Here is a 57,130-nt window from a genome sequence, read left to right as displayed (position 1 = left end):
GCGGGGATCTCCGCACGCGCGGCGAATTCGACGAGGTTCGCCGACCACGGCGCGCCGCCGACCCGGCGCCGCATCTGCAGGTACTCGATCGGGTTGGCGATCCGGCCCCGGCTGATGTTGTCGAGTTCCCACATCGACTCGACCATCAGATTGTGCGTGCTGGTGATGAAGCGCCGCCGCCAGTCCAGGGACATCGCCGGAACCGTGCGTTCCCACAGATTCCGCAACCCCGCTTCGGCTGGATTCGCCGGTTCCGGCGGGGTCTCGCCGTCCATGGTCATGAACAGCTCGAGATGGTCGAGATACGCCTTCGCCCCGCCGCGATCACGTGAGTGCTTGTAGTGCTCCAGAAAATGATCGTCGAAGAAAAACACCCAGACGTACCAGTCGGTGATCAAATCCAGCATGCGGCCGTCGCATTCCGGATGGGTGTACCCGCACATCAGCGCGTAATCCATCCTGGCCAGCGCCGCTTCGTCCCACACCACGCCGCCATCGGGTTTCGGCGAATCGAGCATGCCCATTTCCCCGGCCCACGCCATGCTGTGTTCGCGGGACCGGGTCACGTGCGGATTGAGCCGGGCCGGATGCGGCAGGTAGAAATCGGGCAACGTGAAGGGCTGCATGAATGCGCCTACCCCCTGCTGAGTCGGCTCGCTCGGGCCTTTCGACGTTGGCATTCGGCGGCGCGCCGCTACAACCTCCAGCCGAATGAACTCACCCACGATCGGATGAAGCCGCACGTGCACACATAGTGCTTTTCAGGGACCCGAATCGCGATTTACGCGCCGGTCACTCGGCGGGCCAGCCCGAAACGCGCGGCACCCAGCGGGGCACGTGCCGGCGGTACTCGACGTAGTCGTCCCCGAATCGCCGCACCAGACCCGGTTCCTCCAGCAGCGGGATGTAGGTGAAGTTCAGGGCGCAGAACGCCGCGAACCAGATCAGCAGCGGAACCGAGAGCAGTCCGGCCGCCTCCCCCAGCAGCACGAAGAGCACGCCGCTGATCATCGGGTTCCGGACGTGCCGGTACGGCCCGCGCACCACCAGGTGGCGCGGCGGATCGAAGGGCGCGAGCGTGCCCTCGCCGACCCGGACGAACAGGCCGATCGTCCACACGATCAGCCACAGCCCGAGCCCGGCCGAGGCCAGCCCGGCGAGCACCGCGACGGCCCGCCAACCGGCCGGAACACCGTCCGGCAGCGCCGGGCCGAACACCAGGATCAGCGTGGGAACGATCAGGGTCACTGTGAAGGGGGCGATCAGGATCGCCCGCAACTGTCGCCAGAGCATAAATTCATTGTATGTAGAATTAATCGCCGGGCAAGGTCTCCCCGTAACCTGCCGAACGTGACTACTCCCGAAAACGAGACCGAGTACCGGCAGTACCGCTTCCAGCCGCCCCCCGGAGCCACCGAGATCTTCCTGGTCCGGCACGGCGAATCGGCACCGGCGCGAGTGAGCGCACCGTTCCCGCTGGTCGAGGGGCAGGCCGATCCCGAACTGGCCCCGGAGGGCCGGGAACACGCCGACCGGGTGGGCAAGCGGCTCGCCGGCGAGCGCATCGACGCCCTGTACGTCACCACCCTGCGGCGGACCGTCCAGACCGCGGCGCCCCTGGCCGAGGCGCTCGGGCTCACCCCGCACGTCGAACCGGGCCTCCGCGAGGTCCACCTCGGCGATTGGGAAGGAGGCGGGCTGTTCCGCAAGAACGTCGCCGAGAACCATCCGATCGCCCAGCGGATGTGGCGCGAACAACGCTGGGACGCCATCCCCGGCGCCGAATCCGCGGAATCCTTCGCGACCCGGCTCCGCGAGGCCATCGGCCGCATCGCCGCCGCGCATCCCGATCAGCGCGTCGCGGTGTTCACCCACGGCGGCGTGATCGGCGAACTCCTCGCGCAGGCGAGCGGATCCCGGCCGTTCGCCTTCCTCGGCGCGGACAACGGGTCGATCTCGCATCTCGTGGTGACCGGCGACGAATGGCTGATCCGCCGGTTCAACGACACCGCCCACCTGGAGCCGCCGCTCGGCTGATCCGGCCCGCGGCGACCAGCTGGACCACCACCAGCACCGCGATCGCCTCCGCCGCGAGCAAACCGATCAGCACCAGCACCTGGGTGACGCCGGCCTGAACCGGGCCGGCGCCACCCAGCAGCACCCCTACATAAGCGCCGGGCAGGGTGACCAGCCCGACGGTCCGGGTCTGGTCCAGCGGCGGGATCAGCGCCTGGCCCGCCGAAGGGCGGCAGATCTCCAACGCGGCCAAGCGCTGGCCGAAACCCAGCGCGAGCGCGGCCTCGAACTCGCCGTGCCGGGTCGCCAGTTCGTCCAGCGCCCGGCGCGCGGCCTGCGAAGTCGCCGACATCGCGCCGCCGATCACGATCCCGGCGATCGGCACCACCGCGACCGGCCGCCACGGCACCACCCCGGACGCCAGCACCAGGGCAAGTACCGGCGCGACCCCGGCCCCGATCGCCAGCGCGACCCAGCCGATCCGGCGCGGCACGCCGATGCGCCGGGCCGAGGTGACCGCGGCGACGGTGCCCATCAACGCCACGAACGCCCCGGTCCACCAGCCCGACCGCAGGATCGCGACGATCACCAGCGAGACGGCCGCCAGCTGCGCGGCCGCGCGCACGGCGGCGAACAGCACCGCCCGGCCGGAACCCAGTTCGCCCAGCCACACCACCGCGGCCGCGAGGAGGGTGAGCGCGGCCAGCACCACCACGAGCGTCGGGCCGACCGCGATCGACGTACCGGTCACCCCCGAATCCTGCCGCAAGGACCTCGCACTACCGCGGCGCGGCGGGCCCGCTCAGCTCCTCGGCCCACCGCTCCGCCCAGCCGTACAGCGGCCACAACGCCTCGACCAGCCGGGCGCCGAGCGGGGTGAGCCGGTACACCCCGGCGGTGTCGGCGGCCGCGATCCCGGCCTCGCGCAGGCCCTTCAGCCGATCGCTGAGCACGCTGGAGGACATGTCGTCACAGCGGCGCTTCAGTTCCCGGAAACCGGCGGGCCGCTGCTGCAGCTCCCAGATGACCCGCAGCATCCAGCGCCGCCCGAGCAGGTCGAGCGCCGCCATCATCGGCCGTCCCGTGGTCGACCCGCGCACCGGAACGCCGGGCCGGGGCACACCGGAATGGGTCACCAGTCACTCCTCAACTTCGACTTTCCGAAGCGTATCGAGGCTAGGTGATCAGCTTGGCGCAGTTCACCACGCCGTTGCGGCCGACCGTGGTCCGCTCGCTGACCACGACCCCGTCCACGATGATCCGGCAGCCGAGCTCGCCGTCCCCGGCGTTCTGCGCCGACACCGTGACGTAGTCGGTGCCGGGCCCGGTGCTCCGCCGGGGAACCAGTTTCGACCACGGCGTAGTCACTTCGCGTAACTGCTCGATCGCCGAACCCTGCACGACGAAGGTGACGTTGAGCGCGGGACCGCGCCCGGTCAGCTCGTAGGTCACCAGTTGCACGACCGCGGGCGCGACGACCTGTTCGGCGGGCATCGCCTGCACGGCCGGCGCGCCGGGCTCGGTCCGCGAACGGGCGGTGGGATCCGCCACGCCGGACTGCCTGACCAGTGCGATCGTGACGATCCCGGCGGCGAGCACCGCCATCGCGCCAACGAACAGGACGCGCGAACGAAGCACGCGCCGTCGCGGACTCCGGCCCCCTCTGGCCGTAGGAGGAACACCCATGGTGAGGTCTTCTCTCGGCTCACCGCGCTTCCATCAAGCGCGTCGACTACTCCTCGCGAACGGAGCAGCCTTCGTTACCCAGGGCTTACAAGGATATGGCATATTCACTCGTTCGGATGTCAGTTTGTCGTACTTCCGCCCCACCTATTCAGTCGATGCGATGGGCCTCGCTGAGCATGCTGAGCACGCGCTTTCCGGCGGGCGGGCAGATCCCGGCATCCGCGGCGGCCAGCCACCGCGCCTCGGCGATCTCCCGCCCCGGCCGCAGTTCACCCCGATGCCGCGCGGTGTAGGCCGTCATGTGCACCCGGCGGCCGTCGGCGTACCCGTCCGCCTGCTCGTGCAGGACGCTGAACAGGCTGAAGCTCATCGGATCCAGTTCCACCCCGAGCTCCTCGCGGACCTCCCGGCACAACGCGGCGACATCGCTCTCCCCCGCCTCCCGCTTCCCGCCGGGCAGGTAGAACTTCCGCTTTCCGGTGGTCCGGACGGACAACAACCTCCGATCCTTGATCAGGATCCAGGCCAGGCTGTCGATGTACGGCTTGCTTTCCACGCCGATCACGCTAACCCGCGCTTTCGCCCGCCCGGCACCGAATTTTCGCCGCCTATTCGCTGGTGTCGTCGATGTCACCGGTGTCCACCGAGAGCACCCCGTGCTGCTCGGACAACGCCGTCAGCAGCTCGTTGGTGGTGCGCGGGCCGAGCAACCGCATCCGCAGGTCGATCACCTGCTCGGTGCGCAGCGAGGTGCGGCCGTACCCCTCGTCCTCCTCGGGCATCCGGCGCTCGGTGCGGACCTGCTCGACGCGGTAGCCGGATCGCGTGGCCAGTTCGAGGATGGCCCGCAGCGCGCCCTGGCCGTCGCGGTAGCTGACGCGGATCACGGTGGTGGCCGGGCGGGACCGGCGGAACAGCCGGATGAGCGGCGGGTAGCCGTACACCACCAGGAAGTGCGCGGCGGTGACGAACGCGGCGAGCAGTGGAAGCCCGGCGGCGCAGGCGCAGCCCACGGCGACGCTCACCCAGACCACGGCGGCGGTGGTGAGCCCGCGGACCACGTCCCGGCGGACGAAGATGAGGCCGCCGCCGATGAACCCGATCCCGGAAACGATCTGCGCGGCGACCCGCGACGGGTCCAGCACGATCCGCCCCTCGGCCAGCACGTCGGTGAAGCCGTACTTGCTGACCAGCAGGAACAGCGCGGCGCCGAGGCCCACCAGGGTGTGCGTGCGCAGCCCGGCGCTCTTCTGCTTGAGCTCGCGCTCCAGCCCGATCAGCGAGCACAGCACCAGGGCGGTGAGCAGCTCGAGGATCTGTGTCCAGCCTTGACCCGACGGCTCGCCGAAGCTCCAGGCCAACGTCTCGCGCATGAACGAACCACCTCTCGTCGCGGTAGGAAACCGTCCCGGACCAGTGATCTTCCTCCTCGCCCCCGGAAATGTCGGACCCACCCGCCATCATGGGGGCGTGTACCGCGAAGCCCCGCCACCCGAGCGCCTGCGCCAGGCCGTGCGCTGCCTGTGGTGGGCCGAGCTGTCCGGGGCCAAGCGGATCGTCCCGGACGGCTGCCTCGACCTGATGGTGGGCGGGGGCCAGGTCTTCGTCGCCGGGCCGGACACCCGCGCCTGGGACACCACGGCGCCGCGCGGCGCGCGCCTGCACGGCATCCGCTTCCGGCCCGGCCACGCCCCGCGCGTGCTCGGCGTCGCCGCCGACGAACTGCGGGACCAGCGGGTCGACCTGGCGGACCTGTGGGGGCGGCCGGGGGCCCGGGCCGCCGAACGGCTGCTCGAGCGCCCGTCGCTGCTCGCGGAGGTGGTCGCGGGCAACCTTCGCGAACCGGACGATCCCGAGGTCGGCGTGCTGCTCGCGCGCCTGGACGCCGGGGCACCCCGGGTGGCCGCGGCGCTGTCCGGGATCGCGGTGAGCGAGCGGCAACTCCGGCGGCGGTTCACCCTCGCGGTCGGCTACGGGCCCGCCACCTACCTGCGGGTCACGCGGCTGCAGCGCGCGCTGGCCGCGGTGCGCCACACCGCCGACCTCGCCGCGCTCGCGGCCGAGAGCGGATACGCCGATCAGGCGCACCTGAGCCGGGACTGCCGCGAGCTGACCGGGCAGACCGCACGAGCGTTCTTCGCCAGGCCATGACCGTTCCGTTCAAGACGAGGCGCCCGGTTCGCTCGTAGGCTGGCCGCTATGTCCACTTCAGACAGTCACATCATCCTGCGGGCACAGGAGTTCCTGCACACCCATGCCCGGCTCCTGGAACGGCGGCTGGCCGGGGCGTGGTTCTCCGGCGACGATCCGGCGGCCGCGGTCGCGGTGCTGGACGCGCTGGCGGCCTACCGCAATGCCGACGGCGGGCTGGGCCACGCCCTGGAACCCGATGTGCGCGCACCGCTCAGCCAGCCGCTGGCGGTCGACTTCGCCCTGGAAACCGTGGAACAGGTGCTCGAATCCCCGGCGGGCGGGCACGCCCGGGTGCGCGATGCGGCCCGGGCGTTCGCGGCGAGCGTCGAGCCGTACCTGGCCGCGGTGGCCGCCCCGACCGGCGGGCTGCCGATCGTGTTCCCGTCGATCGCCCGCTGTCCGCGGGCCGATCACTGGGGCGACGGCCGGTTCCCGCCCGGGATCAACCCCACGGCCGGCATCGTCGCGCGGCTCCGCCTGCTCGAGGTGTCCACGCCCTGGCTCGACGCGGCCGAGGCGTTCTGCCGCAAGGAGATCGACGCGCTGTTCGATCGGGACGAGTTCGACGCGCACGCGGCGCTGAACGTGCTGCGGTTCCTGGAAAGCCTCGGCGAGGATCCGTGGGCCGCCGAGCGGACCGCTCAGCTCGCCGGGCGGATCGGCGAGCTGAGCTTCTTCCACCTCTACCCGGGCGCGGGATACGGCCTCACCCCGCTCGATTTCGCGCCCGAGCCGGAGAATCCGCGACGCGCGCTGTTCCCGGCCGACGCCGTCGAGGCCCACCTCGACGCGCTCGCCGAAGGGCAGGCCGCGGACGGCGGCTGGACGGTGCCGTGGCAACCGCCGGGCCCCGCCGCCGAACTCGAGTGGCGCGGCGTCGTCACCGTGCGCGCCGCCCGGGTCCTGACCGCGAACGGGCGCTGACCAGCTAGTCGGCCGCGCGGACGGGTTCCTCGGCCTGCGCGGGCTGGTTCCGGCGCACGCCGAGGAAGTACCCGAGTGCGATGACCACGCCGACGATCGGCGTCACGTACAGCGCGATTCGGGTGTCCTCGGAAAATCCGAGCAGCACCACGACCAGGAGCAGGAACGCGAGCCCGAAGTACGCGGTCCAGGGCGCGCCCGGCAGCCGGAAAGCCGACGCGGGCAACTCGCCCGCGTTCACCTTGCGCCGGTAGCGCAGCTGGCAGATCAGGATCACGCCCCAGGTCCACAGCACGCCGACGGTGGCCACGCTGGTGATGTAGGAGAACGCCTTCGCCGGAACCACCGCGTTGATCAGGATGCCGAGCGCCATCACCGCGGCCGAGGCGTAAATGCTGTTCGCGGGCACCTTGCGCGAGGAGAGCTTGGTGAACGGCTTCGGCGCGGAGCGCTGGGTCGCGAGGGTGCGCAGCATCCGGCCGGTCGAGTAGATCCCGGAGTTGCAGGACGAGAGCGCGGCGGTGAGCACCACGAAGTTGATGATCCCGGCCGCGGCGGGGATGCCGATGGTCTCGAAGGCCTTCACGAACGGGCTCTTGCCCGCGTGGAACTCGGTCCAGTTGACCAGCGAGAGCAGCACGATCAGCGCGCCGACGTAGAACACCGCGATCCGCACGACCACGTTGTTGATCGCCTTCGGCAGCACCTTTTCCGGGTTCTTCGCCTCCCCCGCGGTCACGCCGATCAGTTCGACGCCGAGGTAAGCGAACATGACGCTCTGCAGGGCGAGCAGCGCCTTGCCCGCGCCGTTCGGGAAGAACCCGCCCAGGTTCCAAATATGCGCGAAGGACGCGGTGTCCCCGGCGGGCCCGAAGCCGAAGATGATCACGGCCAGGCCGAGCAGGATGGCCCCGACGATGGTGACCACCTTGATCATGGAGAACCAGAACTCGAACTCGCCGAAGATCTTCACCGAGATCAGGTTCGCCAGGAACAGCACGCCGAGCACGACGGCGGCGGTCACCCACTGCGGGATCGACTTGAACCAGAACTGCACGTAGATCCCGGCCGCGGTGATCTCGGCCATCGCGGTGACCACCCACATCAGCCAGTACACCCAGCCGGTCGTGAACGCCGCGAACCGGCCGATGAACTCCTCGGCGTAGTCGACGAAGCTCCGGGACACCGGGCGGTAGATGAGCAACTCGCCGAGCGCGCGCATGATGATGAAAATGGCCGCGCCCGCCACGGCGTAGCAGGCGATCAGCGCCGGGCCGGAAGTCTCGATGGCCGCGCCCGCGCCGAGGAACAGGCCGGTGCCGATCGCCCCGCCGATCGCCATCATGCTGATCTGGCGGTTCTTCAGGCCGCGCTGGTAACCCTCGTCGTCCACGCCCGTCGGCTGGCTGGCTGCTGTACTCATCGTCGGCCCTCCACGACCCTGTGGGATCGGCTGTGCGGTTGGTTAGCGGTGGTTCACTCCCGCCAAGATCGCACGATATCCAGCACGCCGTGGTGACGAACACACGGCCCCCGCCTCAGCCGACCGACTCGGCCTCGGGCGACCGGGCGTGGCGCAGCGGTGACAGGGAGATCGCGATCGCCTGGACGATCAGTCCGGTGACGGCGATCCAGAGCGCGGTCCGGTTCCCCAGGCCGTCGGCCAGCGCCCCGCCCAGCGGCGCGCCGAGGACGATCATGCCGCGGTTCAGCGAACGCATCGTCGCGTTCATCCTGCCCTGCAGCCGGTCCGGCGTCACCGACTGCCGGTAGCCCATCTCCGCGGGGCCGTCGAGGCCGATGGAGAACCCGAACAGGAACTGGGCGCCGCACAGCAGGACCAGCCCAGCGGTCCCGGTGGTGGCCAACGGGATCAAGCCGTAGGCCACCGGGGTCACCCAGCGCCCAGCGACGATGGCCCGGCCGGGGCCGAACCGCCGGGTCGCCGGTCCGGACAGCGCGGCGCCGAGCACGCCACCGACCCCGCCCAGCGCGTAGGTCAGGCCGAGTGCGACCGCGTCGAAGCCGAGCTCGCCGAGGACGAAAACCGCCGAGACCGTGCTGACCATCCCGGTACACAGGAACCACGCGTGCGAGGTGACCGCGAGCGGGGCGAGCATCCGGTGCCGGTACACCCAGGACAGACCTTCCCGCAGTTCCCGGCGCAGGTCGCGGGATTCCGCCCGGGGAACCGGTTCCCGCGTGCGCAGGGTGGCGAGCACCAGCCCGGAAGCCAGGTAGGAAGCCGCGTCGACCAGGATCGCGACCGGCGCGCCGATCGCCTTGACCAGCCACCCGGCGAGCATCGGCCCCGCGGTCTGGGCGACCGAGCTGGTCTGTTCCAGCCGCGCGTTGGCCGCGGTGAGCAGCGGGGCCGGCACCAGCCGGGGCAGGTAGGACTGGTGCGCCGCGTCGTAGACCAGCGACAGCGCGCCGAACACCGCCACCAGCGCGCAGAGGACCGGCATGCTCAGCAGTCCGGTGACGGCCAGCAGCGGGATCAGTCCGAGCAGCGCGGCACGGGCGAGATCGGCGCCGATCAGGACCGGGCGGCGGTGCCGGTCGACCAGGACCCCGGCGAGCAATGTCGGCCGCCCAGAACCGGACGAACTCCGGATGGCCGAGCAGCCGCGCCCTGCTCACCCCGCCTGGTCCGCCGCCCGCTGCTGCTCGGCCAGGAAGTGCGCCACGTCCACAGTGGACGGATAGAGTTCCCGGTACCGCGCGTAGAACTCGTCGTACAACGGGGTTCGTTCGGGATCCGGCCGGACCGTCGTGGCGACCGGGTTCCAGGCCGCGACATCGGGTTCCAGCCCGGTCGCCACCCCGGCGAGCAGGGCGTCGCCGAGCGCGGCGCCGATCGTCTCCGCCGGGACCTGCTGCTCGGCCCCGGTCACATCGCTCACGATCTGCGTCCACAGGCCGCCCTGGGTGCCCCCGCCCACCGCGACCAACCGGCGCGCGGCACCACCGGAAGCGCTCATCGCCTCCAGGTTGTGCCGCACCCCGTAGGCGATTCCTTCCAGCGCCGCCCGGTACAGCTCCCCCACCCCGTGGCCCGTGGTGAGCCCGGCGATGACGCCGCGGGCGTCCGGATCGAACAACGGGGTGCGTTCGCCCGCGAAGTACGGCAGCAGCAACAGGCCGCGGCTGCCCGCCGGGGCCTTGGCCGCATCGGCGACCAGTTCGGTGAAGTCCCGGCCGACGAGTTTGCGCAGCCAGTCGGTGATCGCGCCCGAGGTGGCCATCCCGGCGGCGAGCGAGTAGGTGCCGGGGAAAGCGCCGCGGGTGGTCCACAGCCCCGGATGCGGCCGCGGATCGGCGAGCACCTGGATCAGGAACATCGTCGTCCCGTACATCACCATGGTGTCGCCGGGATCGGTGACGCCCACGCTGGCCGCCTCGGCCCACGCGTCGACCGTGCCCGCGGTGACCGGAAGTCCTTGCGGCAGGCCGGTTTCCGCCGCCGCCCGGGCGGTGACCGTGCCGACCACCTCGGTCGGCCAGGCCAGGCGGGGCAGCGCGATCCCCGGGGCGACCAGTTCCGCCCAGTCGGCCGCCCAATCGGCGGCGCGCAGGTCGTACATCGGGTCGCACTGGCTCGCCGAATGGTGGTCCAGCACGTACTCGCCGGTCAGCCGGTGCACCAGGTACGAACTGGCCATCAGGAACAGGCTCGTGCGTTGGTATACCTCGGGTTCGTGGCGGGCCAGCCAGCGCCACTTCGGGCCGACCGCCTGCGAGGACAGCGGCGTGCCCCCGCGCTCCACAATGGACTCCGCGCCCAGTTCCCCGTTCAGCTCGGCGATCTCGCGGGCCGCGCGGGTGTCCACGCCGTAGAGGATCGCGGGGCGCAACGGACGCCCGTCCGCGTCCGCCGGCAGCAGCACCGGACCGATCCCGGACACCGCGAGCCCGGCGATCCGCCGCCCCTCGGCGGCCGGCACCAGTTCCCGGGTGAGCGCCAGGAAGTCCTGCCACCACACGGTTTCCGCGTCGTGCTCCACCCAGCCCGGATGCGGGTACGACGTCTCGTGGGCCCGGCTGGCACGGGCCACGATCGTTCCGTCCGGATCGACCAGGACCCCCTTGGAACTCGAGGTCCCGATGTCGATGCCCAGCAGCAGATCAGCCACGCGACCACTCGTCGAGCCGCACGCCGAGCAAGTCCGCGACCGCGCGCAGCTCCGCGCGCCGGTCACCCGGGATCGCGTGGATGTGGTTCGCGCCGAACTTCGACAGGAACAGCTCGCCGGGCGCGTCGAGGCGGGCGAACGCGTGCGGCCACTCCGGGGTGGACTGCTGGACCAGCTCGTTGTTCGTGGCCTCGTCGTAGCTTTCGAATTCGCCGAGCATCAGCTGCAGCCGGTACTCCCCCGCCTCGCGGGTCAACCGGCCCAGCGTCATCTGCCCCGGCGCGGCGATGTGCTGGACCGAGGCGCCACCGGCGGGGAAGAAGAACACTTCCGGGTAGAAGTTCACCTTCGCCAGGTTCTCCGCCGGGTCGTCGCTGCGGGCCGCGTACCAGGTGGCGTGCTGCCCGGAATTGCACAGGTCCCAGATGTCGCGGCCGGCGTGGTAGTGGCGGACGTCGGCGAAGAGCACCGGATCGCCGGAGATCTTGTGGAACAGCTGCATGGTCAGCGCGCCGTCCATATCCGCCTCGGTGGCGGTGACGTGGACGTCCTTCGGGCCGTTCCAGTCGTAGGGATCGTTCAGGAACGCCTCGGTGACGTCCATGGTCGCGAAGTGCTCGGTCAGCTCGGGCTGCCCCTTGATCCCGGAGAAGTCCAGGTTCCGCTCCGCGATGATGTCCCGGATGGCCAGGTACGACCGGATCTGCCGCTCCAGCAGTTCCGGGGTGAGCTTCTTGCCGTCGTAGTGCACCCCGGCGGCGTGCGACTCGATCCACTCCCGGGCCTTGGCCGCCTCCGTCGCGTCGGCCCGCTCCGCGCGCAGCACGAGTTCGTACTGGTCGATCTCCTCGACGTCGACGCCGAACTGCCGCATCCATTGGTCGGTGTTGGCGACCGCGGTGTTCATCCCCATCGGGCGGCCGCCGAACCGGCCGAACGTCGAACCGCGCAACGAGGCCACCGCCGCCGCGGCCCGCGCGTGCACGCCGACCTTCGCGGCCAGCTCCGCGTCGTCCGGCGCGCCCCAGAGCCGGGTGTGCGTGCGGCCGATCTGGTCCAGCGCGCCGCCCGCGGCGAGCATGCCCACCAGGCCGGGCTCGGTCGGATCCGTGCTGGCCACCAGGATGATCGGGCTACGGGTGGCGTCCGCGGCGAGCATGGTGAAGTGCGGGAAGCTCCAGACCGCGTAGTAGAAGATCGTCACGTCCACGTCGGCCGCCGCCACCTGGCGCGAAACCGACGTGGCCAGGGCGTTGGTCGCCACCGCGTCCGCACCCACGACGACCTCGTGCCCCGCCGACCGCAGGGTGTTCACCAGGCCGTCCTGTTTGGACCGGATGAACTCCGCGTTGCGCGCGTGCACATGGTCGCGGCCATCGGAAATACTGATCACGCCGATGCGGGCCACGGATCCTCCTGGGTCGGGTAATCGTTTACTCAAGACGCTATTCTGCACGGTGGGCACTGTCAATAGGTGCCGGTACTGGCCCGGGAAGAGGGGAGGTCGCGGTGGCGACCATCAGTGACGTGGCGGCACGGGCCGGTGTCTCGACGGCCACCGTGTCGCGAGCGTTGAACGGGAAGTCCACTGTGGACCCCGAACTGGCGGCCCGGGTGCAGCAGGCCGCGACCGAGCTCGGCTACCACCCCAACGGCCTGGCCCGCAGCCTGCGGCGGCAGGAGACCGCGGTGCTGGCGCTCATCATCTCGGACGTGGAGAACCCGTTCTTCACCGCGATCGCCCGCGGGGTCGAGGACGTCGCCCAGACCCGGGGTTACTCGGTGGTGCTGTGCAACTCCGACGAGAACGCCGAGAAGGAAGGCCGCTATCTCGACGTCGCCGTGCAGGAACGGGTGGCGGGGGTGGTGCTCTCGCCCACCGGGGCCGAAACCAAGGTGGAGGTGCTGCGCCAGCGCGGCACCCCGGTGGTCGCGGTCGACCGCCCGCTCGTCGGCGCGGAATCCGATCAGGTGCTGGTGGACACCCGGCTCGCCGCGTACGAGGCCACCGAACACCTGCTCGCCGCCGGCTACCGGCGGATCGGCTGCGTGACCGGTCCGGCCGGGGTCCGCACCGCCGACGACCGGCTCGCCGGGTACCGGGACGCCCTGCACGCGGTCGGCGCGGAACGGGATGCCGAACTCGTCCGCCGCGCCGAATACCGGGCGACCGGCGCGAAACAGGCCGCGCTCGAGCTGCTGGACGAACCGGAACCGCCGGACGCCCTGCTGGTGGCCAACAGCGCGATGGCGATCGGCGTCCTGGAAGCCCTCGGTTCCCGGAACCTCCGGCTGGGCGCCGATGTCGGCGTGGTCGCGTTCGACGACGTGCCGTGGGCGACGCTGATCAACCCGCCGCTGACCGTCGTCGCGCAGCCCGCCTACGAACTCGGCACCGTGGCCGCCCGCCTGCTGCTGGACCGGATCAGCGACAACACCCGCGAGGTCACCACCCGCACCCTCGGCGCCCGCCTCATCGCCCGCGGCAGCACCCAGCGCACCCCCTGACCCCGCTGGCGCGAGTCCCCCCGTTTCGGACGTGCGAGTTCCCCGTTCCGGTCTACCGAGTTCCCCATTTCGGTAGGTGAGTTCCACGCCCGGGAGCGCACGGGAAAGTGCCGCCACTTTCGTGCCCTCGCTGATCGAAAGTGGCAGCACTTTCCGCCAACCGCGAGGCCCTACCCGCGGTTGAGTTCGGCGTAGACCTGGGCCGCGTTCTCCTTGGTGACCAGTTTCGTCGGCAGCGTCTGCTGCTTCGGCACCTGCTGGCAGTCCACGAGGATCTTCTTCGCCGCCTCGATCGCCTCCTTGCCACCGGTCGGGTAGAGCAGCGTCGCCGACAGCCGCCCGGCTTCCACCGCCTTGAGGCCGCCGGATTCGATCGGCAGGCCGTCGATGCCGGTGATCGGCAGGTCGTTCTTGCCCGCGTTCTGCGCCGCGATCCGCGCGCCCTCGCCCATCGGGTCGTTGTGCGAGTAGATGGCCTGGATGTCCGGGTGCGCCTTGAGGATCGCGTCCGCCTGCTGCTGGCCCCGGTCCCGCAGCCAGTCCCCGTCCGCGGTCGCCACGATGTCGATGTTCTTGCCCTTGATCCCGTCCCGGAAGCCGTCGCCGCGCTCCTTCGCCGGTGTCGAACCGGCGAGCCCGCGGATCTCGGCGATCTTGCCGCCGTTCGGGAACAGCTTCTCGGCGAAGTACCGGCCCGCCTGGCGGCCGATGTCGACGTTGTCCGCGCCGATGAACGACGTGTACGCCTCGCCGTCCACCTTGCGGTCGAGCACCAGCACCGGAACGCCCTTCTCGATCGCGCGCTTGACCGGCGCGGTGAGCGGGGTCGCCTCGTTCGGGCTGATGATCAGCAGGTCGATCTGCTGGGTGAGGAAGTTGTCCACCTGCTCGACCTGTTTCGAGTTGTCCTGCGCGGCGTCGGCGAAGTTGACGGTGAACTGCGGCACCGCCGCCGCGGCCTTGCGGATGTCGTCGTCCATCCGCTCGCGGTAGGGCTCGGCCACGTTCGCCTGGCTCATCCCGATCGTGTACTTGCCCCCCGCGCCCTTGCACTCCTTCTGCTGCCCGGCCTGCCCGCCCGGCTGGGAGTTCTCACTGGTCGTGCCGCACGCCGAAACGGCGAGCAGCGCGCAGGCGGCCAGCGCGGTGACCCGGGTACCGCGACGTGACTTCGTTGTCATGGCAATCCTTTCCTTTCACGAACCGGCCGAAGCCGGGCGAAGTCGCTGCAACCCCGCGGCGAGCACGATCACCAAACCGATGATCAGCAGCTGGATGTTCGAGTCGATGTTGTTGAGGGCCAGGATGTTGCGCAGCACGCCGACGAGCAAGGCCCCGGCCACGGTGCCGACCACCGAACCGCGCCCGCCCATCAGGCTGGTGCCACCGATGACGACCGCCGCGATCGCGTCCAGTTCGTACATCGAACCGTCGTTCGGGCCGCCGAAGTTGAGCTGCCCCGCGTGCACGATCCCGGCGAGCGCGGCGAGCAGGCCGCAGATGCCGAACACGATGATCTTCACCCGGGTCACCGGCACCCCGGACAGCCGCGCGGCCTTCTCGTTTCCGCCGATCGCGTAGACGTGCCGGGAGAACGCGCTCATCCGCAGCAACGCGATCGCGAGCGCGGCGACCACGATGAAGATCAGGGCGGGGATCGGCACCAGGCCGTTGAACGTGCGCTCGCCGAGGAGTGAGAACACCACCGGCGCCTGCCCGGGAGCATCCCCGTAGGTGATCGAGATACCCTGCCCGCCGGACCAGATCCGGGCCAGGCCCCGGGCGATCTGCATCCCGGCCAGCGTGACGATGAAGGCCTGGATCCCGAACTTCGCGATCGCCACCCCCTGCAGCAACCCGAAGGCCAGGCCGATGACGAGCACGATCAGCACCGCGGTGAACGCGCTGAAGTCGTTCTCCACCAGCAACATCGCCGCGCCGACGCTGGCCAGCCCGAGCACCGAGCCGACCGAGAGGTCGATGCCGCCGATCAGGATCACCAGCGTCATCCCGACCGCGAGGATGCCGATCTCGGAGATCGACCGCACCACGTTGAACAGGTTCCCCGAGTCGACGAACACCAGTTCGCCGTTCTTGCTCGGCGAGAACACCACCGCGGCGATGAAGACCAGAACGAGCCCGAACAGGCTCTGGAACTTGAACAACGTCTCCACGAAATCCGCGCCGCGGGAACGTTCCAGATTGGGATCCAGCGGCGCGGGTTCGGGCGCGACGCGGGTGTCTTCGGTCATGACGCCTCCCCCACCGCCAGCTCTTCGAGAGCCGCCGCCTCGCCCATCGAGGCCGCGAGCAGGTCCGCCTCGCCGACCTCCCCGGTGCTCAGTTCACGCACGTTCTTCCCATCCCTCAACACGATCACCCGATCGCACACCCCGATCAGCTCGGCCGGTTCCGAGGACGCGAGCAGCACGCCGACCCCGCGCCCCGCGATCTCGCCGAGCAGCCGGTAGATCTCGGCCTTGGCGCCGACGTCCACGCCCCGGGTCGGCTCGTCGAGCAGCAGCAGCGACGGTTCGGTCAGCAGGTTGCGGCCCAGCACGATCTTCTGCTGGTTGCCGCCGGACAGCGAGCCGACCGGACTGGTGATCGACGCGAGCTTCACGCCGAGCCGTTCGGTCGTCTCGCGGGTGGCACGGCGCTCAGCCGCCCGCGACACCGCCCCCAGCCGGGCAATTCTGTCCACAATGGACAAGACGGTGTTGGCCAGCACGGAGTGCTCCAGCGCCAGCCCCGCGATCCGGCGGTCCTCGGGCACGAACGCGATCCCCAGCCGCAACGCGTGCCGGGGGCCACGGGGCCGGATCGGCTTGCCGTTCAACAGGACCCGCCCGCTCCAGGAGCCCTTGGAGCCGACGCCGTACAGGGTTTCCAGCAGTTCGGTCCGCCCGGCGCCGAGCAGACCGGCGAGGCCCACGATCTCGCCCTTGCGCACCCGGAGGCTCAGCCCGGCCGGATCCCGTCGCCCGGGCCGCGGGCGCCGCAGCCGCACCACGAGGTCCTCGACCCGGAGCAGGTCCTCGCCGTCCGGTTCCGCGGTGGTGCCGCTCTCCGCGCGGAACATCAGGTTCAGCGGGCGCCCGACCATGGCCTCGGAAGCCTGCGCGGCGGTCATCGCGCGCGCGTCGAACTCCGCGACCACGGAACCGTTGCGCAGCACCGTGGCACGGTCCGCGACCCGGCCGATCTCCTCCATGCGGTGGGAGATGTAGACGATCCCGGCCCCGGACCGGCGCAACTCGGCGATCACCCCGAACAACTGCTCGACCTCGTGCGAGGACAGCGCGGACGTCGGTTCGTCCATGATCAGGATCCGGGCGTCGAACGAGAGCGCCTTGGCGATGGTCACCAGTTGCTGCTCGCCGGTCCGCAACAGCTCGACCGGTCGCCGCGCGTCCAGCTCGACCCCGGTGCGGGTCAGCAACCGCTGCGTCTCGCGGACCATCCGGCGCCGGTCGACCGTGCCGAGCCTGGTCTTCGGTTCCCGGCCGAGGAACACGTTCTCGGCGATCGACAGCGCCGGAACGAGGTCCAGCTCCTGGTGGATCATCGCGATCCCGGCCCGCTGGGCGTCGGCCGGACTGGTGAAGCGCACCGGCGTCCCCGCGATCCGGATGTCGCCCCGGTAGCCGGAAACCTCGCCGGAGAGCACCTTCATCAGGGTGGACTTCCCGGCGCCGTTCTCGCCGAGCAGTGCGTGCACCTCGCCGGTTCGCACGGTGAAGTCGACGCCTCGCACGGCCTGCACGCCGCCGTAGGACTTGCCGACGCCAACCATGTCGACCAGCGCGCCGTGCTCGTCTTCCATCTGCACCGGTCCCCACTGCGCAGTGCCACCGAGAAATCGATTACCCGACGAAGCTAGATTGACCCGCGAGACGTGTCAAGCGTCACTGCGTAACAGTCCTCTGCCACGTGGGGACAGCCGATACCCGACTTCCAGACTCTCGGTCAGACCGAGTTCCTTCAGCTTGCGCACGTTGACTTTGAACGCCTGGACGGGAAGCTCGAACTCGGCGGCCAGATCGGCCGCGCGCACCCCCGGCCGATCGGCCAGTGCGCGCAGGACCGCCCCGGTCCACGGGCCCCGCCCGCTCGCCCGGTCCAGCCGGGCCAGCGCCGCCCGCAGTTCGGCCAGATCCGCGCCTTCGGCGACCCGCTCGCGCAACGCGATCCGCGGATCCGGGCCCGCGAGCGAAACCTCGATCCGGTAGACCGCACCGGCGTCGCGGCGGGCCAGTTCGCGCCGGAGCGCGTCCGCCGACGCGTGCCCCGCCCGGCGCGCCTCGTCGTCCGAGATCGCGGCCTCGTCCACCCGGTCCACCGCGTCGATGCGTAACGCCCCGATCGCGGTGCGCAAGGTGCCGCCCGCCTTGACCGTCGGGCGCCGCCAGCGGCGGAACAGGTGCGTCACGCGGCCTTCTGCGATATGACCGAGAAGGTCACGATTAATCAGCATTGAAACCACCCAACGGCCTGGACAACGTCCCCCGCAGGGGGCAGACTGACCGGCAGTCGTCTACAGCGAGTGTTTGATTATGTGCGATGCGTGTCGATCTTTGGTGAATTAACCCACAAGTTGAGGATAAGACCGCACGAACCCGCACACACGAGCTACTGTAGGTGCATGTCACCAGCGCTGGAGAACGTACTCGCCAAGGCGGGGCTGAGGGTCGACGCCACGGAATTCCTCACCCTCGTCGAGGACGCGGCCCGGAAACTCTCCCCGCCTAATCCGGATCCTTCGCACTACTTCTCCCCCGACCAGCGCGCCGCACTCGCCGACGTGGGCCTCGACCTCACGCCGCGGGTGGAGAGCGAGCCGGATTCGCGGGCCAGGACGGTCGCCGCGCACGCGGTACTCGCCGATTCCGCGCTCACCGTCGCCGACGCCGCGCGGACGCTCGGCGTGGACCCCAGCCGCATCCGGCACAAGCTGTCCGAATCCCGGCTCACCGGCTGGAAGGACCAGGGCGGCTGGCGGCTGCCGGTCTGGCAGTTCACCGGCTCCGGTGTGCTTCCGGGACTGGAAGTGGTCTTGTCCGCGGTGCCCGCGGACCAGCCCGCGCTGGTGGTCGCGGCCTTCATGAGCACCCCCCAGCCCGACCTGGTCATCAACGGCAAACCGGCCACGCCGCGGCAGTGGCTGCTCGCCGGGGGTGACCCGGAAATCGTCGCGGGGCTGGCGGCTACGTTGGGTACACCGGCATAGTCTGCTCCAGGTAGCACCCAAGATCACGAGAAACAGGTAGACGCGACGAATGGCACGGCTTCCCCTGCCGCCAGCGCGCGCCGTCCTGGTCAACGAGCTGCACCGCACCGAGGACATCGTCGCGGTGCACCCCGCGACCAGGCTGGTGCGGATTTTCACCGCGCACGGCAACCACCCGCAGCAGTGGAATTCGTTCCGCTACAGCGGCCCTCTTCCGCACGGCCGCTTCGACCAGCAGCGCCCGGCACGAGGCGGCAAACCCGTCACCGACCCTACGAACGGCGTTCTTTACTTCGGGCTGTCCGTGCGGACGAGCATCGCCGAGGTGTACCAGACGACGTCGACCGTCGACCGGCGCACGCGCGGCCCCCGGCTGGTCGTGGTCCGGCCGACCCGGACCCTGCGGCTGCTCGACCTGTCCGGGCTGTGGCCGACCCGGGTCGGCGCGTCGCAGGAGATCTCCAGCGGGCCGAAGAAGATCACCCAGGCCTGGGCACGCGCGATCCGGGCGGCGTTCGGGGACCTGGACGGCCTCTGGTACCGCTCGTCGATGGACTCCGGTGACCCCGCGCTGTGCCTGTGGGACCCGCCCGCCGGTTCCGCGCTGCCGGTGGCGCCGGACGTTTTGCTCCCGCTCGACCACCCCGGGCTCGACGTCCCGCTGGGCCGTGTCTGCGAAGAACTGAACTACGTCCTGCTGAACTAGAGGCGGCGGGACCACCAGTCCAGGACGGCTTCGAAGCGCTGGAGCCGGTGCCGGGGTTGGCCGGAGCGGGTCAGCTCGTGCCCTTCGCCGGGGAACACCAGCAGTTCGGCGTCGGTGCCGCCGCGGCGCAGGGCCACGAACATGCGCTGGGCCTGTTCCAGCGGGCACCGCCAGTCCTGCTCCGAATGCACCACGGCGAACGGGATCTCGATCTTCTCCGCGTAGCTCAGCGGGCTGGTCCGGCGCTGGACCTCGGAATCGTCGCCCACGTAGCTGTCGGCGAACATCCAGCCGATGTCCGAACTGCCCGCGAACGAATCCCACGCGTTCACCGCGCGCTCGCTCCACGCGGCCCGGAACCGCTCGCCGTGGTGCGCGGCGAGCCAGCTCGTCATGAACCCGCCGTACGAACCACCCATCACGCCGACCCGGTCGGTGTCGAAGTCCGGGCGGGCCAGGGCGGCATCCAGCAGGGCCAGCACGTCGTCGACGTCCACGGTGCCCAGCGCCTGGACGATCGCGCGGCCGTGGCTCTCGCCATACCCGGCCGAACCCCGCGGATTGCCCAGCACCACCGCGTAACCGGCGGACGCGTACATCTGGGCCTCGTCGAACAGTCCCCAGTCGTAGGCGGCGAACGGCCCGCCGTGCACCAGCAGCAGGACCGGATGCGGCCCGTCGCCCTCGGGCAGCACCACCCACCCGTGCACCGGGTAGCCGTCGGCCGAACTGGTGGTCAGCTCTTCGACCGGGCGGATCCCCTTGGCCCGCAGCGGCGCCGAATAGTCGGTGAGCACCCGCTCCTCGCCGTCCGCGATCAGCACGACCTCGCCCGCGGTCTCCGGGGTGGCGAGCACGGCGACGATCGTCTCGCCATCCGCGGCGAAGGACCGGATCGCACCCCGCCTTCCGGCGACGAGCCGGAGTTCGTCCAGCGTCGCGGTGTCCGCGTTCCGGGGCACCGCCCGCAGTTCGACGGCGCCGCGGTGGCGCACCGCGACGAGCACTTCGCCGCCGAAGGGCACCGGCTTCCCGGCGGCCGGATCGCAGTCCACCGACTCGGCTTCGGTCAGCCGGACCGGCCGGGCCGGGCCACCGTCCCCGGGCAGCACCGCGGACCACAGGCCGGTGTTGCGCGCCTCGATGTGGAACCCGGTGAACTCCGCGCCCAGGTAGTGGAGGACGCCGTCGGCGGTGACGACCGGTTTGGCCGCGTTGCCGTGGGTGCGCACGAGCAGAACGGGCTCGCCACCGGCGGCCGGGATCGCGTACAGGTCGCGGTGCTCGGTCTCCTCCACCCCCCAGTCGCGCGGGGCCACCACGATGATCCGCTCGCCGTCCGGGGTCCACGCCGGATGCTCGACATCGGTCCGGTCGTCGGTCAGCGGGGTGAGTTCCGGCGGTTCGGCCTCCGCCAGCGCAGCCACCGCGTCGAACGCGAACAGGCGCTGCGGGCGGTCGGCCAGGAACCCGAGGTCGTCGACCCGGTAATCGAGCCGGGTGATCCGCCGGGGCGGCTCCTCGTCGGCCCCGACCGTCCGGCCGTCGGCGTCCGGGGTGCCGTACCGGCCGGGTTCGGGCACGCGCGCGGTGAACGCGATCCGCCGGGAATCCGGCGCCCACACCGGCGCGTCCACCCCGAGCGGCAACGCGGTCAGCCGCTTCGCGTCGCCGCCGGTGGCCGGCATGACGTGCAGCTGCGGAGCGGAGTCACCGGTCGCGCGCAGGAAGGCGACCCAGCGGCCGTCCGGCGAGATCGCCGGTGCGCGGTCCCGTTCGCCGTAGGTCCACGGCGCCTCGGCCCCGTCCAGGCCGATCCGGCGAAGCCCGCCGCGATAGGTGTTGCGCACCGGATCCGGCCGGGTCACACCGGCCAGCAGCAGGTCGCCGCGCAGGGCCGGAGGGCCGGGAACCGTCAGGAGTTCGATGTCGGAAGGACGCACGCCCCCGACGGTACCCGATTGTTAGCCTTTCTAAGGACCCGTCAATGGTCCCAAACTTCGGCGGGCTTACCCGTCGCGAAAGGGGCTTCCTCCCCCGCCTTCTTCTCCTCGGGGGCCTCGGGCTTCAGGTCGAGCCCCTTGCCCTCGACGGCTTCGGGATCCCGCTTGGCCTTGAGCAGGCTGGCGATCGTGGTGATCGTCAGGACCAGCACGATGACGCCCAGCGACATCCAGTTGTTGATGTCCAGCCAGTCCGGCGCCACGCCGTACTCGTGCAGCGCGTGCAGGAAGAGCTTGGCGCCGATGAAGCCGAGGATGATCGCCAGCCCGTAGGACAGGTAGACCAGCTTCGTCACCAGCCCGCCGAGCAGGAAGTACAGCTGGCGCAGCCCCATCAGTGCGAAGGCGTTCGCGGTGAACACCAGGAACGCGTCCTGGGTGATGCCGAAGATCGCGGGGATGGAGTCCACCGCGAACAGCAGGTCCGCGCTGCCGATCGCCACGATCACCACGAACATCGGGGTGATGAACCGCTTGCCGTTCCGCTTCACGAACGACTTGTGCCCGTGGTAGTCGTCGGTGACCGGGAAGATCTTGCGCACCCACCGGGTGACCGCGTTCTCGTGGTACTCCTCGTGCTCGTCGTTGCCGCGCAGCATGCTGATGGCGGTCCACACGAGAATGCCGCCGAAGACGAAGAACACCCAGACGAACTGGGAGATGAGGGCCGCGCCGACCGCGATGAACACGCTGCGCATGGCCAGCGCCAGCAGGATCCCGACCAGCAGCACCCGGTGCTGGTGGATCGCCGGCACCTTGAACGACGCCATGATCACCATGAAGATGAACAGGTTGTCGACGCTCAGCGAGTATTCGGTGATGTACCCGGTGAAGAACTCGACTCCCGGGTCGTGCCCGGCGAAGAGCCAGACTCCGGCGCCGAAGAGCACGGCGCAGGAAATGTAGAAGATGACCCACCGCGCGGCTTCGCCGGTGGTCACCTCGTGTGGTTTGCGGTCGACGACCACGAGATCGATCGCGATCAGGGCGAGCAGGCCGCCCACGGTGGCGATCCACAACCACAGTGGAACATTCATGTACGCATACCTCCGGTTAGCGCATAGCAGCTAGCCGGAGGTCTCTTCCGCCGGCGTGAACGCCGACCGACGGTGCCGGGGGACCCGCAGGTCCGCCGTGCTGACGACACCGCCGCGAAGGAATACTCCCCTCCACGTCCTACCTATCTTCGCTGGTCCTGGCCGGGAACGCCAGCCAAGGTCACCCGCGTCACCACAATGCCGGGGTAACCTATGTCACTCCCGCGCAACCGGTCGAGCCGGGGTGCCCGGCGGCATTCGGGTCGCGCGGCCGCCCACAGCACACTCTCAGCTGACTTCACATACCGTTACCGCTGTGTCCCGCATCCCGTTCCCCCGAACCCGCGGCAGCCGGTTCCTCACGCTGATCCTGGTGATCGTCGTGCTGGCCGGCGGCGGTGTCCTGTGGGCCCGCACCGGCGACGAACCGCCGCCCGTGCGCACCAGCGAAGCCACGATCGACGTCCCGGCCGCGCCCGGTTCACCCGATCGCGTTCAGCTGGACGCGACCCTCTACACCCCCGAGCGCACCCCGGCGCCCGCGGTGCTGCTCCCGCACGGATTCGGCGGGGACAAGAACAGCGTGGCCGCCGACGCCCGCGAACTCGCCGGGCGCGGGTTCGTGGTGCTCACCTACTCGGCACGCGGATTCGGCCGCAGCACCGGCAAGATCGCGTTGAACGATCCCGACTACGAGGTCGCCGACGCCCAGCGGCTGATCGACTACCTCGCCGGACGGCCCGAGGTCCGCACCGACGCCTCGGGGGATCCGAAGGTCGGCGTGACCGGAGCCTCCTACGGTGGCGCGCTCGCGCTGATCCTCGCCGGACGGGACAAACGCGTCGACGCGATCGCGCCGATCATCACCTACAACGATCTCGCGCAGGGCCTCATTCCCAACGCGGCCGGGGATCCGGGCGGCACCACCCCGGCGGCGGGCGCGTTCGCCGCCGACGGGGTGTTCAAACGGTCGTGGGCGGGCATTTTCTTCTCCGCGGGCACCGGGCCCACCAGCACCGGCGGCGACCCGGGTGTCGAGGCCCCCGAGCCCGGTCAGGAAACCACCGACAGCGGCCAGAGCGGCGCGCCCGGCCGCGGCGGCGGCGCGGCGCCCGCACCCGCGCAGGGCGACCCCGGCCGTCCGCGACCGAATGCGGCCGATCCCTGCGGGCGCTTCACCGCCGAGGTGTGCCAGGCCTACACCGAATTGGCCACCACCGGCCGGGCGAGCCAGCGGACCTTCGATCTGCTGCGCCGCGTCTCCCCCGCGTCGGTGACCGCGAACATCACCGCGCCGACCCTGCTGGTGCAGGGCGAGAGCGACACGCTGTTCGGCCTCGACCAGTCCGACGCGACCGCACGCCAGATCGGCGCGGCGGGCGGCAAGGTCAAGACGATCTGGTACACCGGCGGGCACGACGGCGGCCGCCCCGGCCCCGCGTTGCGCGGCAAGATCGCCGACTGGCTTTCCTTCCACCTCACCGGCGAGGGCAAGGATCCCGGCACCGCCTTCGCCTACGACGTGCAGGGCTCGTTCCGAGCCTCCGGCACCCCCTCGGTGCGCACCGTCGAGGCGACCGGCTACCCCGGGGTGGCCGACCGCAAGCCGGTGGCGCTGAACGGCCCGGAGCAGACGGTGGTCAACCCGCCCGGCGGCAATCCGGCTTCGGTGAGCGGGATCCCGGGGCTGAACGGGCTGGCGAGCGGTTCGTCGCGGCTCTCCGGGATGTTCAGCATCGATCCGCCGGGGCAGTCGGCGCGTTTCACCTCCGCGCAGCTGGATTCCCAGCTCCTCGTCACCGGTTCGTCGACCGTGCGGCTGCGGATCGCCGCGGCCTCGCCCGGGACGACCGAGGCGGTGTTGTTCGTCAAGCTCTACGACGTCGGCCCGGACGGCTCGCGGACGTTGCCGGCGAACGCGATCGCCCCGATCCGGGTGACCGGGCTGCCCGCGGACGGGACGCCGAAAGAGGTGCCCGTGACGCTGCCGGGCGTGGTCCGGCCGATCGAGTCCGGCCATGCCCTGCAACTGGTGGTCAGCACCACCGACTCGTCCTACGCGACCCCTGCCGCGGCCGCGGTCTACCGGATCTCCCTGGCCGGGACCGGCGGGCTGGCCGCCCCGGTCGTCCCCGGCACCGCGGTGAGCACCGGCTGGCCGGTCGCCCAGGTGCTCGGGGTGCTCGGCGCGCTGGCGGTGGCGGCGCTGGTCGCGGTGTTCGCCGCGCTGCGCCGGCGGCGGTCGCACCAGGTCGACCCGGAACTCGCCGAGGTCCCGCTGGTGATCGAGGACCTGACCAAGGCGTACCCGGGCGGGCTCACCGCGGTGAACCGGCTGTCGTTCCGGGTCGAACCCGGGCAGGTGCTCGGCCTGCTCGGGCCGAACGGGGCCGGGAAGACCACCACCCTGCGCATGCTGATGGGCCTGATCACGCCGACCGCGGGCGATATCCGGGTGTTCGGTCACCGGATCACCCCGGGCGCGCCGGTGCTGTCCCGGATCGGGTCCTTTGTGGAGGGTTCCGGTTTCCTGCCGCACCTGTCCGGTGAGGCGAATCTGCGGCTCTACTGGGACACCACCGGGCGACCGGTGGACAAGGCCCATTTCGCCGAGGCGCTGGAGATCGCCGGGCTCGGCGACGCGGTGCGGCGCAAGGTGCGCACCTACAGCCAGGGCATGCGGCAGCGGCTGGCGATCGCCCAGGCCATGCTCGGCCTGCCGGAGCTGCTCGTGCTCGACGAACCAACCAACGGGCTGGACCCGCCGCAGATCCACCAGATGCGCGAGGTGCTGCAGCGGTACGCCGCGACCGGGCGGACCGTGGTGGTGTCCAGTCACCTGCTGGCCGAGGTCGAGCAGACCTGCACGCACGTCGTGGTCATGCACCGCGGCACGCTGGTGGCCGCGGGCGAGGTGACCGACATCGTGGCGGCCGGGGGCGAGGCCACCTTCCGGGTGGACCAGCCGGAAGCCGCGGCCGAGGCGCTCCGCGCGGTCGGCGGAGTGTCCGATGTGGACGTCGAAGGCAACCTCGTGCACGCCGATCTGGACGGGCTGCCGCGAGCCGAGGCGGTCGCCGCGCTCGTGCGGGCCGGGATCTCGGTGGAACAGGCCGGGCCACGACGCCGGCTGGAGGACGCGTTCCTGCAGCTGGTCGGGGAGGACTCAAGCGCATGAGCGAGCTTGCGAGCGAATCATTCAACACAGCGCTTCTGGCGAATGCCACCCGGAGCGTCAGCGGAGGGCGCGCATGAGCAAAGCGGACCAGCGGGACAACGCCGCGATCGACCACGGTGTGCACACCGATCCGGCGGCACTGGACGAGCTGACCGAGGCGGCCGAGCACGAGACCACCGAGGTCGGCGCGGACGGCGCCGTCGCGGGCTACCGCGCGGGCCGGACGCTGCGCCTGGGCGTGGAGCTGCGGCGGCAACTGCGCCGCCGCCGCACCCAGCTCCTGCTCGGTTTCGTGGCACTGCTGCCGTTCATCCTGGTGGTCGCGTTCGAGATAGGGCAGGCGAGCCCCAACCGCCGGTCCGGCGGATTCGTCGACCTGGCCACCGCGAGCGCGCCGAACTTCGTGATCCTCGCGATGTTCGTGTCCGGCACGTTCCTGCTGCCGATGATCGTCGCCCTGTTCTTCGGCGACACCATCGCCAGCGAATCGTCCTGGTCGAGCCTGAAGTACCTGCTGGCGATCCCGGTGCCCCGGCACCGGGTGCTGCGGCAGAAGGCGATCGTGTCCGGCCTGCTGTCCGCGGCCGCGCTGGTGCTGCTGCCGCTGGTTTCGCTCGTGGCCGGGGTGATCTGGTACGGATCGGGCGACGCGATCAGCCCGACCGGGGACGCGGTGCCGTTCTCGGACAGCCTGGTGGCGATCCTGCTGGCCGTCTGCTACATCGTGGTCCAGCTCGCCTGGGTGGCCGGGCTCGCGCTGCTGCTGAGCGTGTCGACCGATGCCCCGCTCGGCGCGGTCGGCGGGGCGGTGCTGGCCGCGATCCTGTCGCAGATCCTGGACCAGATCACCGCGCTGGAGGGGCTGCGGAACTACCTGCCCACGCATTTCTCGTTCGCGTGGATGGACCTGATCGCGACGGACGTGGACTGGACGAACATGGCCAACGGGGTGCTGTCCGCGGTGCTCTACGGCACCGCGTTCACCCTGCTCGCCGCCCGCCGCTTCGCCCGCAAGGACATCACCAGCTAGAACCGGTCGTTCGCCGATGAGATGTCGCTGAATCCACCATTCAGGTGGTGCCGGGGAGCTACATTGACTGCGTGCGTGTTGTCCTCGCGGAGGGCCTCGCTCCGCTGAGGTCCGCCCTGATCAGGCTGCTGACCGCCTACGGTTTCGAGGTGGTCGCGGCCGTGGGCACCGCGCCGGACCTGCGTGCGGCGCTGGCCGAGCACCAGCCGAGCGTGGCCGTGGTGAACGCGCACCTGCCGCCGAGCGGGGACGACGAGGGGCTGCGGGCCGCGGTGACCGCCCGCCGGGAACTCCCGGGCCTTCCGCTGGTCCTGCTCTCCCAGCATCCCGAACCGCGCTACGCCGGGGAACTGCTGGCCGATGGCGCGGGCGCGATCGGCTGCCTGCTGCGGAGCCGGGTGTTCAACGACGATCAGTTCGTCGAGGCGGTGCGCCGGGTCGCCGCCGGGGGTACCGCGATCGATCCGCAGGTGGTCGTCGGCATGCTCGCCGAGGTCGCCTCGGACGAGCGGCTCCGCTCGCTCACGCGGCGCGAAGGAGAGGTCCTCATGCTGCTGGCCGAGGGCCGGTCGGCCGCCGCGATCGCGCAGCGCCTGTTCCTCTCGGCCAGCGCGGTCACCCAGCAGATCGCGAACATCTTCGCCAAGCTCGGGCTCCCGCCGCTGAACGACGACAACAAGCGCGTGCTCGCGCTGCTGGCCTACCTCGACGGCGGCCGGAACGGCGCCTGACCTGGGCTGGGCAAGCTTTTCGGGCGTAGGCTCGGCAGACACGCCGAGTTCCCCTGTTCCTTGAGGAGGCGATCATGCCTCGACCCATTCACTTCGAGATCCACGCGAGCGACCCGGAACGAGCGGTCACCTTCTATTCCACGGTCTTCGGCTGGTCGTTCGAGCGCTGGGACGCGAACCCGTACTGGTTGATCAGCACCGGCGACGGCCCCGGCATCGACGGCGGCCTGGTGGCCCGGCAGGGGCCCGCCCCGGCGGAGAACACGGCGATCAACGCGTACCAGGCCACCATGGACGTCGCCGATCTCGATCTCGCCACCCACCACGTCGAACAGGCCGGGGGCAAGGTGCTCAAGCCGCGGAACGCGGTGCCCGGTGTCGGCTGGATCGCCTACTGCCAGGACACCGAGGGCAATGTCTTCGGCCTCCTGGAAAACGACGCCAACGCCGACGCCGAATAGCGCTCCGCGCTCACTCCCCCTCCAGCGAAACCAGCTCGAGATCGGTCTGCGCGAAGTCATTGCCGATACACAACAACGGTTCACCCGCCACCCACGCCGTCGCATAGGTGAGGCAGTCGCCGAAGTTCAGCGCCGCCGGGTGCCTCCCTTTACCGTAACGGCGAAACGCATCCTGCGCGGCACGCCAGTGGGCATCGCCAAAGGACAGTATGTCGAACTTTCGGCGTTGCAGGAAAGAGTCGAGCAGCAGCTTTCCCGACGCCCCCTCCTTGTTCACGAGTACCAGCGTGGCCTCTACCAGAGAGGGCGCTCCCACTCGACATGCCGGAGCCGAACCCATTCGCTCACCAATTTTCTTCGCCAACGGCGCGCCCATAATCGACGCCACGATGGCGGAAGTATCAAGAATCATACGCCGTCAGGTCCGTAGCCGAGAATCTCTTCACGCTCCGCTTTGGTAATCGGCTTTCCGCGGTTCTCCGGTGAAATATGCGGCCAGATCTCTTCCTCGAGGAATCGTACGAATTCCTCTCCTCTGCGTTTAGCGTCGCGTTCGGCGACCAGCTGATCGCGCCTTGCGCGTAACGCCTCGCGCACGGCGGCGGTCTTGCTCTCGCCAGTCAACGCGGCGACCTCGGAGGCAAGTCTCTCGGCCTCCGGGTCTTTGATGTTCATCGCCATGGTAGAAGTCTACCGTCAGAGGGTGTAACTATATCGGGTTACTTCACTCCGGCGGCGTCCATGCCGCGCAGCTCCTTCTTCAGGTCGGCGATCTCGTCGCGCAGCCGGGCGGCGAGCTCGAACTGCAGGTCGCGGGCGGCCTGCATCATCTGGTCGGTCATCTGCTGGATGAGGTCGGCCAGCTCGGCACGCGGCATCTTGCTCACGTCCTTGTCCACCAGGACACCCGAGCTGCGGCCACCGCCGCCCTGTTCCGGCTTCTTGCCGCGCGAGGCGTTGCGGCCCGAGCCGCCGACGGCGACCTCGCCGGAGTCCTCGGCCTCGGTGTACACCCGGTCCAGGATGTCGGCGATCTTCTTGCGCAGCGGCTGCGGATCGAGCCCGCGCTCCTCGTTGTAGGCGATCTGCTTGGCGCGGCGGCGATCCGTCTCGTCGATCGCGTGCTGCATCGAATCGGTGATCTTGTCCGCGTACATGTGGACCTCGCCGGACACGTTCCGCGCGGCGCGGCCGATCGTCTGGATCAGCGAGGTGCCGCTGCGCAGGAAGCCCTCCTTGTCCGCGTCCAGGATGGCCACCAGGGACACCTCGGGCAGGTCGAGCCCCTCGCGCAGCAGGTTGATGCCGACCAGCACGTCGAAATCGCCCGCGCGCAGCTGCCGCAGCAGCTCGACCCGGCGCAGGGTGTCCACTTCGGAATGCAGGTAGCGCACCCGGATGCCGAGCTCGAGCAGGTAGTCGGTGAGGTCCTCGGCCATCTTCTTGGTGAGCGTGGTGACCAGCACCCGCTCGTCCTTCTCGGCCCGCTCGCGGATCTCGTGCACCAGGTCGTCGATCTGCCCCTCGGTGGGCTTCACGACCACCTTCGGGTCGACCAGGCCGGTCGGCCGGATGACCTGCTCGACGAACTCGCCACCGGCCTGGCCCATCTCGTACGGCCCCGGGGTCGCCGAGAGGTACACCGTCTGCCCGATCCGATCGGCGAACTCCTCCCAGGTCAGCGGCCGGTTGTCCACCGCGCTCGGCAGCCGGAAGCCGAACTCCACCAGGTTCCGCTTGCGGGACATGTCGCCCTCGTACATGCCGCCGATCTGCGGCACGGTCTGGTGCGACTCATCGATGACCAGCAGGAAGTCGTCCGGGAAGTAGTCGATCAGGGTGGCCGGGGCCGAACCGGCGGGCCGCCCGTCGATGTGCCGCGAGTAGTTCTCGATGCCCGAGCAGAAGCCGACCTGCCGGATCATCTCGATGTCGTAGGCGGTGCGCATCCGCAGCCGCTGCGCCTCCAGCAGCTTGCCCTGCTTCTCCAGGTCCGCGAGCCGCTCCTCCAGTTCGGCCTCGATGCCGCGGATCGCCTTCTCCATCCGCTCCGGCCCCGCCACGTAGTGCGTGGCCGGGAAGATCCGGACCTCGTCGACCTCGCGCACGATGTCGCCGGTGAGCGGGTGCAGGTAGTACAGCTTGTCGACCTCGTCGCCGAAGAACTCGACCCGGATGGCCAGTTCCTCGTACGCCGGGATGATCTCCACGGTGTCGCCGCGGACCCGGAAGGTGCCCCGGGAGAACGCGATGTCGTTGCGCGTGTACTGCACGTCCACCAGCGCGCGCAGCAGGACGTCCCGCTCGACCTCGTCACCGACCTTGAGGTGGGACGAGCGGTCCAGGTACGACTGCGGCGTGCCCAGGCCGTAGATGCAGGACACCGAGGCGACCACGATGACGTCCCGCCGGGAGAGCAGGCTCATCGTGGCGGAGTGGCGCAGCCGCTCGACGTCGTCGTTGATCGACGAGTCCTTCTCGATGTAGGTGTCGGTCTGCGCGATGTACGCCTCGGGCTGGTAGTAGTCGTAGTAGCTGACGAAGTACTCGACCGCGTTGTGCGGGAAGAACTCGCGCAGCTCGTTGGCCAGCTGGGCGGCGAGCGTCTTGTTCGGCGCCATCACCAGCGTCGGCCGCTGGACGCGCTCGATCAGCCAGGCCGTGGTCGCGGACTTGCCGGTACCGGTGGCGCCCAGCAGGACGACGTCCTTCTCCCCCGCCTTGATGCGGCGTTCGAGGTCGTCGATCGCCGCCGGCTGGTCACCGGCGGGCTGGTAGTCGCTGACCACCTTGAACTTGCCGTCCGCCCGAGGCACCTCGGAAACCGGACGGAACTCGGAGTGAGCCAGCACGGGGTGTTCAGTCGCAAAAGCCACGATGCCCAGAGTAGGCGTCCCCACCGACAGTTTCTCTCCGGTGGGGCGGGGCCTCGTCAGGCGCAGCCACAACAGTCGCAGCAGTCACATCCGTCACAGCGGTCGGTCGGCGAGCGGAGGCGGTCGTCGTCGCGATCACGGCAAGATGGGCGGTATGCACGCCCCGAAGATCGAGACCTTCGACCTCGCCGCCCGGATCAACGTCGACCCCAAGGGCATCGCGCGCGAGGTCGAGGAGTACCGCGTGGAGCCGTTCGGCCTCTACCTGGCCCGGCCCGCCCCGGGCCGCGCGCAGTTCCACTACCTCGAATCGTGGCTGCTCCCCGCACTCGGCCTGCGGATCACCGATTTCTGGTTCTCCGCGGGCCACGAGCGGGACCAGGACTTCTACCTCGACGTGGTGGAGATCGAATCGGACGGCCCGGCCTGGCGGGCCACCGACCTCTACCTCGATCTGGTGCTGAAGACCGGCCACCGCCTCGAGGTGCTCGACACCGACGAGCTGCTCGCCGCCGCCGAAGCGGGCCTGCTGTCGGCGAAACGGGCCCAGCACGCCCTGGAAACCGCCTACGCCGCGATCGACGGGCTCGCCGCGCACGGCTACGACCTGGGCCGCTGGCTGTCCACTCTGGACATCGAACTGACCTGGCGCCGCCACTAGCGCATCAACCGATCGGTGGATCCGCGCCACCGGCCGGTTGATCCCGGATCTGGCCGCCGAGACGATCCGCGGCCACCCCCGCACACGAGATTCTCGATCCAGTGGAACACCGATCGAGAAGGGGATCTCGCGATGCCGGTCATCGAGGTCGCACACCTCGCCAAGAGATACGGGGACAAGGTCGCGGTGGACGACGTGTCCTTCACCGTGGAACGCGGGGAGGTCTTCGGGATCCTCGGCCCCAACGGCGCCGGGAAGACCACCACCGTCGAATGCCTGGAAGGGCTGCGCACCCCGGACCAGGGCACGGTTTCGGTGCTCGGCCTCGATCCGCGCCGGGACACCGCCGAACTGCGGCAGCGGCTCGGCGTGCAGCTGCAGGAGAGCGAGCTGCCGGACAAGCTGAAGGTCGCCGAGGCGCTCGACCTCTACGCCTCCTTCTACCGCCGCCCCGCCGATCCGGAGAAGCTGCTCGCCGAACTCGGCCTCACCGAGAAACGCGACACCAAGTTCCGGAAGCTGTCCGGCGGGCAGAAGCAGCGGCTGTCCATCGCGCTCGCCCTGATCGGCAGCCCGGAGATCGCCGTACTCGACGAGCTCACCACCGGCCTCGATCCGCAGGCTCGGCGCGACACCTGGGAACTCATCGAAGGCGTGCGCGATCGCGGGGTGACGATCCTGCTGGTCACTCACTTCATGGAAGAGGCCGAACGGCTCTGCGACCGGATCGCGGTGATCGACGCCGGTCGCGTGGTCGCCATCGACACCCCGTCCGGCCTGGTCGCGCGGGTGAACGACGAGCAGCGGATCCGGTTCCGCCCGTCGGCCCCGGTCCCCGACGAGGTCTTCACCGCCCTGCCCGAGGTCCGCACGGTCGAGCGGCGCGGCGGGCAGGTGCTCGTCACCGGCACCGGGAACGTGCTGCACGCCGTCACCTCGGTGCTCGCCCGCAGGCAGGTCATCGCCGGGGAGCTTCGGGTCGAGCAGGCGAACCTCGACGACGCGTTCGTCGCGCTCACCGGCCGGAAACTCGACTAGAACCAGGAGAAACCCTTGTCAGCCTTCGCCAAGATGACGGCGGTCGAAACCAAGCTGTTCCTGCGCGATCCGGGCGGCCCGATCCTCGTGTTCGGCCTTCCGCTGGGCCTGCTGCTGGTGTTCGGCCTGATGCCCGGGATCCGGGAACCGAGCGCGGAGTTCGGCGGGAAGTCCGCCCTCGACACGTTCATCGCGCCGATGTCGATCACGCTCGTGCTCGCCATGATGGCGCTGACCACGCTGCCGAACACGATCGCCACCTACCGCGAGAAGGGCGTGCTGCGCAGGCTCGCCGCGAGCCCGGTGTCGCCGACCGGAGTGCTCACCGCCCAGCTCGTGGTCAACCTCGTCGCCGCGTTCGCGGTGGTGCTGCTGGTGTTCGGCATCGGCATGCTGGCCCTGGGCATGTCCGGACCGGAGAACCTGCCCGGTTTCCTCCTCTCCCTCGTGCTCGGCACCGCCGCGCTGTTCTCCACCGGACTGGTGGTCGCCGCGCTCGCGTCGACCGGGCGCACCGCCGCGGGCGTCGGCTCGGTGCTGTTCTTCCCGATGCTCGCGCTCGGCGGGGTGTGGGTGCCGAAGGAGAAGCTGCCCGCGTTCCTGCAGGGGGTGGCCGACGTGCTGCCGCTCGGCGCGACGCTGAACTCGCTGCGCGCGGCGTGGGCCGGGAACGATCCGCGGTTGCTGCAGCTGATCGCGCTCGGGGTGTGCCTCGCGGTGTGCGGTTCCCTCGCGGCCCGATTCTTCCGGTGGTCGTGATCATGGCCACGATCAAGATCACCGAGAACCAAACGGCGCGAGCGCACGTCTCAGTTCCGGCTCTCGCTCGCGGCCCCGTTTTCGCGGTGGCCGGGGCGGTCGGGCTGCTGCTGTTCGTCCTCAGTGGCCGGTACGGCTACTTCGGCGACGAACTCTATTTTCTGGCGGCTGGTCGGCATCTTGCTTGGGGGTATGCCGACCAGCCCCCAGTCCTCCCGCTGCTCGCCCGCGCGATGGACACGCTCGCCCCCGGCTCGCTGACCGTGCTGCGGCTGCCCGCGATCCTGGTGACGGTCGCGGGCGTGGTCTTCGCCGCGATGATCGCCCGCGAACTGGGCGGACGCCGCCGGGCGCAACTCCTCACCGCCGGGGCGTACGCGGTGTGCGCCCAGTTCCTCGGCACCGGGCACTACCTCGCGACCTCGACCATCGACCCGTTCCTGTGGACCGTGCTGCTCTGGCTGCTCGCGCGCTGGATCCGGACCCGGTCCGACGGGCTGCTGATCTGGGCCGGGGTGGTCACCGGGGTTGCCCTCAACGTCAAGTTCCTCATCCTGGGTTTCTGGCTGGTCGCCGGGGTCTGCCTGCTGATCTTCGGTCCGCGGGACCTGCTGCGCCGCCCGGCGCTCTGGGCAGGCGCGGCGATCGCCCTGGCCGCGACCGTCCCCACCCTGATCTGGCAGGCGAACCACGGCTGGCCGCAACTGGAGATGGGCGAGGCGATCTCCAGCGAGGAAACCCAGGGCTGGATCGGCAGGCTGACCTTCCTCCCGGGCACGCTCGGGACCGCGGGCATCCTGGCCGGGGCGGTCCTGCTGTGCTACGGCGTGTGGCGGCTGCTCCGCTCGTCCGAGCTGCGGCCGTACCGCTTCCTCGGCTGGACCACGCTCGGCCTGGCCGCCGTGTTCCTCGCGGTCAGCGGCCGCTACTACTACCTGGCCGGGATGTTCGCCTTCTGCTGGGCGGCGGCCGCGGTCGAGATCGAACGCGGAAGCCCGGCGCGCTGGTGGCGCTGGGTGCCGACCTGGCCGGTGTACCTGCTCTCGCTGCTGATGCTGCCGGTGACGCTGCCGCTCTACCCGGCGTCCTGGATCGCGGGCAGACCGGACCTGCCGAGGCCGGTCTACGCCGCCGCCGAAATCGGCTGGCCGGAATCGGTGGATTCGGTGGCGGCCGCCTACCTCCGGCTGCCGGAGGCGCGACGCGCCCGGACCGCGATCATCACCCAGAAGTACTGGCTGGCCTCCGCGATCGACCACTACGGCCCGGCGAAGGGGCTGCCCGAACCGGCCAGCGGCAACCGCGGCTACTTCACCCTCACCCGCCCCCGCGACGACACCGACGCCGTGCTCTTCGTCGGCCGGGATCCGTCCCGGCTGGCCGGGCGCTTCGCGGACCTGCGGCCGGTGGGCACGGTCGACAACGGGCTCGGGGTGGACAACAGCACCCAGGGCACGCCGATCTGGCTGGCCACCGGGCGGCTCGAACCGTGGTCGTCGCTGTGGCCGCGGCTGCGCGATCTCGGGGCATGACCCGGAGATAATGACGCCATGCGCGAGCGGAGGAGGTCGGCCTTCTGGCCGTCGACGGATCCCTCCCCATGGGAACCGTGGGCCCTCCGGTTGGAGATCGCGACGCCGCACCTGCTCCTCGCGGTGTCGACCGCGCTCGTCCTGTTCGAACCGTCGCGCCCCGCCGAGCACCGCGCCGGATCGCTCGTGCTCGCCGGGGTCGCGTTCGCGTGGCTGCTCGCGACCGACACGCTGCCGGGGCCGCGCTGGCTGAACGATGCGCGGGCGCAGGCGTTCTCGTTCGCGGGTCTGCTGGCGATCGCGATCGCGCTCGTCGCCCGGGATCAGCTCTTCGTGGTCTTCCTGGTCGGCGGATTCCTGCACGCCATCCGGCTGAATCCGACGTGGATGATGTGGACCGGCCTGTCCGCGGTGTCGATCGCGCTCAACGTGACCTCGTTCGGCGGCATCCCGGCCGCGTTCACCGATCGGCCGTACCTGATGCTGGTCGTCATCGTGGTGCAGACATTGGCGATCGGGGGCGGTGCGGTGATGGCCGACCAACTCGTCGCGCAGAACGAAGGGCGGCGGCGGGCCAACCGGGAGCTGGAGGAGGCCCTGCGGGAGAACGCGGGCCTGCACCGGCAACTGCTCGCGCAGGCCCGCGAGGCCGGGATCCTCGACGAGCGGCAGCGGCTGAGCCGGGAGATCCACGACACGCTGGCGCAGGGGTTGACCGGGATCGTCACCCAGCTCGCGGCCGCCGAACAGGCCGCGGACGATCCGGCGGAACGGCGGCGGCACCTGGCCACCGCGTCCGCGCTGGCCCGGGAGAACCTGGCCGAGGCGCGGCGCTCGGTGCACGCGCTGCGGCCCGAGGCGCTGGATTCGGCCCGGCTGCCGGACGCCCTGCGCGGGGTGGCGCGGCGCTGGTCCGATCGGTGCGCGGTGCCGGTGGAGTTCGCCGAGACCGGCACCGCGCGGCCGCTGCACCCGGAGATCGAGGCGACCCTGCTGCGCGTCACCCAGGAAGCACTGTCCAATGTGGCCAAACACGCGCACGCGAGCCGCGCCGGGATCACACTGTCCTATATGGAGGATCAGGTGACACTCGACGTCCGCGACGACGGGACCGGTTTCGATCCGAACGCGCGGGCGGGTTCGAACCCGGGCGGCGGGTTCGGCCTGACCGGGATGCGGCACCGGGTGCAACGCCTGGCCGGGACCCTCGACATCGAATCCGAGCCGGGTGGGGGCACCGCCATCTCCGCCAGCGTGCCGGCCGTGGCGGCGGGAGACGAGACACGATGATCACCCTGCTCATCGCCGACGACCACCCGATCGTGCGGGACGGGCTGCGCGGCATCTTCACCGGCGACGCGGGTTTCCAGGTGCTGGGCGAGGCGGCCGACGGCGCCGAGGCGGTGACGCTGGCCGAGCGGCTGCGCCCGGACGTGGTGCTGATGGACCTGCGGATGCCGGGCACCGACGGGGTCACCGCGATCACCGAACTGGCGAAGCTGGGCAATCCGGCGCGCGTCCTGGTGCTGACCACCTACGACACCGATTCGGACGTGCTGCCCGCGATCGAGGCCGGGGCGACCGGGTACCTGCTCAAGGATTCGCCCCGGGAGGACCTGTTCCGCGCGGTCCGCGCCGCCGCGCGCGGTGAGGCGGTGCTCTCCCCCGCGGTGGCCAGCCGGATCATCGGCCAGATGCGCGCCCCGGTGCGGGAACCGTTGAGCCAGCGGGAGATCGAGGTGCTCGGCCTGGTCTCCCGGGGCTGCACCAACAAGGAGGCCGCGGCCCGGCTGTTCATCAGCGAGGCCACGGTGAAAACGCACCTGCTGCACGCCTACGCCAAGCTCGGCGTCAAGGACCGCGCCGCCGCCGTGGCCGTCGCCTTCGAGCGCGGCCTGCTCGGCGGGCGCTGATCAGCTGGGCGACCAGCCGGTCTTGGTGGCCCACTCCTCGGCCTGGTCGAAGATCGCGTTCACCCAGTGCTGCTTCTCGTTCGCGTAGGCGTCCACCGAACCGTCCGCCGCGTGCTCGCGCGCGAGCCGCCATTTGACCTCGGCGTAGGAGTCGCGCGCGGCGGGATGGGCGCGCAGGTACTCCGGGAAGAGCAGGGCCAGCCGCCAGGCCGGGGTCTCGGTGGACCGGACGTGCAGGTTGACCGGCCGTCCGGGGTCGCCGCCGAAGTGGAACCGCTTCGGCCAGACCGGCGCGCCCTCTTCCTGCGGATCGTCCCACCACTCCCCGCTCGCCCGGGGGAACCCGGCATCGGAGACGGCGTCCGCGAGGGCGTCCGCGTCGTCCAGGGTGGCCACGGTGAGCTGGAGGTCGACGATGTCCTTGGCGGGCAGGCCGGGCACCGAGGTCGAGCCGATGTGGTCGATCCGGAGCGCCTTGTCCCCGGCCACGGCCCGCAGGCGGGCGATCGCCCGGGCGGCCTGCGCGGGCCAGGTCTCGTCGTAGGGCGAGATCAGCGCGGATCGCGGGGCCCGCGGGCGGCGCAGCCGGACGTTCGCCTCGAACGGCACCAGCCGGTCGGCCCACAGCGCGTCGACCGCGGACAGCACGACGTCCTCGGGGCCGCCGTTGTCCAGCCACACGTCGGCGGCGGCGCGGCGCTGCTCCTCGGTGGCCTGCGCCGCGACGCGGGCGCGGGCGTCCGCCTCGGCCATCCCGCGGGCCTCGACCAGCCGGGCGACCCGGACGTCCACCGGGGCGTCCACCACGACCACCAGGTGGTAGTGCGGCGCGAGGCCGCCTTCGACCAGCAGGGGGAGGTCGTGCACGACGATCGCGTCCGGCGCGGCCTGCGCCATCAGCTCGGCGGTGCGGGCGCCGACCCGCGGGTGCACGATCGCGTTCAACCGGCGCCGGGACTCCTCGTCGGCGAACGCCCGGGCCGCGAGCGCCGCCCGGTCGAGCGCGCCCTCGGGGGTGAGGACGTCCTCCCCGAAGGCCGCGACCACCTCGGCCAGCCCTTCGGTGCCGGGTTCGACCACTTCACGGGCGATCCGGTCGGCGTCGATCAGCACGGCGCCGTGCTCGGCCAGCCGCGACGCGACCGTCGACTTACCCGCCCCGATGCCTCCGGTCAGCCCCACACGCAGCATGGGTGCATTCAACCAGCCGAAGATCGACCGGGCGCGGGCGGCGGCGCGGGTCATAACTCGTGGCGTTTTGCAAGATCATCGTGACGTGTTACTCAACCTTTATGGGTGACACGCCGGGAGCTTAACTCGACTTAGCGTCCTCATCGCATACCGTGCGCGGCGGGAAGGCGGCCAGACGGAGGAACGATGCCAGCCAGCAAGCACGTCGGGAGGCACCGGCTCGGTACGCCGGGGCTTGTGCACTGTGTCCGGCATCGACCCGTGGCCGTGGCCCTGGAGGAATACCGGCGCAACTGGCTGACCGCGCTGCTCGTGCCCGCCAAGCACAGCCTCGCCGGGCTCCGGCGCAAGGCCCGCGCGGCGGCGGTCGAACACGCCTGGGCCCCGGCCACCTGACCGGGTGACACCGGACGAGCTCCGGGCGGCCTGCCTCGCCCGGCGAGGCGCCCGCGAGGAGTTCCCCTTCCCCCGGTACCCCGAGCGCTCGGTGTTCAAGGTCGCGGGGAAGGTGTTCGCGATCAGTTCGCTCCGGCAGGAGCCGCTGCGGGTGAGCCTCAAATGCGATCCCGAACTCGCGGAGCAGTTGCGCGCCGCCTATCCCGCGATCGAACCGGGCTACCGGTTGAACAAGCGGCACTGGAACACCGTGCTGCTCGACGGTTCGCTCCCGGACGAGCTGGTGCGGGATCTGATCGAGGATTCCTACGATCTCATCGTCGCGGCACTGCCCCGCGCCCAGCGCGCGGCACTGGACTGACGCGGCCTGCCTATTTCCCATCGCCTGGACCCGCGTTGACCCCAGGTCGCCCGCGCGGTTTCATCCGAAGTGCGTTTCCCCGGCCGGGATTCTCCACCCGACAACCACTTTTCCAGTTCAGGGAGACCTCGTGACCACAGTCCAGGAAACCGCGACCACATCGGCGTGGTCCGACAAACCGTTGCCGCACAACGCCGAGCAGTGGATCGAACGGGCCGCCGAAGTGGCCGCGATTCTGCGCCGGGACGCGGTGGAGCGCGACCGCGCGGGCGCCACCCCGCTGGCCGAGGTGCGCCTGCTCAAGGACGCCGGGCTGGTGACCCTGCTCGGGCCGGTCGAGCACGGCGGCGCCGGGCAGCGCTGGGAAACCGCGTACCGGGTCATCCGCGAGGTCGCCGCCGGTGACGGCTCGATCGGCCAACTGCTCGGCTACCACTACCTCTGGGCGTGGGCGGCCCGCCTGGTGGGCACCGAAGCGCAGATCGCCGCGGTCGAGGAGCTGTACACGAAGAACACCTTCTTCTTCGGTGGTGCGGTGAATCCGCGGGACAACGACCTGGTGATCGCCGACGAGGGCGACCAGATTGTCTACAATGGACGGAAGAGCTTCTCCACCGGGTCGAAGGTTTCCGATCTGACCGTGCTGGAAGGTGTGCTCGACGGCACCGGGAAGCACATCTTCGCGATCGTGCCGTCCCAGCAGGAGGGCATCGTCTTCCACGACGACTGGGACAACCTCGGCCAGCGGCTCACCGAATCGGGCAGCGTCAGCGTCAACAACGTCCGGGTCGACTGGTCGGACGCGGCCGGCTACGTGGACAAGGAATTCGTCGAGCGCACCTACTCGACGCTGAACCTGCCGACCATCCAGCTCGTGTTCGCCAACTTCTACCTCGGCATCGCCCGTTCGGCGCTGGAGACGGCGACCGCCTACACCCGGGACCGCACCCGGCCCTGGCCCTACGGCGGCGACAACAAGGAGAGCGCCGCCGACGAGTGGTACATCCTCGACGCCTACGGCGATCTCCAGTCGAAACTGTGGGCCGCCGAAGAACTGGCGAACTCGGCGGGCGCGGAGCTCTCCGCGCTGTTGCACGCTCCCCGGGAGAACCTCACCCCCGAGGCACGCGGCCACGCCGCCGTCCGGATCGCCGCCGCCAAGCAGCGCGCGATCGACACCGGCCTGGAAATCGGCACCAAGATCTTCGAGGTGACCGGCGCCCGGGCCACCTCGAACAAGGTGGGCCTGGACATCTTCTGGCGCAACCTCCGCACCCATTCGCTGCACGACCCGGTCGCCTACAAACGCCGCGAAGTCGGCCGCTTCGCGCTCCTCGGCGAGCTTCCCGAACCCACCTGGTACACCTGAGCCATTCTGGTCACGGTGGGGTATGGCGGCGGGCAGGCCGCCATACCCCACCGGCGTTCAACGCCCGCGAGTTACACGTTCAGGCAGGCGAGTTACACGCTCGGGCACGCGAATTGCACGTTCAGGACCGCGAATTGCGCACTCGGCAACACTCCGCACCGCGCGCCGCCGCCGTGCTCGCCGGGAGCCCGGGCGCGGCATCCGCCTACCGAAACGGGCAACTCGGTAGCCCGAAACGGGGAACTCGCACGTCCGTAACGGGGAACTCGCGCGCGGCGGGCCTTAGCTGCCCGCGAGTCCCCCGTTCTGGTCGCGCGTGTCCCGCGTTTCGGTCGAGTGAGTTCCCCGTTCCGGAACACAGCCACCACGACACAGGGCGGCCACACTGGAAAACTCCACTGGGGGGCTTCGAAGCACCGCGCGGGAAGGCCTGCCGGGAAACCTGAACGTGCAACTCGCTTACCTGAGTGTGCAATTCGCTTGCCCGAACGGGGAACTCGCGGGCTCAGCGCAGGCCCAGCAGGGCGGCCAGGCCGGTGAGCAGGGGTGGGGCCGAGCCGAGGATTCCCGGCAGGGCCGGGGAGTCGGTGGCCGGTTGGCTGGCCGCGGGCACCGGCACGTCTCGCGGGACGCCGCCGTAGGGGGCGTTCTGGGCGCCGCGCACGCCGATCGGGCTGCCCGGCGGTTCGGCGCAGTAGGCGTTCCGGTTCGGTTCGGCGTCGGTGAGATCGGATCCGGGGCGGTGGCGGGTGCCTTCGTATCCCTTGGTGCACGACGGCGGGTTGAACGCGGTGAGCACCAGGCCGAGGTGGGCCGTGCCGTCGCCGGGGAGGGCCGACCGGCCGATCACCGGGAGGTACGGGTAGAGGATCAGGCCCTGTTCCAGGCCGTCCACCCGGGTCTTCAGGATCTGGGCCGTGGTGAGGAGGTTCGCGAACACCACCGAGAAGTCCGAACCGGACTGCGCCAGGATCTCGCTCGCCTGCCTGGCCAGCGGCGGGCTCGCGTTGACGAGGCGGCGCAGATCCGGATCCGAGGTCTTGAGCTGGGCGGCCAGGGCTCGCAGGTCGCCGCCGAACGTGGTGATCGGTTCGGCGAGGTCCCGTTGGGTGGCCAGCACGGTTCGCCCATCGGCCAGCAGCGATTTGGTCTGCGGCAAGTGCTCGATCGCGGTCGGCAGGAACGCGGCGGTCGCGTCCAGAATGCGTTGCAGTTCCGGGCCACTTCCCGAGAACGCCTTGTCCAGCTCGTCGACGACCGTGCGCAGCGAGTCGGTCGGCAGGCTGGTCAGGAGCGCGTCGGTGGTGGCGAGGAGTTGTTCGGGCCGGGGCGGCAGGGTGCTCTCCCGCTGCGCGATCCGATCCCCGTCACCGAGGAAGGGCGCGCCATCGGCCTCCGGCCGCAGGTCGAGGTACTGCTCCCCGATCGCGGACCGGTTGGCCACCACCGCCTTCGCCGAAGCGGGCACCCGGGGCGCGTCCGGATCCAGGTCGAGACGGGCCTCGACACCGGAGCCGGTGAGCCGGATCTCGGTCACCCGCCCGACGCTCACCCCGCGGTAGGTGACGTCCGCACCCGGGAAGATCCCGCCGCCCCGGGTGAGTTCCACCGAAACCAGGTACCCGCGATGTCCGAACAACCGGTCCAGCCCGGCGTACCGCCAGCCCGCGTATCCCACGCTCAGCACCGCGATCACGAAGAACACCGCGATCTGGATCCGGGTGCGCCGCAGCAACATCACGAACCTCCCAGCAGGCCACCGAGCAAGGTGCCGAGCAACCCGCCGTCCTGGCTCCCGCCCACGGGCGGCAGCGGGAGCGGCGGCGCGATCGGCGGCACCGCACCGGCCGGGTTCGGGGTCGGGGTGGTCCCGGGCAGCGGGATGACCGGATGCGGTGAACTGGTGATGTTCCCGAGGAGTTCGTCGAGTTTGAGGTCCGCCTTGATCTGACCGTTGACGTAGTCGCCTTTCACCGCGTCCAGCACCGAATCCGGCAACGGGTAGGTGAACAGCAGCTGCAACGATCGGGGCAGCGCGTCACCCGCCTCCGCGAGCTTGCGCAGCGTGGGCTCGACCGCGCGCAGATCGGCCACCAGATCGTCGCGGCTCTTCTCGACCGTGTCCACCGCGACCGCGGAGAGCCGGTCGAGGGCCTGCAGCATGCCGACGAGCTGATCGCGTTGCTCGGTGATCACCCGCATCCCCGGCGCCAGGTGGTCCAGCGCGCCCGCGATGGAATCGCGCTGCCCGGCCAGGGTGCCGGACAACCGCGCCACGCTGTCCAGCGCGCGGGTGATGTTCCCCTGCTGAGCGTCCAAAGTAGACGCCAAAGTGTGCACATCGGACAGCAGGGAGCGGATCCGGCCGGTGTTGCCGGACATCGCGGCGTTCAGTTCCTCGGTGATGGACTGGGCCTGCTCCAGGCCACCACCGCCCAGCAGCAGCGACAGCGCGCCGAGCACCTGCTCCACCTCGGTGCTCTTGGCGGTGCGATCCAGGCCGATCACCGCCCCGTCGGTCAGCGTGCCCCGGGGCGCCTGCCCGGCAGGCGGTGCCAGGTCGACGAACTTCTCCCCGAGCAGGCTCGACTGGCGCAACCGGCCGGTCGCGTTCGCCGGGAGCGTGACCGCGCGGTTGAGCGAAACCGTCACCGCGACGGTGTGGTTGTCGCGTTCCAGGGAGATGGCGTCCACGCGCCCGACCGGAACGTCGTTGACCTTGACCGCCGCCTGCGGCACCAGGTCCGCGACCTCGGCGAACAGCACCTTCACCTGGTACGGGTGCTCGCCGACGTCCGCGCCGCCGGGCAGCGTCAGATCGCGGACGCCACTGCACCCGGTGGCCGCCAGCGCCACCGCGCACCACACCAGCGACCACCTCACGGTCCACCACCTTCGGGCGGGGCGACGATCGTGGCGCCACCCGGGGTGTGCACCAGCGGCAGCGGCAACGGCGGCAGCTTGCCCGCCTGAATCGCGCCCAGGGTCTCCGCGACCGACGGCAGTTTGAGCGTGCCGTCCAGGATGGGCGCGACCTTCTCGCAGGCGTCGAACAGGAATTGGGGTACCTGTTCCGGCGCGCCCTGGCGCAGCAACTGGCACACCATGAGCACGGGCGGGCTGGTGAGTTCGTTGAGGTTCGCCCTGGCCTGCAGGGTGCCCGACGCCGGATCGTAGGAGTTGATCGAGTTCGCGGCGGCCAGCGGCGCCACGTCGAGGATCTCGGCGAGCGCGCCGCGCTGGTCGACCAGCGCCTGCGTGATCCCGGTCAACTTGTCTACATTGGACTGGATCTGGCCGCGGTTGGCCGCGAGGAAATCGTGCACCTCGGTCAGCGCGGTGGCGATCGATCCCATCGCCGCGCCCAGGTTCTCGCGCTCACCGGCGAGGAAACCGGTGACGTCGGCGAGCTGCCCGGACAGCCCGCGCAGTTGCGTGTCGCTTTCGGCCAGGGTCCGGCTGAACCGGGCCAGCCCGTCGACCGTGGCGAACAGATCACCCTTCGAGTTCTCCAGCGTCGCGGCCGCCTCGCCGAGCCGCGCGAGGGTGTCGCCGAGCCGCTGCCCGTTGCCGTCGAGCACCGCGGCCCCGGTGTTCAGCGCGCCGGAGAGCGCGCCCCGCGCGTTCGCCCCGTCGGGCCCGAGCGCGGCGGCGAGCCGTTCCAGGCTGCGGGTCATCTCGTCCAGTTCGACCGGGGTGGCGGTGCGGTCGCGCTGGATCGCGGTCCCCGACCGCAGCACCTCGCCGCCGGTGTAGACCGGGGTGAGCTGCACGTACCGGTCGCTGACCAGGGTCGGCGCGACGACGACCGCGCTCGCGTTCGCCGGGATCCGCACCCCGTCGTCGACGGTCATCTCGACCTTCACCTGGGGGCCCTGCGGTACGACCGCGTCGATCGTGCCGACCTTCATCCCGAGCACGCGCACGTCCGAACCCGGGTACACGCCGACCGCGTTGCCGAAATACGCGGTCACCGCGGTGCCGCCGCCCGCCCGGGTGAGCCACCACAGCGCGGTCGCCAGGACCAGCAGCGCGACGCAGGCGACCGCCGCGATCCGGTAGGCGGACAGTTCCGCTCTGGTCCGCGCGGTCATCGGTCCCCCAGGCAGCCGTGCGGGTTCATCGAGAGCGGTCCGAAGTTGACGTTCGGCGGCAGCAGCCCGCACAGGTAGACCTCCACCCAGCGCCCGTTGCCCAGCGCGTTGACGCCGGTGCGGGCCAGGGGCGCGAAGTTCCGCAGCCCCTCGGCGAGATTGTCCTGGTTGCGCTGCAACAGATCGGTGACCCGGCCCAGTTCGGTCAGCGCGGGTCCGACGCGGCCCCGGTTGTCCGCGACGACACCGCTGAGGTGACCGGCGAGGTTCCTGGTCGCGGTGAGTAACCGCCCGATGGCGTCCTTGCGGTACTGGATCTCCCCGAGCAGCGCCTGGCCGTCGGTGAGCAACCGCCGGAACTCGGCGTCCCGATCGGCCACCGTGGTGGTCACCTGGCTCGCGTTGCGCAGCAGGGTGGCGAGTTCGGTGTCGCGCGAGGAGATCGTCTTGGACAGCGCGGACAACCCGTCGAGGGCCTCCCGTACCGGCCCCGTGCTGCCGGCGAAGGTGTCCGAGATGACCTGGAAGCTCCGCGCCAGCTGGGCGCTGTCCAGCTGTCCCACCGAATTCGTCAGATCGTTGACCACCGAACCGAGGTCGTAGGGGACCCGGGTTCGCCCGCGGGGAATCGGTTCCGCCGGATCCTGCGGCGTGTCGCCCGCCGGGCTGAGCGAGACGTACTTCTGGCCCAGCAGGGTTTTGATCTCGATGGATGCGGTCGTCCGGTCGCCGATCGGCACGCCGGAAACGGTGAACTCGACCCGGATGTGGTCGCCTTCGAGCTCCACATCGGACACTTCGCCGACCTTCACGCCGGTGACCCGCACCTCCGCCTGATCGTCCAGGCCGGCGGCTTCGGCGAACTCGGCCGCGTAGGTGGTGCCGCCGCCGAGGAACGGCAGCTTGTCCGCGTTGAGCGCGGCCAGCACGGCGAGCGCGACCACCGCGGTGGACACCACTCCGAGCAGGGGCAGATTGCGTTCGCGGAAGGATTTCACGGGCGGCACCTCGGCGCGCTGGTGGTGGCGGGCAGGGGCAGGATCGGCAGGTTCACGTGGAAGGCGTTCAGCCCGATCTCCCCGGTGAACCCGCACAGGTAGAAGTTCAGCCAGCTTCCGTAGCTGCCCACCCGGGTCAGGATTCGGGCCTTCTCCGGGAGCGTGCGCAGGAACTGCTCCACCAGCGGCGCCGAATCGTTGAGGTTCCTGGCGAGCCCGCCGAGCGCGGTGATGCTCTCCTTGAGCGGGGTGCGGGCCTGGGCGAGCAGGCCGGACGTGCTGTCCGCCAGTTCCCCGAGTCCGCTCACCGCCTCGCCGATGGGTTCGCGCTGCTCGGCGAGTCCGGAGACGAGTGCCTGGGTCTGCGTGATCAGGCCGGAAAGCTCGGCGCTGCGCGAGTTCACCGTGTCCAGCACCCGGTTGAGGTTGTCGATCACCGCGCCGATCACCCGGTCCCGACCGGCCAAAGTGGACGTGAGCGACGCGGTGTGCGCGAGCACGCCGTCGATCGTGCCGCCCTCCCCCTGCAGGACCTGGATGATCTCCCCGGCGAGCTGGTTGACGTCGTTCGGTTTCAGGGTCTGGAAAAGAGGTTTGAAACCGTTGAACAGCTCGGTCAGGTTGATCGCGGGTTTCGTACGGGAAACCGGGATCGTGCCACCCGGTGCGAGCTCGCCGCCCGGTCGCGGCGCGTCCGAGTCGAGTGCCAGGTAGCGCTGGCCGATCAGGTTCCGGTACCGCAACGCGGCGGTCGCGTCGGCGGCGATGGGCCGGCCGTCCTCGATGCTGAACCGGACCTCGGCGTACCGCGGATCCGCCGTCCTGATGCCGGTGACCTTGCCCACCTTGACCCCGGACATCCGTACGTCGTCGCCTTCGTTGAGTCCCAGCACGTCGCTGAACTGCGCCCGGTAGTCCGTCGATGGTCCGAAATGGACGTTCGCGACGGTCACCCCGAGCAGACCGGTGAGGAAGAGCGTGACCGCGGCGAACACGGCCAGTTTGAGCACCGGCCCGGTGAGTCCCCTCATCGCACGGTCACCTCCGCCCCGCGGTAGAGCGGTCCGACCAGGAGGCTGCTCCAGCCGGGCACGTCCCGCGGCGGCACGCCGAGCCGGGGCGCCAGCAGCACGGCGATCAGGTCCCGTTCCGCGGGGGAATGCGCGAGCGATCCGGCCGAACCTCCGCCGCCCCCACCGGAAGGTTTGACGGCCGGTTTCGAGGCGCCGTCGGCGAAGGCGCCCTCGGGCGGGTAGGGCGGGGCCTTTTCGCCCGGCGCCGGGAGGTCGTAGCAGCGCGGGCCGCGGTGGTCGTCGTAGCGCGGGGTGTCCCGGCCGGGCAGGTACTGGCCGCGGCTGGAGGTGATCTCCATGGTGAACGAGAGCACCCCGGGATGGTCGGTGCCGCGTCCGGTGACGGCTTCGGCGAGGGGCACGGTGTCCGCGATCTGCCGCAGCAGGCAGGGGTACTCCGGCGCGTACCGGGCGAGCAGTTCCGCGGCCGGACGGCTGTCGGCGGCGAGCCGGATGACGTTCTCCTTGTTGGCGGCGACGAAGTTCGTCACGTCGATCGCCGCGGTGGTGACCGTGCCGAACAGGGTCTGCAAGGCGGTTCGCTGCCGCGCGATGGTCTGGCTGGTGGTGGTCAGATCGGACAGCGCGGCCAGCAGATCGGGTCCGGCGCGGTGGTAGAGGTCGGCCACCGGCGCGGTGTCGGCGAGCACGGCGGTGAGATCCGGGAGCGAGGGCAGGAGTTCGCGCAGGTAGCCGTCGAGCATGCCGAGCGTCTCGCCGAGCGTGCCACCCCGCCCGTGCAGCGCGGTCGACACGGCGTTCAACGTGGCGGACAGCTTCTCCGGCTGGACCGCCTGCAGCACCGGCATGAGGTCGTCGAGAACCTTCTCGGTCTCCACCGCGTTGCGGCTGCGGTCCTGGCCGATCACCGCGCCGTCGGTGAGCGTTCCAGCCGGTCGCTCGGGCACCTCCAGGGACACGAACCTTTCCCCGAAAAGGGTTTTGGGCAGGAAGCGAGCGGTGACATTCGCCGGGATCGCCGCCGCCTTGTCCGGCGCCAAGGCCAGGGACAACGTCGCGCGCTCCCCGTCCGATTCGATTCCGGCGACCTGCCCCACCACGACGTCGCGGACCTTCACGTCCGAACCGGGGCGCATCTGGTTGCCGATCCGGTCGGTCTGCACGGTCACCGCGACGAGCTGGGTGAACGCCTTGGTGTAGAGGGCGATCGTGAGCGCGAAGAAGGACGCCACGGCCGTCAGGAACGCGATCCCGAGCAGGTGGTAGCGGGCCCGGCGGATCATCCGGCGATCCTCACCGTGGTGTCGGCGCCCCAGATCGCCAGGCTGAGGAAGAAGTCGAGCACGGTCAGCGCGACGATCGAGGTGCGGACGGCGCGCCCCACCGCGACGCCGACCCCGGCCGGTCCCCCGTGGGCGCGGTAGCCGTAGTAGCAGTGGCCCATGATCACCACCAGGCTGAACACCAGCACCTTGCCGAACGACCAGAGCACGTCCTCCGGCGGCAGGAACAGGTTGAAGTAGTGGTCGTAGGTGCCCGCCGACTGGCCGTAGATCCACACGGTGATCTGGCGCGAGGCGAGGTAGGAGGTGAACAGGCCGATCACGTAGAGCGGCACCACCGCCGCCAATCCGGCGAGCACGCGCGTGGTGACCAGGTACGGCAGGCTGGGCACGCCCATCACCTCGAGCGCGTCGATCTCCTCGGAGATCCGCATCGCGCCCAGTTGCGCGGTGAATCCGCAGCCGACCGTCGCGGACAGCGCGAGCCCGGCCGAAAGCGGCGCGACCTCGCGAGTGTTGAAGTAGGCGGTGAAGAATCCGGTGAGCGCCCCGGTGCCGAGCTGGTTCAGCGCCGAATATCCCTGCAGGCCGACGATCGTCCCGGTGAACAGGGTCATCCCGATCATCACGCCGAGCGTGCCGCCGATGACCGCGAGCGCGCCGGTACCGAAGCTGACCTCCGCGAGCAGCCGCAGCACTTCCCGCAGGTACCGGTGCAGCGTCCGGGGAATCCAGGCGACGACCTTGCCGTAGAAGGCGAACTGGTGGCCCATGTCGGCGAGCGCGCCGCTGGGACCCGCCGCGAGTCGGCGGACTCGGTCGATGACAGGCGGCACCGGCGTTTTGGTTGTGTACACGGTTCACACCAACTTCGGTGGAACGAGCTGTAAATAGATCCCGGTGAGCACCGCGTTGATCAGGAACAGCACCAGGAAGGTGATCACCACCGACTGGTTGACCGCGTCCCCGACGCCTTTGGGGCCACCGCCCGGATTGAGCCCGCGATCCGCGGCGACGACCCCGGCGACCAGGCCGTAGAGCAGTGCCTTGATCGAGGAGATGCCCAGATCGGGCAGCTGGGCGAGCGCGCTGAAGCTGGCCAGGTAGGCGCCGGGGGTGCCGCCCTGCACCAGCACGTTGAACGCGTACCCGCCCGCGACGCCCACCACGCTGACCAGGCCGTTGAGCAGGACGGCCACCACCATCGCGGCGAGCACCCGGGGCACGATCAGCCGGTGAATCGGGTTCACACCCAGAACTTCCATCGCGTCGATTTCCTCGCGGATCTTGCGTGAACCGATGTCCGCGCACACCGCGCTGCCCCCGGCGCCCGCGACGAGGAGGGCGGTGACCAGCGGGCTCGCCTGCTGGATGATCGCCAGCGCGCTGGCCGCACCGGTGAACGACTGCGCGCCGATCTGCTGGGTCAGCGAACCCAGTTGCAGGGCGACGACCGCGCCGAACGGAATCGAGACCATCGCGGTGGGCAGGATCGTGACGCTGGCGAAGAACCAGGCCTGCTGCAGGAACTCCCGCACCTGGAACGGTCGCTGGGGAAGCGCGCGCAGGACGTCCAGGAAGAGCGCGGCCACCCGGCCGATCTGCCCGAACAGCGCGATCCCGGGGATGCGGGGTCCGGTGGTTCGCGTGCTCACCATCGACCCATCGACCGCCTCCCGAACCGCGCCGCTGCCGTGTCGTGTGAGCTAACTTACGTAGGGTTGCGCGCGCCCGCAGAGGACCGGAGTGCTCAACCGGCGGATACCGGAACGCTCACTCGATCGAGAAACATACATGCCAGTACGCATGTTAATATCGCCGCGGCGTCGAAGGAGGTCCCGTGTCGACCAGGATTCCCGAATGCCTCGTCAACGCCGTCGTGACCGGTGCGCGCCACGCACCGGTCGATCTGGGTCGACTGCTGAAATGCTCGGGACTCGCCACTTTCCCGCCGAGCGCCACCGATCGCGAAGGCATCTCGCGGCTGCTGCGCACCCTGAGCCGGGAACTCGACGACGATCTGTTCGGCCTGGCGCCGTGGCGGGTACCGCGCGGAGCGTTCGCCACGATGTGCCTCGGCGCGGTGCACGGCGGCGATCTCGGGAGCGCGCTGCGGCGGCTGTGCCGGTTCTACCGCCTGTTCCCCGGGCTGCCCGTGCCCCGGGTCATCCGGCACGCGCAGCTCGCGTCGTTCGTGGTGGAACTGCCGATGCACCAGAAGTACAGCCAGGTGCTGATCGAGGCCGCGCTCTTCGTCGTGCAGCAGTTCAGCGGCTGGCTGATCGGCCGACCGATTCCCTTGCACTCCTTGGAATTTCCGCATCCCGCGCCGCCGCCGGGGCAGGACTGCCGCCTGATCTCCGGTGTGCCGAAGCTCTTCCTCCGCGGCCGGGCCTGCCTGACCTTCGCCGCCGACGTGCTCGACGCGCCGGTCATCCGCACCGAACGCGATCTGCGGACCCTGCTCGCCGAAGCCCCGGCGAGCCTACTGCTCCCGATCGGACCGGCCCCGGCCCTCGCCGTCCAGGTGCGCGAACTGCTCCGGCGGAGCCTGCCCGACCGCCTCCCCTCCGCCGAGGCCATCGCCGCGCGGCTGATCCTCAGCCCGCCGACCTTCCGGCGCCGCCTGCACCAGGAAGGCACCAGCTACGCGGCGATCCGCGACACGCTGCTCCGGGAACTCGCGGTGACCGCGCTGACCGAGGAAGGGCAAACCGTGCGCCAGGTCGCCGCCCGCCTCGGCTACTCCGAACCCAGCGCCTTCCGCCGAGCCTTCCGCCGCTGGACCGGCCTGTCCCCCAACGCCTTCCGCCCCGCCCCGGTGCGCCCCGTCCCCGAACCCCGCAGCGCCTGACCCGGAGGCCGCCAAAAAAAATAGCAAGGGACCTTCGCTCCGGTTGAACGAGAGCGAGGGACCTTTACTACGGAAATACGTGAGCAAAGGTCCCTTCCTGCCGCCGCCGGGATCCGGGTCGGGGGCGGGGCCGGGGAGCGGGCGCCTGACCGCCGCCGAATACCGGACGCTGAATCAGCGGGGCACCACGAACTGACGGACGGCGGCGCGGGCGCGGTTCACCGAGATCATCCGGTGGTTCATGCGGGATCGCGAGCAAGGCGAGGAGCTCGATGTCGAACTCCTCGCCCAGCTGCTACTCAAGGGGATGGAAGAGGCGGGACGGCTGCGCTCGACGATCCGGAGCGCTACCCGCCGGAACGGCTCTCCCGGTTCGCGGCGACCCTGGCCGAGGGCTTCATCCTCTGCCACCCGCCGATCGAGAACTAGGCGACCGGGTCCCGCGGCAGTCCGAGCAGCCGCTCCCCGATCACGTTGAGCTGGATTTCCGTGGTGCCGCCGTAAATCGTCATCGCCCGGCTGGACAGCAGGTGGTCGATCCAGGTGCCGCTGGGCTGCCCGGGCGCCTCGAACACCCCGGCCGCGCCGAGCTCGTCCTGGCACAGCTCGGCGATCTTCTGGCCGAACCGCATGCCGAGGAACTTGCTCACGTTCGACGAGGTGCTGGTGTCCATTCCGGACAGTTGCTGGAGGATGGTCCGCGCGTGCAACGCCTCGATCGCCTGGTTCTCGCACACCAGTTCACCGAGCCGCTGGAGCAGGATCTCGCCGACCTCGCGGTCGCGGGCGAACGCGAGCAGGTCCTTCAGCGTCGCGTACAGCGCGTTGCCCTTGCCCAGCGCGACGCGCTCACTGGCCAGCGTCGCGCGGGCGACCGCCCAGCCCTGGTTCACCTCGCCGATCACGCAGTCGTCCGGTACGAACACGTCGTCCAGGAACACCTCGTTGAACAGCGCCGCGCCGGTGATCTCCTTCAGCGGCCGCACGGTGACGCCCGGCGCGGACATGTCGACCACGAAATAGGTGATCCCGTCGTGCTTGGGCACGTCCGGATCGGTGCGCGCCAGGCAGATCGCCCAGTCCGCCACCTGGGCGAGCGAGTTCCAGATCTTCTGCCCGGTCAGCCGCCAGCCGTCCTCGACCCGTTCCGCGCGCGTGCGCAGCGAGGCCAGATCGGAACCCGCGCCCGGTTCGCTGAACAGCTGGCACCAGAAGATCTCTCCGCGCAGCGTGGTCGCGACGAACCGCTGCTTCTGCTCCTCGGTGCCGAAGGTCGCGATCGGCGGCACCGCCCACGCGCCGAGCCCGAGTTCGGGCAGCTGGATCCCGGCTTCGCGCAGTTCCTGGTGGATGACGATCTGTTCCTCGGGACCGGCGGCCCGGCCCCACGGTTCGGGCAGATGCGGCTGCACCCAGCCGCCGTCGCCGAGCGGGGTGAGGCGTTCCTCGGGGTCGTCGATCGCGGCGATCTCGGCGAGTTCGGCCCGGATCCGTTCCCGCAGCGGTTCGGCCTCCGGCGACAGGTCGATCTCGATTTCCCGGCTCACCCCGGCCAGCGCCTGCCGCGCCACTTCGGCGGTCCAGCCGCGGCGGCCCCCGAGCACCCCGCGCAGGGTCAGCGCGCGCCGGTAGTACAGGTGCGCGTCGTGCTCCCAGGTGAAGCCGATGCCGCCGAGCACCTGGATGCAGTCCTGGGCGCAGGTGACCGCCGCTTCGGGCGCCGTCGCGGCGGCCGAAGCCACGGCGAACCCGGCGGTGTCCTCGCCCGCGGCGACCGCGCGGACCGCGTCCCAGACCAGCGCGCGGGCCTGCTCGAGCAGGATCGCCATCCCGGCGCACTTGTGCTTGACGCCCTGGAACTGCCCGATCGGCCGGCCGAACTGCTCGCGGACCTTGGCGTATTCGGCGGCGGTCGAAACGCACCAGGCGGCGACCCCGACCGCCTCGGCGGCGAACAGCACCGCCGCCAGTTGGCGGACCCGGTCGGTGGTCAGGCCGTCCAGCACGCGTTCGGCCGGGACGACGACCTCGGCGGCCGCGACCCCGGCCACCCGGCGGACGACGTCCACGCTGCTCGCCTCGGTGACGGTGACCTGATCGGCGTCGACCGCGATCCACTGCTCGCCCGCGTCGGTGCGCACGGGCAACACGAGGACGTCGGCGAGCACACCGCCCACCACCGGAGCCGTGGTGCCCTGGACCACGAGTCCCTGTGCGGTGCGCGTGCCGGACAGGCCGGGTTCCAGGCCGACCGCCGCGGTCACCGTGCCGTCGGTGAGGCCGGGAAGCAGTTCGGCGGCCGCCTTGCCGTCCGCCGCGACCAGTGCGGCCGCGGCGAGCACGGTCGGCAGGAACGGGCCCGGCGCACCGGCCCGGCCCAGGCCCTCCAGCACGACCGCGAGTTCGACCAGGGAGAAGCCCTGGCCACCGTGCTCCTCGGGCACGTGCAGGCCGAGCAGCCCCTGCTCGGCGAGGGCGGGCCAGAACTTCGGCATCCACTCGTTCTTCGCGTCCACCGCACCACGGATCGCCGCGGCGTCCAGGTGCCGTTCGGCGAACCCGCGCACCGAATCCGCGAGTGCCCGGTGCTCGTCGGCGAGGCCGATCCCCAGTTCGTAGCCGCTCGTGCCCATGTTCAACCTCTCGCAAGTAGCCGGTACACCACGTCTCACTAATTCGCGAGGTTCCCTGGCCCGGGCGCGCTTGTCAAGCGTCACCTCCGGACCGCCGTGCGCGGTAGGTTGCGTTCCGTGTCGGAACGAAAGAAAGGCGGCCGGGACGGCCGTGCCCTCCGCTGGGAGGGCCAGCGCGAACGCCGCCGCGCCGAGTTCGTGGCGGCCGCGATCGAGGCGATCGAGGAGCACGGGCCGGACGTGCTGACCGAGCAGATCGCCGCGCGGGCCGGGGTGCCCCGGCCGCGGCTCTACCGGCACTTCGACGACAAACTGGACCTCCGCCACGCCGTCTGCCGCCGGATCGTCGACCTGCTGGCGGCGGAACTGTCCCAGGTGTGGGCGGTCGAACGCACGCCGCTGGATCTGATCTCCTCAGCGGTGGAAACCGCCGTGCGCTGGCTGACCACCCACGACAAGCTCTACCGGTACGTCTCCCGCCAGGCCGCCGAGGATCCCGCGCACCCGCCCGCCATGACCGGCTTCAAGGACGCCTTCGCGGCCAACCTGAACGAGGTGTTCGGGAACTTCCTGCGCTCCGCCGACCTGCCGGCACGCGACATCGCCCCGTTCACCGCGGGACTGATCGCGTTCTCCGAGGCCGCGATCAACCGGTGGCTCCGGGATCCGGGCGAGATCACCGCCGACCGGTTCACCGCCGACCTCACGAAATGGCTCTGGACGCTGATCGACGGCACGCTGCGCGAACAGGGGATCCGGCTCGACCCCGATCAGCCGCTGGCGCTCGCCCTGGATCTGGGGCGGGTGAACTCCTGACCCGCCGGGTCAGGAGGCCTGGGCGAAGTACACGGTCTCTTCCACGACGCAGCCGCAGCCGCCCGCGAAGGTGTGGCACTCGATGACCAGGTCGTGGCGGACCACGGCGAGGTCGCCGCACGACAGGTCACTGCACTCCACCTGCTCGTCGGCGTGCAGGATGAGGGTGCCGTGGCAGTGATCGATGCCGCGGGTGCAGTGGATGCACTCCATGGTCATCCCTTCGCGGTAGTTCTCCTGACCGCCCCTTGTTAGCACCGGGGGCCGACAACCCCGGGCATTGGGGTCGGCGTGTCGCCGGATGTGTCGGGGTCCACCCGATGTCCACCCCGATCTCCTCCCGAAGACGGACGACCAGGTACCGCCACCTTCGTACTGTCCGGAAGATGAGGATCTGGGGAATCGTCACCGCGCTCGTCGTGGCCACCACTGGACCGTTCGTGGCTGCTGAAGCCTCCGGCGCACCGGAACTGCGCGGCGCCACGATCATGCTGCCCAATCTCGACGACGACCAGCGGCGATGCCGGGTCGAACCGGATGAGCTGGAGCAGGTCGGCACCGAGGTCGACCGGAAGTTGGCCGCCTGCAACGACGCCGCGGACGACCGGGTGAACGGGCCCGCCGACGAGGCCGATCTCGCGCGGGTCGGGGTCCGCGCGCGGCCGGGGCTCAGCGATCGGGCCAGCGGGGTGGTGCGGGTCGAGGCGCCCGCCCGGATCTTCGTGCGCCGGGACGGGGAATTCCGCTCCCTGGTTCCCGGGGACGGCACGCTGTCCGCGGCCGAGTTGCGTTCGGGGGTCGAACTGGCGGTGGAGGGGCGTGACATCGTGCGCGACCCGGCACGCTGGGACGGCTGGGTCACGGTGAGCCTGACCGTCGAGGATCGGGGCCGGCGGACCTCGGCCCGGCACCGGATGCGGGTGGCTCCCTTGTTGTTGCAGAACGATCTTCAGCGCGCGGAGACGGTGCTCGCGGGGCGGCCGGGTTCCGGGCCCGGCTCCCCTCCCGGCGGTCTTCAGCCGGGGTGGGTGCCGGGCGACTGGGATCGGTTCAGCTCGACGTTGAGCCGGGCGGCTCGAGCGGCCGGTGCGGAAACCCGGTTCATCCCGGGGACGCCGCGCGGGTGGACCGACGTGTGGTGGCAGGACCTGTTCGAACCGGCCGTCGCGAGCATGCCGACGCGGTGGGGTGTGCAGACCATGCGGGTCGCGATCCGCTCGGCGAACCTGTGGAACCTGCCCGGACCGGACGGGAAGCTCGAACGGACGTTGCGCCCGGCGGGCCGGTTGCTGTTCCGGGATCTGCGGGGGCCGGATGTGGCGGTGGTGCAGGAGTTCACCGATTCGGGCCGGGATATCGGCATCGATCTGCTCAACGCGACCGGGAACATCGAATCCCTGCCGCCGTATCGCGGGTACCCGCTGGGGCGGATCGTCTACGGATCGGGCGCCCCGGCCGGGAACCACCGGCGCCCGGATCCGGCGTTCGTCGGAATGCTGGCGGCACAGGGAAAGCAGCCGCCGCTGGTGATCGACACCTCGTGGCTGGCGGTCGGGCATGCCGACGAGACCCTGCACGTCGTGCGCGCCGACAACGCGCGAGGCTGGACGTTGCTCGTCGCGGATCCGCGGCTGGCCGAGGGATTGTTGCGCCAGGCCCGGGATCGCGGGGCGGGGTCGGCCCGGTTGTTCGCCGGTACCCGTGCCGAAGTGAAGCCGAGTGTGGACGAGGTGCTGGGGGATGCGCGGTTGCTGGCGGAGAACTCGGCGGCGGCGCGGCATATCGATGGGCAGATTTCCTCGCTGCTGGCGGAGACCGGGCTTCGGGCGGACGAGCTGGTGCGGGTGCCGGTGTTGTTCCGGAAGTATGGGGAGTTGCCGGTTTATTACGCGTACACTCCGGGGATTCCGAACGGGATCTCGTTGAGCGAGGAACGGTTCGCGGCGCCGGATCCGCATGGGGTGGTCGTCGGTGGGCGGGATTTGTTCCGGGAGGCGGCGGAGGTCGAGTTGAGGCGGGTCCGGGTTCGAGTGGATTGGGTGGAGGATTTCTCCTGGGCGCATTTGGGGGGTGGGGAGGTGCATTGTACGACCAATGCTTGGCGCGAAGTTGGGTATGCTTCTTCGTGGTGGAGTTTTGGGTGATGGTTGCCGGATCGGGGAGTTGGGTTGGGTTTCAGGCACGCCTTCGGCGCGCCGTGGGAAACTGTCGCTCCACGGGTCGATTCCCGTCGTTGGTCACCAGCGACAGTTCCCCACGGAATGGGCATCTTTGGTTGCGCTGGCAGCCGTGCCCGATTCACCCATTCGGGATGGGTGTTGATCTTCCGTTTTCGATAAAATGGGAGACGTGGAAACAAACACCAGACTTGCAGACCTGAAAGACATTATTCAATCGGAAGGGGAGGTGATCGCGCAGGCGCAGGCCCGTCAGTTGAGAGCCATTGCGGAACTGGACAACCTGCAAGGAAGATCCCGCGGTGTGCCCGTCGAAGTCGCCTGGATACTGAAACTGACCGAGCACAAGGCGGCGAAGAAGGTAGCGCTCGCACGGACGCTCACCACACGGCTGCCTGAGACCTTGAAGGCCATGGAGGGCGGGGTGATCGACGAAGAGAAAGCCGCCAAGATCGCCGACCCCACGGCATACTTGAGCGACGAGAAAGCCCGCGAAGTCGATGCCATCATGGCCAGCCGGTTGCAAGGCAAGAACCCGTCCTCACTGCGCAAGATGGCGAACTACTGGATCGCCAAGATCGACAAGGCGGGCTATGAAACTCGATGCAAAGCCAGGCGCGCTGACCGGCAACTGCAATTGATCCACCAAGACCATGGCATGTCCACTCTGGTCGCGGACGTGCCGGTGGAAAAGGGCAGCGCCGCCTACCACAGCATCGACCGCGAAGCCCGCAAACGCAAAACCAAGGACGACCCGCGCACCCTGGACCAGTTACGCGCCGACATCCTGATCGAACGCTGCCTCGGCACCACCCACAGCGACCCCAAAGCCGACATCTTCGTGTATGTCGACCTCACCACCCTGACCGGTTTGAACAGCGACCCCGCACAGCTGGCCGGATACGGCCCCATCCCCGCCACCATCGCCCGCGACATCGCCCACAGCAAAAACTCCACCTGGCGCCGAATCGTCACCGACCCCATCACCGGGCTCCCCGCCGACATCGGCCGCACCCGCTACCGCCCACCCACCGCCCTCGACCGCTACATCCGGATACGCGACCGCGAATGCCGAGCACCAGGTTGCAACCGACCCACCCAGGCAGGCGACATCGACCACACCCAAGACTGGGCCCAAGGCGGAAACACCGACAAAACCAACCTCGGCGGCTGGTGCGAACGACACCACTACCTCAAAGACCAACCCGGCTGGCAATTCGAACCAAAACCCAACGGCACCATCACCATCACCACCCCCACCGGCGGCACCTACACCAGCCAACCCGAACCACTCCACGAACCCCGG

At 70.3% G+C, this 57,130-nt stretch carries 54 protein-coding genes (1 of these 54 cut by a window edge); 23 read left to right on the top strand and 31 right to left on the bottom strand.

What is annotated here, in order from left to right:
- Together FXO23_RS37540 and FXO23_RS37535 are read right to left on the bottom strand one after the other, a co-directional pair.
- Nucleotides 1-626 carry the start of a terpene synthase family protein gene (locus FXO23_RS37540; RefSeq protein WP_158891275.1) on the bottom strand. Its footprint begins 1,579 nt before the window's first position, so only the first 626 of its 2,205 coding nucleotides appear in the window; it begins with the start codon at nt 624-626; its stop codon lies beyond the left edge, outside the window.
- Between the two features lie 166 nt (nt 627-792).
- Nucleotides 793-1,293, bottom strand: coding sequence for a methyltransferase family protein (locus tag FXO23_RS37535; protein ID WP_158891273.1), 501 nt, complete (start codon nt 1,291-1,293; stop codon nt 793-795).
- 57 nt (nt 1,294-1,350) lie between these two features.
- Here FXO23_RS37535 and FXO23_RS37530 point away from each other — a divergent pair, with 57 nt between their 5' ends.
- A complete protein-coding gene (locus FXO23_RS37530) occupies nt 1,351-2,037 on the top strand; it encodes a histidine phosphatase family protein (RefSeq protein ID WP_158891267.1) in 687 nt (228 codons plus the stop codon).
- Here FXO23_RS37530 and FXO23_RS37525 read toward each other — a convergent pair.
- The 5 genes from FXO23_RS37525 to FXO23_RS37505 form a co-directional block, all read right to left on the bottom strand.
- Nucleotides 2,000-2,767, bottom strand: coding sequence for an ABC transporter permease (locus tag FXO23_RS37525; protein WP_158891265.1), 768 nt, complete (start codon nt 2,765-2,767; stop codon nt 2,000-2,002). The two genes, FXO23_RS37530 and FXO23_RS37525, sit on opposite strands and share 38 nt — an antisense overlap.
- 28 nt (nt 2,768-2,795) lie before the next feature.
- The gene (locus tag FXO23_RS37520; protein WP_246258257.1) at nt 2,796-3,152 is read right to left on the bottom strand and encodes a winged helix-turn-helix transcriptional regulator; all 357 of its coding nucleotides are present in this window, start codon (nt 3,150-3,152) and stop codon (nt 2,796-2,798) included.
- A 40-nt stretch (nt 3,153-3,192) separates the two neighbouring features.
- On the bottom strand, nt 3,193-3,621 hold the full coding sequence (locus tag FXO23_RS37515; protein WP_158891263.1) for an MmpS family transport accessory protein: 429 nt from the start codon (nt 3,619-3,621) through the stop codon (nt 3,193-3,195).
- Between the two features lie 229 nt (nt 3,622-3,850).
- Nucleotides 3,851-4,258, bottom strand: coding sequence for an NUDIX hydrolase (locus FXO23_RS37510; RefSeq protein WP_179956983.1), 408 nt, complete (start codon nt 4,256-4,258; stop codon nt 3,851-3,853).
- A gap of 52 nt (nt 4,259-4,310) precedes the next feature.
- Nucleotides 4,311-5,075: an MgtC/SapB family protein gene (locus tag FXO23_RS37505; RefSeq protein WP_158891261.1), complete on the bottom strand. Its 765-nt coding sequence runs from the start codon at nt 5,073-5,075 to the stop codon at nt 4,311-4,313.
- Between the two features lie 97 nt (nt 5,076-5,172).
- Between FXO23_RS37505 and FXO23_RS37500 the strand changes: the two genes are divergently transcribed.
- Nucleotides 5,173-5,853, top strand: coding sequence for a helix-turn-helix transcriptional regulator (locus tag FXO23_RS37500; RefSeq protein ID WP_246258256.1), 681 nt, complete (start codon nt 5,173-5,175; stop codon nt 5,851-5,853).
- Between the two features lie 48 nt (nt 5,854-5,901).
- Nucleotides 5,902-6,819, top strand: coding sequence for a hypothetical protein (locus FXO23_RS37495; RefSeq protein ID WP_158891256.1), 918 nt, complete (start codon nt 5,902-5,904; stop codon nt 6,817-6,819).
- A gap of 4 nt (nt 6,820-6,823) precedes the next feature.
- On the opposite strand, the gene FXO23_RS37490 is transcribed toward FXO23_RS37495, so the two are convergent.
- The 4 genes from FXO23_RS37490 to FXO23_RS37475 all read right to left on the bottom strand — a co-directional run bounded on the left by FXO23_RS37490 (nt 6,824) and on the right by FXO23_RS37475 (nt 12,363).
- Nucleotides 6,824-8,242 (bottom strand): amino acid permease, encoded by a 1,419-nt coding sequence (locus FXO23_RS37490; RefSeq protein WP_158891253.1) that lies wholly within the window; start codon nt 8,240-8,242, stop codon nt 6,824-6,826.
- Nucleotides 8,243-8,357: 115 nt separating this feature from the next.
- A complete protein-coding gene (locus FXO23_RS37485; RefSeq protein ID WP_246258255.1) occupies nt 8,358-9,404 on the bottom strand; it encodes an MFS transporter in 1,047 nt (348 codons plus the stop codon).
- Nucleotides 9,405-9,458: 54 nt separating this feature from the next.
- Nucleotides 9,459-10,955, bottom strand: coding sequence for an FGGY-family carbohydrate kinase (locus FXO23_RS37480; protein ID WP_158891251.1), 1,497 nt, complete (start codon nt 10,953-10,955; stop codon nt 9,459-9,461).
- Entirely contained in the window at nt 10,948-12,363 is a 1,416-nt protein-coding gene (locus FXO23_RS37475; RefSeq protein WP_158891250.1) for an L-fucose/L-arabinose isomerase family protein, read from the bottom strand. Before FXO23_RS37475 ends, FXO23_RS37480 begins: the two co-directional genes overlap by 8 nt.
- Nucleotides 12,364-12,464: 101 nt before the next feature.
- On the opposite strand from FXO23_RS37475, the gene FXO23_RS37470 reads away from it, so the two are divergent.
- Nucleotides 12,465-13,463, top strand: a complete 999-nt coding sequence (locus tag FXO23_RS37470; protein ID WP_158891248.1) for a LacI family DNA-binding transcriptional regulator — start codon at nt 12,465-12,467, stop codon at nt 13,461-13,463.
- 170 nt (nt 13,464-13,633) lie between these two features.
- On the opposite strand, the gene FXO23_RS37465 is transcribed toward FXO23_RS37470, so the two are convergent.
- The 4 genes from FXO23_RS37465 to FXO23_RS37450 form a co-directional block, all read right to left on the bottom strand.
- Nucleotides 13,634-14,644, bottom strand: a complete 1,011-nt coding sequence (locus FXO23_RS37465; protein WP_158891246.1) for a substrate-binding domain-containing protein — start codon at nt 14,642-14,644, stop codon at nt 13,634-13,636.
- 15 nt (nt 14,645-14,659) lie between these two features.
- Entirely contained in the window at nt 14,660-15,715 is a 1,056-nt protein-coding gene (locus FXO23_RS37460) for an ABC transporter permease (protein ID WP_179956982.1), read from the bottom strand.
- Nucleotides 15,712-17,289: a sugar ABC transporter ATP-binding protein gene (locus FXO23_RS37455; RefSeq protein WP_158891244.1), complete on the bottom strand. Its 1,578-nt coding sequence runs from the start codon at nt 17,287-17,289 to the stop codon at nt 15,712-15,714. The genes FXO23_RS37460 and FXO23_RS37455 overlap by 4 nt, the downstream gene beginning before the upstream one ends.
- Nucleotides 17,290-17,364: 75 nt before the next feature.
- Nucleotides 17,365-17,895 carry a hypothetical protein gene (locus FXO23_RS37450; RefSeq protein ID WP_246258254.1) on the bottom strand — a complete coding sequence of 177 codons (531 nt, stop codon included), beginning with the start codon at nt 17,893-17,895 and terminating at the stop codon, nt 17,365-17,367.
- Between the two features lie 213 nt (nt 17,896-18,108).
- On the opposite strand from FXO23_RS37450, the gene FXO23_RS37445 reads away from it, so the two are divergent.
- Both FXO23_RS37445 and FXO23_RS37440 read left to right on the top strand, forming a co-directional pair.
- Nucleotides 18,109-18,693, top strand: coding sequence for a DNA-binding protein (locus FXO23_RS37445; protein ID WP_158891240.1), 585 nt, complete (start codon nt 18,109-18,111; stop codon nt 18,691-18,693).
- 49 nt (nt 18,694-18,742) lie between these two features.
- Entirely contained in the window at nt 18,743-19,399 is a 657-nt protein-coding gene (locus FXO23_RS37440; protein ID WP_158891238.1) for an RES family NAD+ phosphorylase, read from the top strand.
- Here FXO23_RS37440 and FXO23_RS37435 read toward each other — a convergent pair.
- Nucleotides 19,396-21,342 (bottom strand): S9 family peptidase, encoded by a 1,947-nt coding sequence (locus tag FXO23_RS37435; protein ID WP_158891236.1) that lies wholly within the window; start codon nt 21,340-21,342, stop codon nt 19,396-19,398. The two genes, FXO23_RS37440 and FXO23_RS37435, sit on opposite strands and share 4 nt — an antisense overlap.
- A gap of 41 nt (nt 21,343-21,383) precedes the next feature.
- Nucleotides 21,384-22,439: a TerC family protein gene (locus FXO23_RS37430; RefSeq protein ID WP_158891234.1), complete on the bottom strand. Its 1,056-nt coding sequence runs from the start codon at nt 22,437-22,439 to the stop codon at nt 21,384-21,386.
- 316 nt (nt 22,440-22,755) lie between these two features.
- Here FXO23_RS37430 and FXO23_RS37425 point away from each other — a divergent pair, with 316 nt between their 5' ends.
- The 4 genes from FXO23_RS37425 (at nt 22,756) to FXO23_RS37410 (ending at nt 27,839) form a co-directional block, all read left to right on the top strand.
- Nucleotides 22,756-25,617, top strand: a complete 2,862-nt coding sequence (locus FXO23_RS37425) for an alpha/beta fold hydrolase (protein ID WP_158891232.1) — start codon at nt 22,756-22,758, stop codon at nt 25,615-25,617.
- A gap of 73 nt (nt 25,618-25,690) precedes the next feature.
- Complete coding sequence (locus FXO23_RS37420) at nt 25,691-26,647, top strand: ABC transporter permease (protein WP_158891230.1); 957 nt, start codon at nt 25,691-25,693, stop codon at nt 26,645-26,647.
- 71 nt (nt 26,648-26,718) lie between these two features.
- Nucleotides 26,719-27,378 carry a response regulator transcription factor gene (locus tag FXO23_RS37415; RefSeq protein WP_158891228.1) on the top strand — a complete coding sequence of 220 codons (660 nt, stop codon included), beginning with the start codon at nt 26,719-26,721 and terminating at the stop codon, nt 27,376-27,378.
- A 74-nt stretch (nt 27,379-27,452) separates the two neighbouring features.
- Complete coding sequence (locus FXO23_RS37410; protein ID WP_158891226.1) at nt 27,453-27,839, top strand: VOC family protein; 387 nt, start codon at nt 27,453-27,455, stop codon at nt 27,837-27,839.
- Nucleotides 27,840-27,849: 10 nt separating this feature from the next.
- Here FXO23_RS37410 and FXO23_RS37405 read toward each other — a convergent pair whose 3' ends face one another.
- From FXO23_RS37405 to uvrB, 3 genes are read right to left on the bottom strand one after another with little or no spacing between them, the layout of a single operon-like run.
- On the bottom strand, nt 27,850-28,215 hold the full coding sequence (locus FXO23_RS37405) for a type II toxin-antitoxin system VapC family toxin (protein ID WP_246258262.1): 366 nt from the start codon (nt 28,213-28,215) through the stop codon (nt 27,850-27,852).
- 32 nt (nt 28,216-28,247) lie between these two features.
- Nucleotides 28,248-28,520, bottom strand: coding sequence for a type II toxin-antitoxin system VapB family antitoxin (locus FXO23_RS37400; RefSeq protein WP_158891222.1), 273 nt, complete (start codon nt 28,518-28,520; stop codon nt 28,248-28,250).
- 38 nt (nt 28,521-28,558) lie between these two features.
- The gene (gene uvrB / locus FXO23_RS37395; RefSeq protein ID WP_158891220.1) at nt 28,559-30,715 is read right to left on the bottom strand and encodes an excinuclease ABC subunit UvrB; all 2,157 of its coding nucleotides are present in this window, start codon (nt 30,713-30,715) and stop codon (nt 28,559-28,561) included.
- A gap of 145 nt (nt 30,716-30,860) precedes the next feature.
- On the opposite strand from uvrB, the gene FXO23_RS37390 reads away from it, so the two are divergent.
- The 6 genes from FXO23_RS37390 to FXO23_RS37365 all read left to right on the top strand — a co-directional run bounded on the left by FXO23_RS37390 (nt 30,861) and on the right by FXO23_RS37365 (nt 36,618).
- Nucleotides 30,861-31,376, top strand: a complete 516-nt coding sequence (locus tag FXO23_RS37390) for a ribonuclease FAU-1 family protein (protein ID WP_158891218.1) — start codon at nt 30,861-30,863, stop codon at nt 31,374-31,376.
- A gap of 132 nt (nt 31,377-31,508) precedes the next feature.
- Nucleotides 31,509-32,414, top strand: a complete 906-nt coding sequence (locus FXO23_RS37385; protein ID WP_158891216.1) for an ABC transporter ATP-binding protein — start codon at nt 31,509-31,511, stop codon at nt 32,412-32,414.
- A gap of 33 nt (nt 32,415-32,447) precedes the next feature.
- Nucleotides 32,448-33,173, top strand: a complete 726-nt coding sequence (locus FXO23_RS37380) for an ABC transporter permease (RefSeq protein WP_158891214.1) — start codon at nt 32,448-32,450, stop codon at nt 33,171-33,173.
- Between the two features lie 2 nt (nt 33,174-33,175).
- A complete protein-coding gene (locus tag FXO23_RS37375; protein ID WP_158891212.1) occupies nt 33,176-34,705 on the top strand; it encodes a glycosyltransferase family 39 protein in 1,530 nt (509 codons plus the stop codon).
- 18 nt (nt 34,706-34,723) lie between these two features.
- A complete protein-coding gene (locus FXO23_RS37370; RefSeq protein ID WP_158891210.1) occupies nt 34,724-35,995 on the top strand; it encodes a sensor histidine kinase in 1,272 nt (423 codons plus the stop codon).
- On the top strand, nt 35,992-36,618 hold the full coding sequence (locus tag FXO23_RS37365) for a response regulator (protein ID WP_158891208.1): 627 nt from the start codon (nt 35,992-35,994) through the stop codon (nt 36,616-36,618). The genes FXO23_RS37370 and FXO23_RS37365 overlap by 4 nt, the downstream gene beginning before the upstream one ends.
- Here the strand turns inward: FXO23_RS37365 and coaE are convergent, their stop codons facing one another.
- Nucleotides 36,619-37,809 (bottom strand): dephospho-CoA kinase, encoded by a 1,191-nt coding sequence (coaE, locus tag FXO23_RS37360; RefSeq protein ID WP_158891206.1) that lies wholly within the window; start codon nt 37,807-37,809, stop codon nt 36,619-36,621.
- Nucleotides 37,810-37,995: 186 nt separating this feature from the next.
- Between coaE and FXO23_RS37355 the strand changes: the two genes are divergently transcribed.
- The 3 genes from FXO23_RS37355 (at nt 37,996) to FXO23_RS37345 (ending at nt 39,935) form a co-directional block, all read left to right on the top strand.
- Nucleotides 37,996-38,205 (top strand): hypothetical protein, encoded by a 210-nt coding sequence (locus FXO23_RS37355; RefSeq protein ID WP_158891204.1) that lies wholly within the window; start codon nt 37,996-37,998, stop codon nt 38,203-38,205.
- A 4-nt stretch (nt 38,206-38,209) separates the two neighbouring features.
- On the top strand, nt 38,210-38,566 hold the full coding sequence (locus tag FXO23_RS37350) for an MmcQ/YjbR family DNA-binding protein (protein WP_158891202.1): 357 nt from the start codon (nt 38,210-38,212) through the stop codon (nt 38,564-38,566).
- Between the two features lie 181 nt (nt 38,567-38,747).
- Nucleotides 38,748-39,935 carry an acyl-CoA dehydrogenase family protein gene (locus tag FXO23_RS37345; RefSeq protein WP_158891319.1) on the top strand — a complete coding sequence of 396 codons (1,188 nt, stop codon included), beginning with the start codon at nt 38,748-38,750 and terminating at the stop codon, nt 39,933-39,935.
- 505 nt (nt 39,936-40,440) lie between these two features.
- Here the strand turns inward: FXO23_RS37345 and FXO23_RS37340 are convergent.
- From FXO23_RS37340 to FXO23_RS37305, 8 genes are read right to left on the bottom strand one after another with little or no spacing between them, the layout of a single operon-like run.
- Nucleotides 40,441-41,673 carry an MCE family protein gene (locus FXO23_RS37340; protein ID WP_158891200.1) on the bottom strand — a complete coding sequence of 411 codons (1,233 nt, stop codon included), beginning with the start codon at nt 41,671-41,673 and terminating at the stop codon, nt 40,441-40,443.
- A complete protein-coding gene (locus tag FXO23_RS37335) occupies nt 41,673-42,818 on the bottom strand; it encodes an MCE family protein (RefSeq protein ID WP_158891198.1) in 1,146 nt (381 codons plus the stop codon). The genes FXO23_RS37340 and FXO23_RS37335 overlap by 1 nt, the downstream gene beginning before the upstream one ends.
- Entirely contained in the window at nt 42,815-44,029 is a 1,215-nt protein-coding gene (locus tag FXO23_RS37330) for an MCE family protein (RefSeq protein ID WP_158891196.1), read from the bottom strand. The genes FXO23_RS37335 and FXO23_RS37330 overlap by 4 nt, the downstream gene beginning before the upstream one ends.
- Nucleotides 44,026-45,027, bottom strand: coding sequence for an MCE family protein (locus tag FXO23_RS37325; RefSeq protein WP_158891194.1), 1,002 nt, complete (start codon nt 45,025-45,027; stop codon nt 44,026-44,028). Before FXO23_RS37325 ends, FXO23_RS37330 begins: the two co-directional genes overlap by 4 nt.
- Complete coding sequence (locus FXO23_RS37320; RefSeq protein ID WP_158891192.1) at nt 45,024-46,058, bottom strand: MCE family protein; 1,035 nt, start codon at nt 46,056-46,058, stop codon at nt 45,024-45,026. Before FXO23_RS37320 ends, FXO23_RS37325 begins: the two co-directional genes overlap by 4 nt.
- The gene (locus tag FXO23_RS37315; RefSeq protein ID WP_158891190.1) at nt 46,055-47,344 is read right to left on the bottom strand and encodes an MCE family protein; all 1,290 of its coding nucleotides are present in this window, start codon (nt 47,342-47,344) and stop codon (nt 46,055-46,057) included. The genes FXO23_RS37320 and FXO23_RS37315 overlap by 4 nt, the downstream gene beginning before the upstream one ends.
- Complete coding sequence (locus FXO23_RS37310; protein ID WP_425484943.1) at nt 47,341-48,201, bottom strand: MlaE family ABC transporter permease; 861 nt, start codon at nt 48,199-48,201, stop codon at nt 47,341-47,343. Before FXO23_RS37310 ends, FXO23_RS37315 begins: the two co-directional genes overlap by 4 nt.
- 3 nt (nt 48,202-48,204) lie before the next feature.
- Entirely contained in the window at nt 48,205-49,002 is a 798-nt protein-coding gene (locus tag FXO23_RS37305) for an MlaE family ABC transporter permease (RefSeq protein ID WP_158891188.1), read from the bottom strand.
- 182 nt (nt 49,003-49,184) lie between these two features.
- Here FXO23_RS37305 and FXO23_RS37300 point away from each other — a divergent pair, with 182 nt between their 5' ends.
- Nucleotides 49,185-50,198 carry a helix-turn-helix domain-containing protein gene (locus tag FXO23_RS37300; RefSeq protein ID WP_158891186.1) on the top strand — a complete coding sequence of 338 codons (1,014 nt, stop codon included), beginning with the start codon at nt 49,185-49,187 and terminating at the stop codon, nt 50,196-50,198.
- A gap of 425 nt (nt 50,199-50,623) precedes the next feature.
- Here FXO23_RS37300 and FXO23_RS37295 read toward each other — a convergent pair whose 3' ends face one another.
- The gene (locus tag FXO23_RS37295; RefSeq protein WP_158891184.1) at nt 50,624-52,831 is read right to left on the bottom strand and encodes an acyl-CoA dehydrogenase family protein; all 2,208 of its coding nucleotides are present in this window, start codon (nt 52,829-52,831) and stop codon (nt 50,624-50,626) included.
- Between the two features lie 117 nt (nt 52,832-52,948).
- Here FXO23_RS37295 and FXO23_RS37290 point away from each other — a divergent pair, with 117 nt between their 5' ends.
- Nucleotides 52,949-53,647: a TetR/AcrR family transcriptional regulator gene (locus FXO23_RS37290; RefSeq protein WP_158891182.1), complete on the top strand. Its 699-nt coding sequence runs from the start codon at nt 52,949-52,951 to the stop codon at nt 53,645-53,647.
- Nucleotides 53,648-53,656: 9 nt separating this feature from the next.
- Here the strand turns inward: FXO23_RS37290 and FXO23_RS37285 are convergent, their stop codons facing one another.
- Nucleotides 53,657-53,866, bottom strand: coding sequence for a hypothetical protein (locus tag FXO23_RS37285; protein WP_343034549.1), 210 nt, complete (start codon nt 53,864-53,866; stop codon nt 53,657-53,659).
- 167 nt (nt 53,867-54,033) lie between these two features.
- Between FXO23_RS37285 and FXO23_RS37280 the strand changes: the two genes are divergently transcribed.
- Together FXO23_RS37280 and FXO23_RS37275 are read left to right on the top strand one after the other, a co-directional pair.
- Nucleotides 54,034-55,791, top strand: a complete 1,758-nt coding sequence (locus FXO23_RS37280) for a protein-arginine deiminase family protein (protein ID WP_158891180.1) — start codon at nt 54,034-54,036, stop codon at nt 55,789-55,791.
- Nucleotides 55,792-55,987: 196 nt separating this feature from the next.
- The coding region (locus FXO23_RS37275) for a DUF222 domain-containing protein (RefSeq protein WP_158891178.1) at nt 55,988-57,130 on the top strand (1,143 nt) is incomplete at its 3' end.

This window comes from Amycolatopsis anabasis (assembly GCF_009765355.1).
Classification (GTDB): Bacteria; Actinomycetota; Actinomycetes; order Mycobacteriales; family Pseudonocardiaceae; genus Amycolatopsis; species Amycolatopsis anabasis.
The sequence above is the reverse complement of the archived record's forward strand: the minus strand, read 5'-3'. Positions and strand labels throughout refer to the sequence as shown.

Excerpts from the sequence above, each read along its gene's own strand:
- FXO23_RS37535 (WP_158891273.1), bottom strand. The coding sequence starts at position 1,293 with ATGCTCTGGCGACAGTTGCGGGCGATCCTGATCGCCCCCTTCACAGTG.
- FXO23_RS37515 (WP_158891263.1), bottom strand. The coding sequence starts at position 3,621 with ATGGCGGTGCTCGCCGCCGGGATCGTCACGATCGCACTGGTCAGGCAG.
- FXO23_RS37505 (WP_158891261.1), bottom strand. The coding sequence starts at position 5,075 with ATGCGCGAGACGTTGGCCTGGAGCTTCGGCGAGCCGTCGGGTCAAGGC.
- FXO23_RS37495 (WP_158891256.1), top strand. The coding sequence starts at position 5,902 with ATGTCCACTTCAGACAGTCACATCATCCTGCGGGCACAGGAGTTCCTG.
- FXO23_RS37490 (WP_158891253.1), bottom strand. The coding sequence starts at position 8,242 with ATGAGTACAGCAGCCAGCCAGCCGACGGGCGTGGACGACGAGGGTTAC.
- FXO23_RS37465 (WP_158891246.1), bottom strand. The coding sequence starts at position 14,644 with ATGACAACGAAGTCACGTCGCGGTACCCGGGTCACCGCGCTGGCCGCC.
- FXO23_RS37460 (WP_179956982.1), bottom strand. The coding sequence starts at position 15,715 with ATGACCGAAGACACCCGCGTCGCGCCCGAACCCGCGCCGCTGGATCCC.
- FXO23_RS37455 (WP_158891244.1), bottom strand. The coding sequence starts at position 17,289 with ATGGAAGACGAGCACGGCGCGCTGGTCGACATGGTTGGCGTCGGCAAG.
- FXO23_RS37445 (WP_158891240.1), top strand. The coding sequence starts at position 18,109 with ATGTCACCAGCGCTGGAGAACGTACTCGCCAAGGCGGGGCTGAGGGTC.
- FXO23_RS37440 (WP_158891238.1), top strand. The coding sequence starts at position 18,743 with ATGGCACGGCTTCCCCTGCCGCCAGCGCGCGCCGTCCTGGTCAACGAG.
- FXO23_RS37430 (WP_158891234.1), bottom strand. The coding sequence starts at position 22,439 with ATGAATGTTCCACTGTGGTTGTGGATCGCCACCGTGGGCGGCCTGCTC.
- FXO23_RS37420 (WP_158891230.1), top strand. The coding sequence starts at position 25,691 with ATGAGCAAAGCGGACCAGCGGGACAACGCCGCGATCGACCACGGTGTG.
- FXO23_RS37410 (WP_158891226.1), top strand. The coding sequence starts at position 27,453 with ATGCCTCGACCCATTCACTTCGAGATCCACGCGAGCGACCCGGAACGA.
- FXO23_RS37405 (WP_246258262.1), bottom strand. The coding sequence starts at position 28,215 with ATGGGCGCGCCGTTGGCGAAGAAAATTGGTGAGCGAATGGGTTCGGCT.
- FXO23_RS37400 (WP_158891222.1), bottom strand. The coding sequence starts at position 28,520 with ATGGCGATGAACATCAAAGACCCGGAGGCCGAGAGACTTGCCTCCGAG.
- FXO23_RS37390 (WP_158891218.1), top strand. The coding sequence starts at position 30,861 with ATGGGCGGTATGCACGCCCCGAAGATCGAGACCTTCGACCTCGCCGCC.
- FXO23_RS37385 (WP_158891216.1), top strand. The coding sequence starts at position 31,509 with ATGCCGGTCATCGAGGTCGCACACCTCGCCAAGAGATACGGGGACAAG.
- FXO23_RS37380 (WP_158891214.1), top strand. The coding sequence starts at position 32,448 with ATGACGGCGGTCGAAACCAAGCTGTTCCTGCGCGATCCGGGCGGCCCG.
- FXO23_RS37375 (WP_158891212.1), top strand. The coding sequence starts at position 33,176 with ATGGCCACGATCAAGATCACCGAGAACCAAACGGCGCGAGCGCACGTC.
- FXO23_RS37370 (WP_158891210.1), top strand. The coding sequence starts at position 34,724 with ATGCGCGAGCGGAGGAGGTCGGCCTTCTGGCCGTCGACGGATCCCTCC.
- FXO23_RS37365 (WP_158891208.1), top strand. The coding sequence starts at position 35,992 with ATGATCACCCTGCTCATCGCCGACGACCACCCGATCGTGCGGGACGGG.
- coaE (WP_158891206.1), bottom strand. The coding sequence starts at position 37,809 with ATGCTGCGTGTGGGGCTGACCGGAGGCATCGGGGCGGGTAAGTCGACG.
- FXO23_RS37355 (WP_158891204.1), top strand. The coding sequence starts at position 37,996 with ATGCCAGCCAGCAAGCACGTCGGGAGGCACCGGCTCGGTACGCCGGGG.
- FXO23_RS37340 (WP_158891200.1), bottom strand. The coding sequence starts at position 41,673 with ATGTTGCTGCGGCGCACCCGGATCCAGATCGCGGTGTTCTTCGTGATC.
- FXO23_RS37330 (WP_158891196.1), bottom strand. The coding sequence starts at position 44,029 with ATGACCGCGCGGACCAGAGCGGAACTGTCCGCCTACCGGATCGCGGCG.
- FXO23_RS37320 (WP_158891192.1), bottom strand. The coding sequence starts at position 46,058 with ATGAGGGGACTCACCGGGCCGGTGCTCAAACTGGCCGTGTTCGCCGCG.
- FXO23_RS37315 (WP_158891190.1), bottom strand. The coding sequence starts at position 47,344 with ATGATCCGCCGGGCCCGCTACCACCTGCTCGGGATCGCGTTCCTGACG.
- FXO23_RS37305 (WP_158891188.1), bottom strand. The coding sequence starts at position 49,002 with ATGGTGAGCACGCGAACCACCGGACCCCGCATCCCCGGGATCGCGCTG.
- FXO23_RS37295 (WP_158891184.1), bottom strand. The coding sequence starts at position 52,831 with ATGGGCACGAGCGGCTACGAACTGGGGATCGGCCTCGCCGACGAGCAC.
- FXO23_RS37285 (WP_343034549.1), bottom strand. The coding sequence starts at position 53,866 with ATGACCATGGAGTGCATCCACTGCACCCGCGGCATCGATCACTGCCAC.
- FXO23_RS37280 (WP_158891180.1), top strand. The coding sequence starts at position 54,034 with ATGAGGATCTGGGGAATCGTCACCGCGCTCGTCGTGGCCACCACTGGA.